We start from the raw sequence: 52535 nt of genomic DNA, 5'->3' as shown, positions 1-52535 counted from the left end.
CCTTGGGGATGGAGTTGAAGGCGATCAGCAGCGGGTAGAGCCCCTTGTAGATCAGCGTCGAACTGCCGATGGCCACCCCCAGCACCAGCCCCGCCACCACGGCCAGGCCGAAGCCCACCAGCGTGGTGAACAGCGTCTGCAGGCTGTCATCCAGCAGCGGCTTCCACCATTTCACCGCCGCTTCCATGATGTCGGATGGCGCGGGGAGGATGAAGGGGACGATACCGAAGACATGCACCACCAGCTCCCACAAGCCGAAGGTGCCGAAGATCACGATCCAGGGCAGCCAGGCCTGGAGGCGGCGGTGGCGGCGTGCCGCGGCTGCCATGGCGATGAGGCGGGCATTGGCCTTGGCGGACATCAGACCACCTCCTCGCCGCGGCGGGCGGCGGCGATATAGGCGCGGAGGTCCGCGACCAGGGCTGTGAACTCGGGCAGGAAGGTCGTCTCCATGGTGCGCGGGCGGGGGAAGGGGACCTTGCGTTCCGCGATGATGCGGCCCGGCCGGCTGCTCATCACCAGCACGCGGTCGGCCAGGTAGGCGGCCTCGCGCAGGTCGTGCGTGACCAGGATCACGGTGGGCTTGCGCGCCATCCAGACCTGCTGGAGCACGTCCCACAAATCCTCGCGCGTGAAGACGTCGAGCGCGCTGAAGGGTTCGTCCAGCATCAGCAGCGGCGGTTCGTGGATGAGCGCGCGGCAGAGGCTGGTGCGCTGCTGCATGCCGCCCGAGAGCTGGTAGGGATACTTGGCGCCGAAGCCCTCCAGCCCGACCAGCTTCAAGAGGTCCAGCGCCTTTTGCTCATAGGCCACGCGTTCGCGCCGCAGGCGGGCGCGGTGGGCGGGCACCACCTCCAGCGGCAGCATCACGTTGTCCAGGATGCGCCGCCAGGGCAGCAGGGTCGGGTTCTGGAAGGCCATGCCGACCAGGCTGAGCGGCTCGTCCACCTCGCGTCCGGCCACCACCACATTGCCGTCGGTCGCGGGCCAGAGGCCGGAGACCAGCCGCATCAGCGTGGACTTGCCGCAGCCCGAGGGGCCGACGACCGCCACGAACTCGCCCTCGGCCACGTTCATGGAACAGCCTTCGAGGGCGAGCGTGCCCTCCACCCCGCCATAGCGCATGGCGACGTTGTCGATCTCGACGAAGGCCCGGCTCATGCGGAACCTGCGGGGATGGGGCGGTGGGTCATGCGGGCGGCCTTGCAGGGTGGGTCCAGCCCATCGCTAGCAAAGCCGGACGCGCCTGCCCATGCATGGTTGAGGGGGGCGGGCGCGGGCGGGGCGGCGCCTGCCCAGGAAACGGGCGTTTCCCGGGTTCAGCGCCACCCCGTGCGGCAGGATCAAATCCGCCGCTGGTCGGCGGGCGGCAGGAACTCCTCCGTGTAGAAGGCGCTGGCCTGCACGCGCTGGGGCAGGTTGAAGGCGCCCTCGACGGCCTGGATGCCGGTCTGCATCCGGCCCATGTCCACGGCTGAGATCCCCTGGGCGCGGACATGCGGGGTGATGACCACGCGCTCCATGTTCAGCTCGTGCCGGGCCAGTTCCAGCGTGGCGTCGGTCAGCGGCTCCACCTGGCGCAGCGTGCGGATCATGCCCTGGGGGTCGCTGATGGTGTCGCGGAAGCCGCGGATCAGCGCCGAGACGGCGCCGCGCACCACGGCGGGGTTGCGCTGGGCATAGGCGCGGGTGGTCAGGATGGCGCCGCCATAGAGGTTCAGCCCGTGGTCGTAATACATCATGGTCCGCTGCGCCGGCAGGTCCATGCCGATGCCGCGCAGGGCCAGCGCCGAGGTGGTGACGAAGCCCGTGATGCCGTCGGCCTCGCGCCGCACCAGCATCGGCTCGCGCAGCGCGGGCGAGACCGAGAGGAAGGTCACCTTGGAAGCGTCCACCCCCGCAGCCCTGGCAAAGGCGGGGAAGAGCTGCCGGCCGGCGTCGAAATCGGGTGCCGCGAGTCGCTTGCCCTCCAGGTCCTTGGGTTCGCGGATGGGCCCGTCGGCGCGGACGATGGCGCAGAGCGGCGCGCGGTCATGCAGCACCGCCACGCAGAGCAGGCCCGCATCGGGGTTCTGCGCCACGAATCGGATAGCGGGGTTGATGTCGGCATAGCCCATATCGTGGCTGCCGCTGATCAGCGCCGGGGGCACGCCGCCCGAACCCTGGCCGCGGTCGATCTGCACGTCGATATTGGCCTCGCGGAAATAGCCCTTCTCGCGCGCCACCAGGGCGAAGGCGTTGGGCGACTGGAAGGCCCAGTCCAGCGTCAGGCGCAGCCGCGAGGCCTGGGCGCGGGCGAGGCCGGGGGCGGCGAGCGGCAGCGCGCCCGCGCCGATCAGGGCGGCGCGGCGGGGAAGGCGGGTCATGCGGGGCGTCCTTGCGTGCATCGGAAGGCGCGCAAAGTGGCGCAGCAGGGGGCCGCCGATCAAGCGTCGTGCATTGTCCTGGGCCGCCGCGCGCCCCATCCTCTTGGCAAAGCAAGGCAGGAGAGCCCCATGACCCATGTCCCCGACGTCTCCCCCCAGGCCGCCTGGGAGGCGCTCAAGACCGACCCGAATGCCGTGCTGGTGGATGTCCGCACCGATGCCGAGTGGAACTTCGTGGGCCTGCCCGACCTGTCGGAGCTGGGGAAGAAGGTCGTGCTGATCCCCTGGCAGATGTTCCCCACCATGCAGGTGAACAACCAGTTCACCGAGCACCTGCGCAAGGCGGGTGTCACGCCCGAAAGCCGCGTCTACTACCTCTGCCGCTCCGGCGCGCGCAGCCTGGCGGCGGGCCAGGCGGCGCAGGCGGCGGGCTTCCCGCAGGCCTTCAACGTGGCCGATGGCTTCGAGGGGCCGGTGGGGCCGGATGGCCATCGCGGCGGCGTGGCCGGCTGGAAGGCGGACGGCCTGCCCTGGGTGCAAAGGTAGGGGCGGGCGGGGCCACCCTCACTCCGCGGGCTCCAGCACCGCCGGCCGCGGGGCGGGCGCCGCCGGGCTGGCCGGGCGGTTGCGACCCAGCGCCAGGGCATGGATGGCCGGCACCACCACCAGCGTCGCCACCGTGCCCACCAGCAGCCCGCCGATCATCGCGATGGCCATGGGCCCCCAGAAGACCGAGGTGGTCAGCGGGATGAAGGCGAGGATGGCGGCCAACGCCGTCAGGATCACCGGCCGCGCGCGGCGGACGGTGCTCTCGATGATGGCCTCGCGCAGCGGCAGGCCCGCCGCCTGGTCCTGCTGCACCTGGTCCACCAGGATGAGCGTGTTGCGCATCACCATGCCCGCCAGCGCGATCACGCCCAGCAGCGCCACGAAGCCGAAGGGCGCGTCCATCAGCAGCAGCGCGGCCGCCGCCCCCGGAATGCCCAGCGGTGCGGTGGCCATCACCAGGGCCATGCTGCCCAGGCTTCGCAGCTGGATCATCAGCAGCGTGACCATCACCGCCACCATCACGGGGAACATCGCGAGCAGCGATGCATTGGCCTTCGCACTCTCGCCCGCCGCACCGCTCACCTCCATGCGATAGCCGGGGGGCAGCGCTGCCACGAAGGGGGCCAGCACGGGCAGGGCGGCCGCCGTCACGTCGGGCGCCTGCAGGCCGGGACGGATTTGCGACTGCACGGTGATGAAGGGCTCGCGGTTGCGGCGCCACAGGATGGGCTCCTCCATCACCGGCACCAGGCGCGCCACCTGCGAGAGCGGCACGGCCCCCGCGGGCGTGGCCAGCGTCAGGTCGCCCAGCCGGTCCAGGCCCGCGCGTTCCTCGGGCGTGGCGCGCAGCCGCACCGCCACCTCGCGCGTGCCCTCGCGCACCGAGGTCGCGTCCACGCCCGACAGCAGCGTGGCGAGCGAGGTGGCCACCGCCTGGGGCGAGAGGCCGAGCTGCGCCACGCGCTCGCGGTCCAGTTCGAGGCGCAGCGCGGGCGCGCGTTCGCTCCAATCGGTCTGGAGGGACACCGTGCCGGGGACGGTGCGCAGCAGCGCGATCATCCGGTCGGCCTGTTCGCGCAGCATGTCGGGGTCGGGGCCGGTGATGCGGAAGGCCACGGGGAAGGCCACGGGCGGGCCGAAGTCGAGGCGCGAGACGCGCACCCGCGCCTCGGGGAAGGCGCCGTCATCCGTGAGCCGGATCAGCCTTTCGCGCAGGCGTTCGCGCGCGGGCACGTCGCGCGTGACGATGATGAGCTTGGCGAAGTTCTCATTGGGCAGGTCGGGGTTGAGTGCCAGGAAGAAGCGCGGCGCGCCGGCGCCCAGATAGGTGGTGAAGTGGACGGCGTCGGCATCGCCCTCGACGGCCTGCTCCATGCGCCGCGCCACCGCCTCGGTGGCGGCGAAGGAGGCGCCCTGGCGCAGGTTGATGTCCACCAGCAGTTCGAGGCGCTGCGAGGCCGGGAAGAACTGCTTCTTGGTGGCGGCCATGCCGGCGAAGCCCGCCGCCATCAGCACCAGCAGTGCCGACAGCGTCAGCAGCCGGTTGTTCACCGTCCAGGTCACGCCGCGCCGCAGCAGCCGGTACCAGCGGCCGTCATGCACGTCATGGCCATGGTGGTTCGGCGTCACGCGCAGCAGCTTGGCGCCCAGCCAGGGGGTGAAGATGATGGCGACCACCCAGCTCGCGACCAGCGCGGCCCCCACCACCCAGAAGATGCCGCCCGCATATTCGCCCGAAGTGGACGCTGCGAAGCCCACCGGGATGAAGCCGGCCACGGTGACGAGCGTGCCCGTCAGCATCGGCCCCGCCGTGCTGGTCCAGGCGAAGCCCGCGGCCCGCACCTTCTCCCACCCCTGTTCGAGTTTCACCGCCATGGCCTCGATGGCGATGATGGCGTCATCCACCAGCAGGCCGAGCGCCAGGATCAGCGCGCCGAGCGAGATGCGCTCCAGCTCCGTGCCCCGCCAGGCCATGAAGAGGAAGACGAAGGAGAGGGTGAGCGGCACGGCCAATGCCACGATGATGCCCGCCCGGAAGCCCAGCGAGAGGAAGGAGACCAGCAGCACCACGCCCAGTGCCGCCGCCAGCTTCAGCAGGAACTCGTTCACGCTTTCGGCCACGATATGCGGCTGGTCGGCCACGGCGGAGAGCGTCAGCCCCAATGGCAGCTCGGCGCGGATGGCAGCGAGTTCCGCGTTCAGCGCCGTGCCCAGCCGCAGCACGTCATGCCCGGGGCGCTTGGTCAGGCCCAGCAGCACGGCGGGTTCGCCCATGTGGCGGATGGACTGGGAGGGCGGGTCCGCCAGGCCGCGGGTGATGGTGGCGATGTCGCCCAGGCGGATGCTGGTGCCGCCGGCGGCGATGGGGATCTCCGAGATGCTGGCCATGCCGTCCAGCCCCTCGGGCAGGCGCAGGTTCACGCGGGTGGTGCCGGTCTCGACCTCGCCCGCGGGTGTGACGGGGTTGTGGCGCGCCAGGGCGTCGCTGATGGCCTGGGGCTGGATGCCCAGGGTGGCGAGGCGCGCATGGCTGATCTCGACATGGATGCGCTGCGTCTCCTCGCCGAAGAGCGTGACCTTCTCCACACCCTCCACGCGGCGCAGCCGGTCGCGCAGGCGCTCGCCCTGGCGGACCAGTTCGGCATTGTCGGCGCCGCGCAGCGCCAGCACGCCGGAATAGACGTCCGAATACTCGTCGTCGAAGAAGGGGCCGCGCACGCCCGTGGGCAGGGTGTGGCGGATGTCGCCCACCCGCTTGCGGACCTGGTACCAGAGTTCGGGCACCAGGCGCGGCGGCGTGTCGTCGCGCAGCAGCACGGTGGTGGTGGCCACACCGGGCCGGCTGTAGGTCTGCAGCACGTCGAGCCAGGGCAGGCCCACGAGGCGCGCCTCGATGCGCTCGGCCACCTGGTTCTGCATCTCCTCGGCCGTGGCGCCGGGCCAGGCGGTGGAGACGACCATGACCTTCAGCGTGAAGGCCGGGTCCTCGGCGCGGCCGAGCTTGGTCCATGCCCAGGCGCCGGCGACCAGCAGCAGCACCATGGCGAAGAGGGTGAGCTGGCCCTGCCGGATCGCCGCCTCGCTCGGGTTGAAGCGGCCGAACATCAGCGCAGGCTCCCGGCCAGGCGGCTGTCCACGGCGCGCACCCGCGCCTCGGGCATGAGAAGCTGGGCGCCCATGGCGACGATGGGCGTGCCTTCCGGCAGGGCGGCGCGGATGGTGGCGGCCTGGGCGGTGAGCCCCACCACCGTCACGGGTTCGGACACCACGCGCCCCTCGGGGGTGATGCGCCAGACCATGGGGCCCTGGCCACGGTCATGCAGCGCGCCCAGCGGCACGCGGGCCAGCGGGGTGGCGGCCGCCTGGGTACCGAGGGTGATGGTGGCCGTCATGCCCAGGCGCGCCCATTCGGGTGGCTCGCTGAGCGTGAAGCGGGCGGCATAGGTGCGCAGCGTGGGGTCGGCGCTGGCCGCCACCTCGCGCAGGCGGGCGGGCAGGGCGGTATCGGGCCGCGCCCAGAAGCGCAGGGTGGCCTCGGCGGTGCCGGTGCGGTCCTCGGGCAGCTGCACCAGCACCTCGACCTCGCTGGGGTCCGCGAGGCGCAGCACGGGCGTGCCTTCGGCCACCACCTGCCCCGCCTCGCCCAGGATGGCGGTGACGAGGCCGGCGCCCGGCGCGCGCAGCGTGGCGTAGTCGAGGCGGTTCACCGCGAGGTCGCGCTGGGCGCGGGCGGCGGCGAGGCGTTGCGCGGCACTGCGGGCGGTGGCGTCGCGCGCCTCGTGGAAGGCGCGGGCCACATGGCCGGCGGCGAGCAGCTGGCGGGAGCGGGCGGCCTCGGCCGCGGCCTGGATGGAGCTGGCCTCGGCGGAGAGCACCTCGGCCTCGGCGGCGGCAAGGGAGAGTTCCAGGTCGCGCGCCTCAAGCCGGAACAGGGGCTGGCCGGCCGTCACCTCGGCGCCCAGATCCACCAGCCGTTCGGCGATGCGGCCGGAGGCGCGGAAGGCGACATCCGCCTCACGCCGGGCGCGCAGCGTGCCGGTGAAGGCAGGGCCGGCCTCGGCGGGGAGATGGGCGATGCGGGCGGCCTGAACGGCGCGGGGCGCTTCCTCGGGCGGCGGGGCGCTGGATTCCGCCTGGGGCATGCAGGCCGAGAGCAGCAGGACCGCGGGGATGAGGGCAAGGCGTGTCATGGGAGGAGGCTCCGTCGCTGGAGCGTGATTATGCTATCCTCTGACGATTTTCAACATTCATCAGTCAACAAATAATCTATGACAAGGCTCGTACATCAGCCGGGTACGCGCAGCGCGTCCATGAGAAGGTCCATCGCCTCCTCCAGCTCCTGCTCCATGGCCTCGGGCGATTCCCCATGGCTCAGGCAATCCGCGATCAGCAGCGGATGCATCCAGATCATGGTGCAGTGGTTCAGGGCGACCGCCGTGCGACCGGGGTCACGCCGGCGGAAATGCCCGGCCTCCATGCCCTCCGCCAGCAGCCCCGCCAGGATGGTCCGCACCGTTTCCACGAAGCGCTCGATCACGCCCCAATGTTCGGCCATGGCGGCGGCCACCATGTCATGCAGGCGTTGCTCGCTGATGAAGAGGTCCCGGTCGCGCACATGCAGCAGGCGCAGGATGGCGCGGATGCGCGCCTCCGCCGTGCCGGGGCCGGCGGCCAGGTCACGCACCTCGGTCTCAATGCCCGTCAGCAGCCGCTGTGCGATGGCCTCGTTGATGGCGCTCTTGGACGGGAAGAAGCGATACACATTGGCCGGCGACATGCCGCATTCGCGCGCGATGTCGGCCACCGCCGTCTTCTGGTAGCCCAGGCGGCGAAACAGGCCTTCCGCCGCGTCCGCGATACGGGCGCGCGTGATGGCCTGGCTGTCGGGCATGTTCATGGGGCTACCACCGGCGCAAGAGAAGAGTGACGAAATTCGTCATCCAACATGGGCCTCAGTCGCCCTCCGGCGCAAGCCCCACCTTCCCCCTATTCGTCGCAGCGGGCAGGATCGCGCAGGAGGAAACACGAAATGACCCAACCGCTTCCGCTCATTGTCGAGCACATCTTCACCATGGACATCACCGTGGGCGCCCCGCAGATGGCGGGGAAGGGCGCCGACGGGATGGACCTTCGCATCGTCCCCGTGACTGGCGGCGTGGTCTCCGGCCCCGCCCTGCAGGGCGAGGTGCTGGGCGGCACGGCGGCCGACTGGCTGCGCGTGGAGGCCGATGGCACCGCCCATATCGACGTGCGGCTGACCATCAAGGCGGCCTCGGGCGGCCTGGTCTATGTGCAATATGCCGGCATCCGCACGGGGGCGCCCGAGGTGCTGGCGCGCCTGGGCGCCGGCGAGGCCGTGCCCGCCAGCGACTACTACTTCCGCACGCTGATGCGCTTCCAGACCGCGGCACCCGATCTGGCCTGGCTGAACCGCACGCTGGGCGTGGGCGTGGGCCAGCGGCCGCCCTCCGGGCCGCGCTATGACGTCTATGCGGTGAGGTAGGGCGCCCCCAGCACCACCACACTGCCGCGCTTGCGCCCGCTATCGGCGCGCGCATGCGCCTCGGGCAGGGCGTCGAAGGGCAGGATGCGGTCAATCAGCGGGCGGAACGCGCCCGTGTCGGCCAGCCCGGCCAGCGCCTCCAGGTCGTCGAGGCGCTCTTCGGCAGGGCCGGCCAGGATCCGCCGGCCGCCGCGGTTGCGCGCCAGCATGGCCCCGAGCCCGGCATTGATGGCCAGATAGCGCCCGCCCTCGGCCAGCAGCGCCTGGGCCCGCGCCCAGTCCAGCGCCCCGGCGGGGTCGGCGATCACGTCCCAGGCCTCGCCCGAGGGCGGCAGGGGCGCGGCATGGTAGTCGCGCGGCTCGGCGCCCAGCGCCGCGACGAGGGCGAGGTTGGGGGCGCTGGTCATCCCCGTCACCCGTGCGCCCGCGAGCCGCGCGAGCTGCACCAGCGCGCTGCCCACCGTGCCCGAGGCGCCGATGACCAGCACGCGCTCACCCGCGCGCAGCCCCGCGCGGCGCAGGAAGTGCCGCGCCGTGCTGCCGCCGAAGGCCAGCGCCGCCGCCGCCTCCAGGGGCATGGAAGCCGGGCGCGGGACCAGGCGGCCCTTGGCCGGCATGCGCGCGAACTCGGCATGGCCGCCCATGCGCGCGCCCGGAAAGCCGATCACGGCATCGCCCTCGCGGAAGCGGGCCACCCCCGCGCCCACCGCGGCGACGATTCCGGTGAATTCCGCCCCCAGCACCGGGTTTCGCGGACGTGTGATCCCGAAGACCGCGCGCAGGATGGGCCCCATGCCGCGCGGCACGTCCAGCGCGCGGATGCGCCGGTCCGCGCTGGAGACGGTGGTGGCCTCGACGCGCATCAGCACCTCGCCGGGGCCGGGCGGGCGGAGCGGCAGTTCGCGCAGGTCCAGCACCTCGGGCCCGCCATAGGCGCGGGCGCACCAGGCGCGCATGGTCTTGGGCAGCAAAGGGTGTCTCCTCGCGTCAGGGGTGTCAGGTCCGCGCCCCAAGCCCCGCGCCTCACGCATGGTAACATGCCCATCGGGACATGCGCGGCCATGAAATCGCCCCATCATGTCCGTCATGCCGCCCCTTCCCAAGGGCAGTCTCGCCCTTGGAGAACAGCATGATTCAGCGCCTTGGCCTTATCCTTGTCCTGTCCGGCCTGGTCCTCATCCTTGGGGTGGTGGGCCTGATGCTGACCGACGGCATTACCCCCGGCCGCTTCGCCCCCGGCTTCGCCGCCATCGGCGCGGCGCTGGGGGGCGTGCTGCTGGTGGTGGGCCTCTTCTCGCTCGAACGCGGGCGGGACCAGGGGCCGGAGTTGGGTTGACGCCCGCTCAGGCCTTTTCGGGGTAGAGCGCCAGCAGCGACGCCTCATCCGCCGCGCAACGCCCGCGCTCGGTGATCAGGCCCGTGACCAGCCGCGCCGGCGTCACGTCGAAGGCGGGGTTGGCGGCCTCGCTGCCCGCGGCCACCACCCGCACCGTCTCGATGCGCCCATCGGCGGTGCGGCCGGTCAGTTCCGTCACCTCGGTGCCGCTGCGTTCCTCGATGGGGATTTCCGCCACCCCGTCGCGCACGCGCATGTCCAGCGTGGAATGGGGCAGGGCCACCCAGAAGGGCACGCCATTGTCGCGCGCGGCCAACGCCTTGAGGTAGGTTCCGATCTTGTTGGCCACGTCGCCCGTGCGGGTCACGCGGTCGGTGCCGACGATGACGATGTCCACCTCGCCATGCTGCATGTAGTGGCCGCCCGCATTGTCGGCGATGACGGTGTGCTTCACGCCATGCGCGCCGAGTTCGAAGGCCGTCAGCGCGGCCCCCTGGTTGCGCGGCCGCGTCTCGTCCACCCAGACATGCACATCGAGCCCCGCATCATGCGCCATGTAGATGGGGGCGAGTGCGGTGCCCCAGTCCACGGTGGCGAGCCAGCCGGCATTGCAATGCGTCAGCACGTTCACGCGGCCTTTCTTCGCCGCGATCTCCTGCAGCAGGGGCAGACCGTTCTCGCCGATGCGGCGGCAGGTCTCGGCATCGTCATCGGCGATGGCGGCGGCCTCGGCATAGGCGGCGGCGGCGCGGGCCTCGGCGGGCAGGTTGTGCAGCTTGGCCCGCTGCCGGTCGAGCGCCCAGCGCAGGTTGATGGCGGTGGGCCGCGTCTCCGCCAGCGCCTCCAGCACGGCATCGAGCTGGCCGGCGTCCTCGCGCATGGCCAGCGCCACGCCATAGGCCGCGACGGCGCCGATCAAGGGCGCGCCGCGCACCTGCATGGAGCGGATGGCGTGCGCCGCCTCCTGCCAGGTGGTCAGGCGCAGTTCCTCCACCATCCAGGGCAGCTTCGTCTGGTCGAAGATGCGCACGCCCCAGCCATCCGCATCGAGCCAGACGGAGCGATAGGCGACGCCGTTGATCTTCATCGTGCAACCTTCCGGTACCACATGGGTTGGCAGGGAAACCGGCCCCTAGATGCGCGTCTTCGTGTCCGGGGCCAAGCCGCCAGAAGGAATTTCCATGAACCGTCGTTTTCTCGCCGCCGCCGCGCTGGGTGCGGGCCTTCTTCTCTCCGGCCCCGTGCTGGCCGATCAGGACCGCCCGCCCGCTGGCAGCCTCGCGGCCTCCGAGGTGCTGCGCCAGGTGGAGCAGCGGCCGGACTTCGCCTCGCTGCACGACATGGAGTGGGATGATGACGGCTACTGGGAGATCGAATACGTGACGCGCGACGGCGGCAAGCGCACCGTGCGCCTCGACCCGCGCACCGGCGCGCCGCGCAGCCGCTGACCCTGAGGCCGGCGGGTGTGGCGATGGGTCACACCCGCTGGTGCAGCGCCGCGATCAGGGTGAAGAGGCGCCGCGCCGTCTCGAAATCCACCGCGATCCGGCCTTCCAGCCGCGACATCAGCAATTCGGCCGCCTCGTTGTGGAGGCCCCGCCGGCCCATGTCGATGGCCTGCACCCGCGCCTCCATGGCGCCATGGGTCACGGCCTCCTCGTGGTTTTCCACCAGCATCAGGTAGTCCTTGATGAGGCGGCGGAAGGGGCCGAGCGACAGCACGATGGCCCGCAGCGCCACGTCATCCGCCCGCCGCACATCCAGCACCAGCCGCCCCTCGCGCACCATCAGGTGAAGGGCGAAGGGACCCTCGCCCATGCCGGCGGGGTCGAAGCGGTTGCCGCGGAGAAGGTCCTCGATGGCCTGGCGGCGATCGGCCTCGGCATAGGCGGAGGGGGGCGGCGGGGCGTCGGGCAGTTCGATCCGCACCAGATGACGGTCGGGCACCTTCAGGTCCTGGGGTCTTCGGCCAGGCGCGGATTGGCCTCGGGCGGCGGGCGCTGGTCATTGCCCGTGATGCCCAGCCGCAGCATCAGCCCCACCGTGGCCCCCTTCACCGGGCGCAGCATCAGCGTGGTGGCGATGGTGATCAGCGGCAGCCACACCACCATGTGCAGCCAGATGGGCCAGCCCCAATGCCGCTCCACGAACAGGATCGGCGGCAGCAGCAGATGGCCCACGATGAAGATGGTGAAATAGGGCGGCGCGTCATCGGCGCGCAGCTGGCCCAGCGGCGCGTGGCAATGGCCGCATTCCTCGGCCACGCGCAGGAAGCCCGCGAAGACCTTGCCCTCGCCGCAGACCGGGCAGCGGTTGTTGGCGCCGCGCCACAGGGCCGTGGCGAAGGGCGGCCGCGGATAGCCGGGCGGCACCGCCGCGCGGGGCGGGGACCAATGGATCGTCTCGTGGATCGTCTCGGCTGGGGTCGGCGGTGTGGGGGTCATGTTGCGATGCACAAAAGGGCGGACAGGAATGGGCCTTCGAAAAGATCATGGCAAGGAAAACCGCGCGATGCCATGCTTGACCACATGAGTGAGCGCATCCTTGTCATCAATCCGAACACTTCGCATGCCTGCACCGCCGGGATTGCGGAGGCCGTCTCCTCCTTCAACGCGCCCGGAATGCCGCGGTTGGAGGTGATGCAACTCGCCGATGACGAAGGCCCGCCCGCCATCGTCACCTGGCGCGACTGGTTCGCCGTGGCCGAACCGCTCTGCCGCACCATCGAGCGCGAGGCGGCCGCGGCCTACATCATCGGCTGCGTGAGCGACCCGGGGCTGGAGGCCGCGCGCACCGTGACCGACAGGCCGGTGCTGGGCATGTTCCGCTGCGCCGTGGCGGCTGCCCTGACGCGCGCCGAGCGCTTCGGCGTGGTGGGCTTCACCTGGCGCTCGGAGCAGCGGCAGCGGCGCGCCCTGCAATCCATGGGGGTGGAGGGCCGCATGGCGGGCTGGGTGCCGCTCGATTTGCCCATGGAGGTGCTGACCGACCCCGTGGCCCCCCAGGCGCGCATCGCCGAAGCCTGCCGGCGACTCGCTGCGGACGGCGCCGAAGTCATCATCCTGGGCTGCGCCGGCATGGCGCGGCATGTGGCCGTGGCGGCCGAGGCGTCGGGCCTGCCGGTCATCGAACCTTGCCAGGCGGCGGCGGCGGCCGCGCAGCTTGCCGTCATCGGCGCCCGCCAGCCGGCATTGACGGCGTGAGCGGCGCGGAGGTGCTGCGGCGCTACTACGCCGCCTTCAATGCGGGCGACTGGGACGGGATGGCCGCGCTGCTGACCGAGGATGTGGCCCATGACGTAAACCAGGGCGGGCGCGAGACGGGCCGCGCCGCCTTCCGCGCCTTCCTCGACCGCATGGCCCACCACTATGCGGAGCGGGTGGAGGATCTGGTGGTCATGGACAGCGCGGATGGCGCCCGCGCGGCCGCCGAATTCACCATCCATGGCCGCTATCTTGTGACGGATTCCGGCCTGCCGGAGGCGCGGGGGCAAGCCTACGCGCTGCCGGTGGGCGCCTTCTTCGAGATCGCGGACGGGAAGATCGCCCGCGTCACGAATTTCTACAATCTGAAGGAGTGGATCGCGCAGGTCGGGTAGTGGATTGCCGGGCGGCTGATTCACGCCTCCGGTGATTCCACCGAAGGCGATCAGACGCTCACACCCACTCCGGCTCCTTCACCGGGTCCAGCTCGATGTTCACCACCACCTCCTCCGTGCCGCTGCGGACCAGGACGCAGTGCAGTTCCTCGGTATCGGAGGCGTTCAGTTCCTGGTGGGGCACATAGGGCGGCACCTGGAAGAAGTCGCCGGGGCCGGCCTTGGTGATGAATTCCAGCCGGTCGCCCCAGCGCATCAGCGCATGGCCGCGCACGATGTAGATGATGCTCTCCAGCGGCCCGTGATGGTGCGCGCCCGTCTTGGCGCCGGGCCGGATCAGGTTCGTGCCGGCCCACAGATGCGTGGACCCGGTCTTGCTGCCGCTGATGGCGGCCATGCGTCCCATGCCCTGCGTCTCGGGTGTGTCGGCGCTGCGCTCGGCGGAGAGGACGCGGCGGATGCCGTGGTGGCGCCAATAGGCGCCGGACTGCTTGATGGAACCGTCGGGCATTTTCACATCCTATGATCGTGCATTCATGGGCGGCATTTTACCCGCCCGATGTGGAATGTCACGCCTTGAAAGCAAAATTCCGCCAGATCAAATCACGTTACTTTTTCGGTGAATCTATAACCCCAATCGCGCCCAGGCGGCCCGCTCCTGCGCCACCTGCGCCGCCCCCTCCAGCAGCGCGGCACCGCCCCCCAGCAGCGAGAAGGGAAAGCGCCGCCGCCGGGGGCCGATGGGCACCAGCCGCGCCGTCTCGCCATAGCGGCGCCTGGCCTCGCCGAGCGCGTCGCCCAGCCCGTCGCACAGTCCCAGCGCCAGCGCCCGCCGCCCGGCCCAGAAGCGGCCGGTGAACAACTCCTCCTCCGGCGCGCGCAGCTTCGCACCGCGCCGGGCGCGCACCCAGTCCTTGAACTCGGTGTGCAGCTCCTCCAGCAGGGCGTCGAGGCGCGCGGTGTCCTCCGGGCGCTGGGGCTGGAAGGCGTCGTTCAGCGTCTTCTCGGTGCCGGCGGTGCGCAGGCGGCGTTCGACGCCCAGCCGCGCGATGGCCTCCTGGAAGCCGAAGCCCGAGGACACCACGCCGATCGAGCCCAGGATGGAGGCCGGGTCCGCCACGATCTCATCGGCCGCGCAGGCGATCCAGTAGCCGCCCGAGGCCGCCGCATCCTCGCACACCGCGATGACGGGCTTCTTCTTCTCCTCCGCCAATTGCCGGATGCGGTTCGCGATCAGCGCCGACTGCACGGGCGAGCCGCCCGGCGAGTTGATGGCGAGGAACACCGCCGGCGCGCGCTTCATGGCGAAGGCGCGCTCCAACAGGGGCGCCACGCCCGCCAGGTTCATGCCGCTGATCAGCCCGCCGCGGGCGGCGATCATCCCCTCCAGCCGGACCAGGGGGATGACGGGGGGGCGGGCGCGAAAGGGAATCCACATGGGGCCAAGATGCCCCCCCGGTGCGCTGGCGCAAGCTGTGCCCATATGGGCGGTATGGAAAACACGCGCGACATCCTGCTGGCCACGCGGCGCATCGCCCTGGTCGGCGCTTCCGACAAACCGCACCGTTCTTCACATGCGGTGATGGGTTTCCTGCTGGCCCGTGGCTACGACGTGATGCCCGTCAATCCCGTCCTCGCGGGCCGGGAGATCCATGGCCGGCGCGTGGTGGCGAGCCTGGCCGAGGCCGGTCCGCTGGACATGGTGGACATCTTCCGCCGCAGCGAGGAGGCGGGGGCGGTGATGGACGAGGCCATGGCGCTCGGCGCCCGCACCCTCTGGCTGCAGCTTGGCGTGGTGGACGAGGACGCCGCCGCCCGTGCCCGCGCCAAGGGGCTGGCCGTGGTGATGGACCGATGCCCCGTGATCGAGTGGGGCGCCCACGCGTTGCCACCCCGTGTGATCCCTGCATGAACTTCTTGAAATCTACCCTCCCTTGTTCCACTTGCTGCGGCGTGGCGAACGGGCGATGCGCCCCCCGCCCAGAGAGAGGACACCCATGACCGACGAAGAGCGCCGGATCATCACCGACTACGTTCTGCGCGTGGCCGGCGCGCAGCCCACTTCCCCTGGCCAGGCCGCCCCGGGGCGCATGCCCAACACGGGTGCCGCCGCGGCCCAGCCCCTGCCGCCGGTGGAGCCCCAGGCCGATGCGCTGATCGCGGAGCTTTTCGCCAAGCACCCCGAGGCGCGCTTCCGCATCACCCAGACCGCCTTCGTGCAGGAGCACGCGCTGGTGGCCGCCCAGAACCGCATCCAGGAACTGGAGTGGGAGGTGGAGAAGGCGCAGCGCGAGGGTCAGGCCGCGCAGAACCGCGGCTTCTTCGGCTTTGGCGGGCAGAAGCCCGTTGCCATGCCGCCGCGCCCGGAGCCGCAATTTCCGCCCGGCCACAACCCCCAGGCCCTGCAGGGCCGCCAGGGTCCGGGCTTCCTCGGCACGGCCATGATGACCGCGGCCGGTGTCGCCGGCGGCATGGTGCTGGGCAACATGCTCATGGGCATGATGGGCGGCGGCGGCGCGCAGGCGGCCGGCGCGTCCGGCGGCGATTTCGGGCAGGAGGCCGTCCCTTCTTCCTCGCCCTGGACCGACCCGGGGGCCGCGGCCGAGCAGCAGGGCTGGGGCACGCCCCAGCAGGATGCCGGCGGCGGCTATGACGATGTGGGCGGCCAGGACGCGCACGGCGCCTATGATGATGGCGGCTTCGACGATGGCGGCGGCTTCGACGACGACCTCTGAGCCCTGACCGGCCCTTTGTCTTTGCGCGTGGGGAGGGGATAACCCTCCCCACCATGCGGATTCCCGACCTCGACCTCGACCTGCTGCGCGGCTTCGTCACCGTGGCGGAGCGTGGCGGCTTCACCGCGGCCGGGCAGGCGCTGGGCCTCACCCAATCGGCCATCAGCCTGAAGGTGAAGCGGCTGGAGGACCTGCTGGGCGGCCCCGTCTTCCTGCGCGGCGCCAAGCGCGTGGCCCTCACCCCCGAGGGCGAGACCCTGCTGGCCTATGCCCGCCGCATGCTGGCGCTGAACGAGGAGGCGGTGCGCCGCTTCGTCAGCCCCCCCGTGGAGGGACGGCTGCGCCTGGGGGTGGCCGACCATTTCGTGCCGCGCCACCTGGCGCCCGCGCTCGCCCGCCTCTCCCGCACCTGGCCCGAATTGCGGATCGAGGTGGAGGTGGGCCGCAGCCACGAACTCCGCGCGCGCCTGGCGCGGGAGGAGCTGGACCTCGTTCTGGGCAAGCGGCGCGATGGCGAGACGGAAGGCCGCGTGATCTTCACCGAGGCGGTGGTCTGGGTGGCCGCGCCCGACTTCACGGCACCCCCCGGACGGCCCTTGCCGCTGGCCATGCTGCCGCAGGGGTGCATGTTCCGCGACCGCGCGCTGACGGCGTTGGCGCGGGCGGGCGTGGCGTCGGAGGTGGTCTATACCTCGCCCAGCCTCATGGGTGTCGCGGCCGCGGCCGAGGCGGGTTTCGCCGCCAGCGTCATGGGCCGCACCGGCCTGCCCGAGGGGCTGGTGGAACTGGACCACCTGCCCCCCTTGGGCACCGCCGAGATGTGCCTCTTCGGCGATGCCGCCGGGCAATCGCCCGTGGTGGAGCCGCTGCTGGAGTGGCTGCGGGGGGTGTGAGCTGAGCGGCCGATTCACGGCCCCGGCGTGCCGCCGAAGCCGATCGGACGCTAGGCCGCGCTGCGTTCCAGCAGCTCGATCGAGATGTTCTCCGGCCCCTTGATGAAGCAGATGTGGATGCCGGGGCGCGCCTCATTGGGCTCCATGGTGAAGACCACGCCCTTGGACTTCAGCTCCGCCACCACGCCATCCAACCCCTTCACCGCGAAGCCGAAATGGTCAATGCCGTGGTTCAGCCCATCGGGCGCCGCAAGGTCCGACGCGTCCGCCTGGGTGATCAGGATGGTGGCGCCGCCCAGCTTCACATCCACCCGCGGCTTGCCCGTGGTGATGCGGCCGGTGATGGCGCCGCCCAGCATGTCCACGAACCATTGCGCGGCGGCCTCATGGTCGGCCGTGCGGAGGTGGATGTGGTCATAGGTGAGGTTCATGGGATGTCCTTTCAGGCGAAGCGGAAACGGCCATTGCTGACCACGACGATGTCGCGCTCGACGACGCGGGCGCGGAAGGCGGCCCCGCCTTCCTCGCGCCAGATCTCGGTGCGGATGGTCTCGCCCGGGAAGACGGGCGAGGAGAAGCGCAGATCCATCCGCCCGAAGCGCGTCACGTCATAGGCGCAGAGTTCGCGCAGCAGGGCGTGGCAGACCACGCCGAAGGTGCAGAGCCCGTGCAGGATGGGGCGGGGGAAGCCCGCCTTCGTCGCCACGTCGGGGTCTATGTGCAGCGGGTTGAAGTCGCCGTTCAGCCGGTAATAGGCCGCCTGCTCGGGGCGGGTGGCCAGGTCGCAGGTGATCTCGGGCGCGCCCGCGGGCTCGGGGTGCGGGGGCTTCACGGGGCCCGACTTGCCGCCGAAGCCGCCATCGCCGCGCGCGAAGGTGGTGCTCTCCAGGGTCGCGATTTTCTCGCCCGTGGCGGCGTCCACCACCACGCGGTCGGAATAAATCAGGGCGCCCTTGCCGGGCCCGCGATCCACGATGCCGGTGACGCTGGACCGCCCGATGATCTCGCCCGAGACGGGAACGGGCCGGTGCAGGATGAGCGACTGCTCGCCATGCACCACCTTCACCCAATCCACCCCCGTGTCCGGCGCCTTCAGCCAGAAGCCCGGATAGCCCAGCACCACGGGCATGGAGGGCAGGGCGGTCATCTGTGGTTCGTAGGTGTAGGGAAGCTGGGCCTTGTCCATCGGGTCCTGGCCCAGGCCCACGCTGAGGTTGTACAGCGCCACATCCTGCCAGCGCAGCACCTGGCGGATTTCGGGGATGGGGTAGTTCAGCAGGTGCTGTTCGTTGATCACGGCGTGATCTCCAGCACGGCGTCGGCGGCATAGGCGCCTTCACCCTCGGGCAGCACCAGCAGCGGGTTGATGTCCACGCCCGCGAGGCGCGGCCCGGCGGCGGCGGCGAAGGCGGAGAGGTTGGCCAGCGCCTTGGCCAGCGCGGCCACATCCGCCTTGGGCCGACCCCGCGCGCCATCGAGCAGCGGGAAGCCCTTCAGCGAGCGGATCATCTGCTCGGCCTCCGCCTCGCCGAAGGGGCAGCGGCGGAAGGCGACATCCTTCAGCACCTCGATGAAGATGCCGCCCAGGCCCACCATGGCGACGGGCCCGAAGACCGGGTCGCGCAGGATGCCGAGCGCCATCTCGGTGGCACCCTTGATCTGCTTGGCGACGAGAACGCCCTCGATATGCGCGGTGGGCGCCTTTTCCCCCGCGCGGCGCAGCAACGTCGAAAAGCCCTCGCGCACGGCGTCCAGGCTGTTCACGTCCAGCAGCACGCCGCCGATCTCGCTCTTGTGGAGGATGTCGGGCGAGAGGATCTTCATCACCACCGGGAAGCCGAATTCGCGCGCGGCGGCGATGGCCTGGTCCACATCGGCGCAGGCGCGCTCGGGCACGGCGGGAATGCCGGCGGCGGTGAGGATGCGCTTGCCCTCGGCCTCGGTCGGCGTCTTGGCGGGCAGCGTCACGGCCGGCGCGGCGGGCGGCGCGCTGGCCACGCGCGCGAAGGCCTCGCCGAAGCGGCCCATGGCGTGCAGGGCGGCGACGGCCCGCGTCGGGTCCTCATAGATCAGGAAGCCGTCGGCCTCGTATTCGCGCACCATCTCGTCCGAGGCGATGATGCACAGCGCCCAGAGCCGGTCCGGATGGTCCTTCATCACGGCCTTCATCTGCGCCCGCACCTTGGGCGCATTGGTCTTGGACCCGCCCACCTGGGTGAAGAAGCCGAGGCAGGAGGTGTAGCCGCCTTCCTCCACCATGGAGCGCGTGAATTCGCCGATGAGCTCGATCTGGTTGAAGGCCTGGGCGGTGCAGTCCACCGGGTTGCGCGGGGCGCAGAAGGGCACGAAGCCGCGCAGCTTGGCCTGCGCCGCCTCCGGCATGGCGGGCATGGGGAAATCCAGGCTTTCCGCCACGTCCGAGATCAGCACGCCCGCGCCGCCGGAGACGGTCATCACGCCCAGCGTGTTCTGCACGGGGAAGATGCGCTTGGTCGCCGTATAGGCGATATCCAGCAGTTCCTCCGTGTTGCGCGCGCGAACCACGCCGTATTCGTTGAGCACCGCATCCGTCACCGCGTCATCGCCCGCGATGGAGGCGGTGTGGGACTGCGCGGCGGCGCCGCCCAGTTCGCTCTTGCCCACCTTCATCATCACGATGGGCTTGCGGTTCCGGCGCGCGAGGTCCAGCGCGGCCAGGAACTTCTCGCTGTCGCGGATGCCCTCAGCATAGGCGCAGATCACGTCCACATCCGGCGAATGCGCCATCCAGCCCAGCACGTCGCCCAGCGCCACCTCGGCCTCGTTGCCCGTGGTGACGACGACGCCCGTGCCGATGCCGCGCTTGCGCGCCAGCGAATAGACATGGGTGCCATAGGCGCCCGACTGGGACGCAATGCCGATGCGCCCCGCGATGGGCCAGCCCTGCTCGAAGCTCGACGAGAAGATCGGGTAGAAGCCGATCGCGTCATTGAAGAGCCCCAGGCAGTTCGGCCCCAGCATGCGGATGCCATGGCGCTTGGCCGCCGCCACCATGCGTGCCTGGGCGGCGGCGCCCTTCTCATCCACTTCCGCGAAGCCCGCGGTGAAGACGATGGCGGCCTTGGTGCCCTTCTGGCCCAGCGCCTCGATGGCCTCGATGGCGGCCTCGCCCGGCACCGCGATCAGGCCGACATCCGGCGTCTCGGGCAGGCTCGCCACATCGGCGAAGGCCTTGATGTCCTGCACGGAAGGCCGCTTCGGGTTCACCGGGAAGATGGTGCCCTGGAAGCCGCGCGCCTTCATGTAGGCGATGGGCCGGCCGCCGATGCGCGTCGCATCATCCGAGGCGCCGATGATGGCGATGGAGCGCGGCCGGATCATCGGGTCGAGGGTGGAGAAATCCATGTGACAGTTTCCGTGTGTTCTTGTTCGTCAGGCGTCGAGCAGGCGGCGCAGCACCGGCACCGCCCGATTGAGGTCGTCCAGCGGCACATGCTCATGCGGCGTGTGGGCGGTGGCCATCACCGAGGGCCCCAGCACCACGCAGGGCGCCAGCGCCTGCAACTCCGAGGCATCGGTGCCATAGGGCGCAGTGCGGGGGGCGGCATTGGTGGCGCGCATGGCCGCGCGGACCAGCGGGTGGTCCTCGGGCAGTTCGGGCGGGCGGCCCTCATAGGCCTCTTCCAGCGTGATGCCGTTGGCGCGGGCGGCGCGGCGCATGGCGTCCACCACGGGCGCAGGGTCCACGCGCGCGGAATAGCGGAACTTGATGCGGGCCGTGGCGCGCGGCACCGTCACGTTCACCGCCGTGCCGTGATTGTCCAGCACCAGGTTGAAGTCGCTGAAGGGCGGGTCATAGGCGGGGTCCTGCAGCGTCTCATCCTGGCGCAGCCGCTCGAACATGGCCCGCGCCTCGACCAGGAAGGGGATCAGCGCCCAATTGGCGTTCACCCCCTGGCCGGTGGAGGAGTGTTTCTGCACGCCCTCGGCCGTCGCGGTGAAGAGCACATGGGCGCGGTGGCCGCGCACCGGGATCAGCGCCGTGGGCTCGGCCACCACGATGCCGCGCAGCTCGGCGCGGCGGGCCAGCGCGGATTGCTCGGCGATGAGGCGGGCGCCCTGCTTGGTGGTTTCCTCATCGGTGGTCAGCAGCAGGGTGGCGCGGGGGGCGGCGCGGGCGGCCATGACGCAGGCCGCGACCGGTCCCTTCATGTCCACGCTGCCCAACCCGTGCAGCACCCCGTCGCGGATGTCGCCGGACCATGGGTTGGTGGTCCAGCCCGTGTCGGGCACCGTGTCCATGTGGCCGGACAGCGCGATGCCGCCCGGCCCGCCCTTGTGCGCCACGATCACGCATTTCGGCACGCCGGCGGGGTCGGTGAAGTCCAGCCGCTCCACCTCGAACCCCTCCAGCTCCGCGACCAGGCGCTCGGCCACGGCCAGGTTGGACACGAAGCTGCGGCTGTCCATCCGCACAAGTTCGGCGGCCAGCCGCGCGAGGTCGTTTTCCATGGGCGCGAGGCTTGCCCGAAGTGCCTCGCCGCGCAACCCTCCCGCCCCGCATGACCCAGTATCTCGACCCCCGCACCGGCACGGCCTATCCCCTCGAAACCCCCCGCTGGTGCGGCGAGGGCAGGGCGCCCCTGCTGCTCACCGACCTGCCCGGCATCGGGCGCGACGACATCGCGACGGGGGTGCGGAGCATCTGGCGCTACGCCGCCGCCTTCCCCTTCCTGCCGCGCGCCCCCATCACCCTGGGCGAAGGCTGCACGCCGCTGATCGAGATGGCGCTTCCCGCCGGCACGGCCCTGCTGAAATGCGAATGGTTCATGCCGACGGGCAGCTTCAAGGACCGCGGGGCCTCGGTGATGCTCTCCCTGCTGCGCGAACAGGGCATCACCGCCGTGCTGGAGGACAGCTCGGGCAATGGCGGGGCGGCCGTCAGCGCCTATGCGGCGGCGGGCGGCATGGCGGCCACCATCTTCGTCCCCGCCAGCACCTCGCCCGCCAAGACGGTGCAGAGCCGGGCGGCCGGCGCCGCCATCACCCTCGTGCCCGGCAGCCGGCAGGATTGCGCGGAAGCGGCCGAGCGCGAGGCCGAGCGCATCTTCTACGCCAGCCACAACTGGCACCCCTTCTTCCTGCAAGGCACCAAGACGCTGGCCTATGAGCTGTGGGAGGATCTGGGCTTCGTGGCGCCGGACAACGTGATCATCCCCTGCGGGGCGGGGTCGAACGTGCTGGGGCTGTATATCGGCTTCTCGGAATTGCTGCGGGCGGGGCAGATCGAACGCCTGCCGCGTCTCTTCGCCGCCCAGCCGGCGCATTGCGGGCCCATCGCGCGCGCGGCCCTCGGCCTGCCCGCCGAGGCGGCGCGCCCCACCATCGCGGAGGGCACCGCCATCGCCCAGCCGCTGCGCCTGCCCGAATGCGTGGCGGCATTGCACCAGTCGGGCGGGGGTGCGGTATTGCTGGAGGAGGGCGAGATCGCCGACGCCTCCTTGATGCTGGCCCGCCGCGGCATCTATGTGGAACCCACCTGCGCGCAGGCCGCCGCGGGATTCGCGCGGCTGCTGGCGTCAGGCCAGATCGCGCCGGGCGAAAGCACGGTGGTGGTCCTGACCGGCACCGGGCTGAAGGCCACGCCGCGCTACGCCGAGATGCTGGGGGTCGAGATCTGATGAAACGCGTGGCCCTCCTGGGCTTTTCCATCGAGTGCAACCGCTTCGCCCCCGTGGCGATGGAGGCCGACTTCGCCGCGCGCTGCCTGCTGCGCGGCCCGGCCATCCTGGAGGATTCCCGCAGCCCCGCCCCCCGCGCGCTGGGCGAGATGCCGGGCTTCATCGCCGACATGGACGCCGCCGGCCCCTGGCAGCCCCACCCCTTGCTGCTGGCCATGACCGAGCCCAACGGGCCTGTGGACCACGCCTTCTTCCAGCGCCTGATGGATGAGTGGCGCGAGGGCCTGCGCCTGCTGCGTGGCCGGGTGGATGGCGTCTATTGCGTGATGCATGGCGCCGGCCTCACCACGGTGCTGGACGACCCCGAAGGCGCCATCCAGGCGCTGATCCGCGCCGAGCTGGGCGAAGTGCCGCTCGTGTGCAGCTACGACCTGCACGTGAATGTCAGCGACGCCAATGTGGCGCTGAACGATGCCTTCGTGGGGTATCTCACCAACCCTCACCTGGACATGCGCGAGCGCGGCGCCGAATCCGCGCAACTGCTGCGCCGGCTGATGGCGGGGGAGCGTTTCGTGCGCGCCCATCGCCGCCTGCCCATCGTGCCGCCCACCGTCTCGCTGCTGACGGCGGCCGGGCCCTATGCGGAGGTGATCAACCTCGGCCAGGAGCGTCGGGCGGCCGATCCGCGCATCGTGAACGTCTCGGTCATGGCGGGCTTCGCCTATAGCGACACGCCCTTCAACGGCATGTGCGCCATCGTCACCGCCACCCACCAGGGCGCCGCCGATGCGCTGGCCGATGAACTGGCCGAGGCGCTTTGGGCGCGCCGCGCGCGTTTCGTGGCCGCGCTGACGCCCATCGAGGAGGCGACGCAACGGGCACTCACCACCGACGTGCCGCTCGCCTTCGCCGATGTGGCCGACAACCCCGGCGGCGGCGGGCGCGGCAACACCATGTGGCTGCTGGAGGCCTTCCATCGCGCGGGTGTCGAGGGCGCGGTCTTCGGCGTGATCCATGACCCCGAATTGGCGCGCGAGGCCCATGCCAAGGGTGTCGGCGCCCGCTTCGAGGCCCGCTTCAACCGCGATTCCGGCCAGGACCCCTTCTCCCGCCCCTTCGCGGCGGAGGCCGAGGTGGTGGCGCTTTCCGATGGCAAGGTCACGGGGCGGCGCGGCATCTTCAAGGGCACCGCCATGCGCCTCGGCGCCACGGCGCGGCTGCGCCTGGGCGGCATCGAGGTGGTGGTGATCGAGGGCCGCACCCAATGCGCGGACCCGGCCTTCCTGGAGCACCTGGGCATTGACCTCGCGGCCGCGCGTGCCGTCGTGGTGAAGTCGCGCGGGCATTTCCGCGGCGGCTTCGACGAGTTCTTCGACCATGCGCGGATCGTGGAGGTGGATGCGCCGGGCCTCACCTCGCCCATCCTCTCGCGTTTTGAGTGGACCAGGCTGCCCCGCCCCGTCCTGCCGCTCGACGAGGAGAGCGCGTGGCGCTGAGGGTCCTTTTCACAGCCTTGCTGCTGGCCGCCGCCCCGGCCTGGGCGGAGGATGCCTTCTGCGAGGCCCTGCGCCGGGTCGTGGCCGCGGCGCCCGGCGATTTCCGGGACATCCCCGAGGGCGATGTGGTCTTTCCCGGCGCCCTGCGCAGCCTGCGCCAGACCGACTACGCGCCCGGGCGGGAACATGCTGCGAGCTTCCACGCGACGCTCGCCGAGCATGAGGAAACCCGCGCCCAGGCGCCGCGCCTCTACCGCCAGCTGCGCCGCGCCATTCCCGATTGCCTGCCCGAGGCCATCCTGTTGCGCGAAACCCGCGTGCCCGCGCAGCACGGCATCATCTGGACCTTGCCGGGGGCGGAGGTGGAAATGCTGCTGGACCGCCCGCCCGGGGCAGGAAACTACGCCCTCGAAATCGCCGTGCTGAGGTTGCGCTGACATGACCCTCGATGACCTGCCCACCCCCTGCCTGGTGCTCGACCTGGGCGTGCTGAAGCGCAACCTGGCGCTGATGGAGCGTGCCATGGCCCGCCACCCCGGCGTGGTGCTGCGCCCGCACCTCAAGACCGCGAAGTCGCGCGAGGTGGCGGCGCTGGCCGCGCCCAGCCACGGCCCCATCACCGTCAGCACGCTGGCCGAGGCACGGTATTTCGCGGAGGCCGGCTGGCGCGACCAGATCTATGCCGTCGGCATCACGCCGCAGAAGCTGGATGCGGTGGCGGCCCTCAACGCGGCCGGCGCCGATGTGAAGGTCATCACCGATGATGCCGAGGCCGCCGCCGCCATCGCCGCGCATCCGGGCCCGATCCGCGCCCTGGTCGAGGTGGATGTGGGCGAGGGCAGGGGCGGCGTGGCACCCGCCGAGGCGCTGCCCGTGGCGCGCGCGCTGGGTTCGCGCCTGGCCGGCATCTTCACCCATGCGGGCCATTCCTATGGCGGGCGCAGCCCCGCCGAGATGGAGGCCATCGCCGAACAGGAACGTGCGGGTGCGGCCGGGGCCGCGCAGGCCCTGCGCGAGGCGGGCCTCACGGTGGACATCGTGAGCCTGGGTTCGTCGCCCACCGCGCTGCACGCGAAGTCGCTGGCCGGCATCACCGAGGTGCGCGCCGGGGTCTATATGTTCGGCGACCTGTTCCAGGCGCAGCTCGGCACCCATCCCGAGCAGGACATCGCGGTGACGGTGCTGACCAGCGTCATCGGCCGCAAGCCGGCGCGCGGCGCGCTGCTGCTGGACGCGGGCGCGCTGGCGCTGTCGAAGGACCGCAGCACGGAAAAGGCCCCGCGCGACTATGGCTTCGGCCTGGTGCTCGATGTGGATGGCCACCGCGCGCATGGCGAGGCCATCATCGCCCGCGTCCACCAGGAGCATGGCGAGGCGACGCCCATGCCGGACCTGCCCGTGGGCACGAAGCTGCGCGTGGCCCCCAACCATTCCTGCCTGACGGCGGCGGCCTATGAGCGCTATCATGTCGTGGACGGATCACGCGAGGTGATCGCCACATGGGACCGCGTCAACGGATGGTAGCCCGCCACGAGGACTGGTCGGCGCTGCGCGCCAGCGAGACGGCGCGGATGCTGGACGCCTGCACGCGCTGCGGCGCCTGCGCCGAAGCCTGCCCCATGCTGCCCTATGCGCCGGCCGCCGCGGGCGCCGCGGCACCCGATCTGGTGCGCGGCGTGCTGGACGCGCTGACGGGCGGCCCGAGCGACCCGGCCGCGCTGGCCTGGATCGCCGCCTGCACGCGCACGGGCAGTTGCAACGCCGCCTGCCCGCACGGGGTGAACCCCATGCTGATGCTGCGCCTCGCCAAATGGCGGGCGAACGAGACCGGCGCGCTGGCCAAGCGCGATGCCAGCGAGACCATGTCGCGCGTGAAGGTCTTCGCGCGCCTGGGCTTCACCGAGGAGGAGCAGAAGCAATGGCTGTGACCGAAAACCTCTTCTGGTATGGCTGCAACATGACGCGCCATGGCGAGATCATTCGCCTGAGCCAGCGCCTGCTCGAAGCGGTGGGCGTGGGCGCCGCGCCGGTCGGCGGGCCGGGCGCCTGCTGCGGCAGCCCCAAGGAGAGCACGCCGCGCATCGCGGAGGGCATGGCCGACCGCACCATGGACAAGTTCTCGGCGAGTGGCGCCAACCGCGTCATCACCTGGTGCCCGTCCTGCCACATGAATCTGGACGACTTCATGGGGCAGTCCAAGGCGCAGGACTTCGACAGCCGCCACCTCTGCGAGGCGCTGTGGGAGCGGCGCGAGGCCCTGGCACCCCTGCTGACGCACCCCGTGAAGACGCGCTTTCTGGTGGACCGGCATGTGGGCTTCCACAACCAGGTGCCGGTGAACGACATCATTCCCGGGCTGCTTTCGATGATCCCGGGGGCGGAGCATGTGGATCACCCCCTGCGCGGCGCCTCCTACATGTGCTTCGGGCTGGCGAACGTGCCCGGCGCCCTGCCGGACCATCTGCGTGCCACGCTGGATGCGGTGCGGGACTCGGGGGCGGACACGCTGGTGACCATCTTCCACTCCTGCCACCGCGAGATGGTGGGGCTGGAGCGCGACCACGGTGTGCGCGTGCTGAACTGGGTCCATCTGCTGGCCGAGGGCATGGGCTGGGACTACGCCGACGACTACAAGACCTGGCGCAACGCCGAGGACAAGCTGGCCGCCATCGGCCCAGACCGCGTGGCCGAGGCGGGCGAGGTGGCCGTGCGCAAGCTGGTGCTGCCCGAACTGGAACGCCCCCGCCCGCTCTGACCCAGAGCTGGGGCCGAGGGCCGTGTCCCCGATCCCCGGAAAGCCCCGATCGGCGGCGCGGCTTCGCCGCGCCAACGGAGAATCCCCGTCAGGATCAACACCAAACCGGGGCCCCCGCGAAAGCGCGAAGCGGTTTCGTGGGGATGGGCGTCAGCCCATCTGTAGATCCATCCCCGACGTGATCTCGATCCAGCGTGAGCGAACGCGTTCGATCGTCGCGCCGAACTCCTGGGGCCCGAGCCAGATCGGGTCCGTGTCCATCTGCCGCAGCCGCGCCTGCAGGGCCGGCCGCGCCATGGTCTCGCGGAAGGCCTCGGCCAGGCGGGTGTGGACGCGCTCCGGCAGGCGGGCGGGGGCCAGCATGCCCACGAAGCCGCTCCAGCCGCGGCCGATGTCATGCCCCTGCTCCACGAAGGTGGGCACATTGGGCAGCCCGCCCGCCCGCGCATCGCCCAGTGCGGCCAGCGGGACCATGGTGCCGCTCTCGATATGCGGGCGCATGGTGGTCAGCGAGTTGATGCCGCAATCCACCTCCTGCCCCAGATAGGCCGAGAGCATCGGCGCCTCGCCGCGATAGGCCACATGCGTCATGCCGAGGTTGAGCTGGTTGTTCAGCGCCAGCGCGAAGACATGCGCGCTGGACCCCGCGGCCCAGGAGCCGAGATTCACCCCCTGGCCGCGCCGTGACCGCTCCTGCGCGAAGGTGATGAATTCGGCGAGGTTGCGCGGCCCCAGCGCCGCGCGGCTCATGAAGATCAGCGTGGTGGTGCCCATCTGGCCGATGGGCGTGAAGTCGCGCACCGCGTCATAGGGGTTCTGCCGCAGCACGACCGGCGACTGCACGAGCGAGGTGATGGTGAAGAGCAGCGTGTGCCCATCGGCCGGGGCGCGGGCCACGGCCTCGGCGCCGATCATGCCCGCCGCACCCGATCGGCTTTCCACCACGAAGGTGGCGCGCATGATCTCGCCCATCGTCTCGGTGACGAGGCGCGCCCACACATCGGTGGCGCCGCCGGGCGGGAAGGGGACGATGACGCGGATGGGGCGGTCGGGCTGCCAAGCGCCCTGGGCGAGGGCGGGTGCCGCGAGGGTCCCGGCACCAAGGGCCGAAGCCCCCGCAAGCGTGAGTACGCTGCGACGATTCATGTTTGTTTTCCTCCCTTTGATGGGAGGAAGGTTAGGCAGCCAAAGCCAGGCTTGGGAAGAACCTAATACGCTTTGGAATGCACTTCAGGCGGGAAGGGCGGTGTTACCGCCGCGCGTCGGCGAGCTGCTGCGCCGTCAGGGGCGCATGCGCACGCTGGGCCGGGGCGGCGGGCGCGGAGGCCTGCGCGACCATGCTGCCGGCCGGGCGGTTGTGGATGAAGCCATGCGTCGGATAGACGCGGCCGAAGGCCTCCGCGCTGTGGCCGACCTGGACGCGCACCTGGGTCCAATCATTGCCCGGCGAGACATCCTGCACGCGCACGCCGCGCATGACGCTGCCGCGGCGGATGCCGGGGCCGCCCCAGTTCGCGTGGTCGATCTCGATGACCCGGGTGTCCACCACGCGCGAGACGACGGCCACATGGCCCATCCGCATGCCGCCCGAGGCGGGGAATGAGAGGATCGAGCCACGCTCCGGCCGCTGGCCGCGGGCATAGCGCCCGGCGGCATTGTGCCACCAGTCGCGGCCATTGCCGCTGATCTCCATGCCGGTGACCTGGCGCGCATAGGGCACGCAGGAAATGCCACGGGAGGTTGCGGCACGCTGGCCCGAGGTGGTGCGAGCGGGGGCGGGGCGGGTGGCCGCGGGGCGGCTGGTGGCGGTCGGGTTGCGGGTTTCGGTGCGGGCGTCGCCGCGGGCGGCATAGGCATCAGGTGCCCAGCTCAGAGCCAGGCTCATCGCGAATATGGCGGCCACGTGGCGCATTCCGATCCCTCCTGGACCGCGGCCGACGGATATCGTCGGTGCGTGCAAACCGGGTATGCGGTGGTTGCACGCGGGGCAACCCGATTGGCCGATACATGGCGCAATGTGCCGTGATTCGTCGGATAGGGGGGTGGATCGGCCGCGAAATAAGGACGCATGTCCTAAGGGAAGCGGCGCCAGAGAATCATGCAACAGTGTTGCGGCCAAAAAGTCACAGTATAAAAAGTGTAGAATAGCCGCGCCGTCCTGGGGAATCCCTGCCCCAATCGCGCCTTATTTTTGCCTAAATTCGTTGAGGCAAAATCAAACCCGCTCCAGGCGGGCCCACCCACCCCGGCTGTAGTGGCCAGCCGGGGCGGATGAAGGCTTCGTTACTTGCAGGCCGTGACCATGATCTCGACCAGATGGCGCGGGCTCGCCATGTTCGCTTCCACGCAGGCGCGCGCGGGGCGGCCGGCACTGCCCAGCCACTCCACCCACACCTTGTTCATGGCGTCGCGGTCGCGGATGTCCTTCAGCCAGATCTGCGCCTGCAGAAGCCGGGTGTTGTCGGTGCCGTTCGCCTCCAGCATGGCGTCGATCTTGGCGACCACCTGGCGGGTCTGGCCCGTGATGTCCTGCGTCAGGTCATCGGCGGTCATGCCCGCGCAGAAGACGAAGTTGTGATACTCGACGGCGCTCGAAAGAATGTCGTTGCTGCCGGTGCGGTTGATCTTGCTCATCGGGCGGGGTTCCTCCTGCCTGTGGTGACCCCCCGCGTGTAACCCGCCCGGCCGGGCGGCGGAAGGCAGGTGGCGCTTCCATTGCCTGGGCGAGTTCGTCTAGCGTCATGCAACCTGGGCGGGAGAAACCCATGACGGATCGTTCGGACTTCGTGCGCGACCCCTTGGAGTTCATGGAGCGGCATATCGTTCGCTGCCAGTTCATCGACCTGGAAAGCACGGTCCGGATCAGCGAAAGCCGTCCCCATGTGATCACCATCAAGGAGATGCCGGGGCCGCCGATGGTGCTGAACCGCCGGGGTGCCAAGGTATTCCATCTTTCCAACGACGTGTCGGGATGCGCGCGCAACGAGATGCTGCCGATATTCTGGCTGGGCTACCGGCAGAACAAGGTCACGCAGGGCACGCTCAGCAACCAGTCGCGGGTGATGTTCACGGCGAACATGGATGGCTGCTCGCTGGGCGTCGGCTCCCAGGCGGGCGATGGGGGGTGCCTCGTCATGCACGCGAACAAGTCGAGGGACATGCCGGACCGTGACGCGCAGGCCACCGCCCAGCGCGGGCAATTGCAACGGAAGTTCGACGGGCAGGAATTCCACGTCGTGGAGCCGTCCACCTATCTCACGAACGAGGCCGACCCCGGCAAGTTCCTCGCCACCAATTTCGGCATCAACCGGGATGGCTGGTGGTTCTTCTACACCCACAGCTGGCGGCTGAAATCAGGCGGAATGGAGGGCTACTACCTGCACGGCGGCACGCGCGAGGCCATCTTCACCCTGGGATAGCGGGGCCGGGGCGCGCCCGGCCCCACGCCGTCACGCCACGGCGTAGGCGCTGCCCGAGGCGGCTGCCCCCATCATCGCCTCGAAGACGGCCACGCCATGGATGGCGTCGGCCACCGGCAGCGGATAGGCCGGCCCGCCCGCCACCGCGGCGGCGAAGGCTTCGAGCTCCGCGGCCTCGATGTCGGTCACGGGGAAGTCGCGCACCCATTCCTCATTGCCCTCGCGGGCGCGGAAGAACAGCTGCTCATGCCCCCGCAGCTCCACCAGCCCCTCGGTGCCGAACAGGGCCACGCGCCAGAAGCGCGGGCTGGCCGCGAGCGTGGCGAAGGTGAGGGTGGCGCCGCCCTCCAGCGTGGCCAGCATGGCGGTGGTGTCGTCAATGGTGGGCAGCACGCGGGCATGGCTCAGCACCCGCACGTCGCGGAAGCGGCCGGCCAGGTTGATGATCATGTCCACCATATGGATGCCCATGCCGCCCATGCCGCCCAAGGGGCTTTCGGCGCGGTCGGCGCGCCAGGCGCCGGGCTTGTAGGCGAAGCCGCCCGGGCCGCTGAACTGGCCCTCCACATGCAGCAGCGTGCCGAGCTTGCCGCCCTCCAGCATCGCCTTCATCTCGGCCACGGCGGGCAGGAAGCGGCGGTTGTGGCCCAGCGCCAGCACCACGCCGGCCTGGGCGCAGGCTTCCACGGCGGCCTCGGCACTGGCCTTGGTCAGGGTGAAGGGCTTCTCCACGAAGACATGCTTGCCCGCGCGCGCGGCCGCGATCACCTGTTCGGCGTGCTGCGCGTGGGGGGTGGCCAGCACCACGGCCTGGACCCCGGGGTGGGACAGCACCTGGTCGTAGCTGTCCAGCAGCGCGATGCCCTTCTGCGCGGCATAGGCCTCCGCCTTGCTGCGCGTGCCCGTGCTGCCGGCCACGAAGCGGATGCCGGCGTCGTTGCGCCCCTGCACGCTGTCCACCAGCGTCTGGCCCCAGCGGCCCATTCCCACGATCGCGGCGTTCAGCATGGCATGTCACTCCTCATTGCGGATTCTCGAGTTCTTTCGCCCAGGCGCGCATCCGTGTCACCGCCCAGATGCACACAAGGAAGGCCAGCGCGGCCGCGACCACCGTGGGCACGCGCATGCCGAACAGCTCGCCCGCCGTGCCCAGGATCAGTGCGCCCAGCGCCGGGCAGGCGCGGGTGATGAGGCCCCACAGCGCCAGCGTCCGCCCCCGCATCCGGGTGAGCGCGGCCGATTGGCACAGCGTCTGCACGGAAATCCCGTGCATGGTGGCGCAGGCGCCATAGAGCGCCCCGCACAGCACCGCGAAGGCGAAGTTGCCCGTGGCCACGAAGGCCGCCGCCACGCCGGCCTGCAAGGTGACGCCCACCACGGCGAGCCGCGTCGTGCCCTCCAGCCGCCCGCGCGAGGCGACCCACAGCCCGCCCACCAGCGCGCCCACGCCGATGGAGGCCGTCAGCAGCGCGAGCCCCGGCGCCCCCTGGCCGAACAGCCGGTCCACATAGGGGGGCAGCACCTCCTGCACCCCACGCAACAGGATGGCGGTGATGCCGGCGAAGATGAGGATGGGGCCGATGCCCGGGTGGCTCGCGGCGTAGCGCATGCCCTCCACCGTCTCGGCCAATAACGAGGCCTCGGGCTTGTGGCCCTGGCGATGGGCGGGGTCCACGCGCATGGTCAGCAGGCTGGCGGACGCGATGGCATAGGCCACCATGTTGCACAGCAGGGCCGGCACCACGCCACCGAAGGCGATCATCGGCCCCGCCATGGCCGGCCCCAGGAAGCGCGCCACGTTGAAGGCCAGCGAATTGGCGGCGACCGCGGCCGGCAGGTCGGCGCGCGGCACGAGGCCCGGCATCAGCGCCTGGCGGGCGGGCTGGGCGAAGCTCGCCGCGATCCCGCCGATCACCTCGAAGACCAGCAGGATCTCGATGCCGATATTGCCCGTGGCCACCAGCAGCGCGATGCAGCCGGCCTGCGCGCCGATCACGCCCTGCGCGATCATGGTCAGGCGCACGCGATCCATGCGGTCCGCGACGGCCCCCGCGATGGGGCTGAAGACGACCGCCGGCGCCAGGTCGCAGAAGGCCACCATGCCGACCCAGAAGGCCGAGCCCGTCAGCTCCCAGGCCAGCCACATGACGGCGATGCGGTGCATCCAGAGCCCGGTCCAGGCAGTAAGACTGGCCGAGAAGAAGATGCGCGCGTCACGATGGGACAGGGCGCGCCCGAGCGCGCCGAAGGCAGGCAGGGTCAGCGGCCCCCAGGGGTCGGTGCCGGTGCGGGCGATGGCGCGGCGGGCGCGGTGTCGCGCGTGTTGGCCCGCACGCATTCATCCACCATCTGCTCGAAGCGGTATTCGCGGCTGAGGCGGTCAATCGGCGCGCGGAAGGCCAGCGAGCCCGTGGTCTCGGAGCCCAGGCGGCTGTTGCGCTCATCCTCGCGGATGAGCTGCCCGCGGTCCTGGCGGGTGATGACCGAGGCGGCCTGGGCGCGGCAGGCGGCCACCACCTCGGGGTTGCTGCTGCGCGCCCCGGGCGGGGGCGGCGGCGGCGCGAAGCCCTGGGCGCAGCCCGCGAGCAACAACACGGGCAGAAGCAGGGCGGCGGCGCGGGGCATATGCGGGGCTTTCGTCAGGCGGGCACGCGGGATGCGTCGGGTGGAAGGGTCCGCGACAGGATGGCACGCATCGCGCCATCCTCGAAACGGCCCGTGGCGTCAATCGGTGCGCGGGCGGCGGCGGCCAGCAGAAGCGGGTGGAACTCCACGCCCCGCCGGCCGATGGCGAAGAAGCCGCGCAGCCATTCGGCCCGCCCCATGGCCTCCACCAGCGCCAGCAGGCGCAGGCAGAGCGCCACGCCGGCCAGCGAATCGAGGCCGGCATGGCGGTCCATCGCCTCGGCCCAGGCGGCGGCGTCGGGGTCGGTCAGCGCCATCTCGCGCCCATCGGCGAAGGCGAGCAGGCGCGGCGGCCCCCAATGCCCGGCGGACGCCCCCTCGCGCGCCACCTCCCAGGCGATTTCCAGCGCGGCGGGCGGCACGGCGGGCAGGGCGCCGGCCGCCACGCCGAGCTCATGCCGAAGGGCGCCGGAGGGGAGGGCGGTGGTGCGGACCATCTCCTCATATAGCGCCTGATCCGCGGAGGCGGAATCGCCGGAGCGGTGAATCAGTCGCTCCAAAGGCTGCTCGGGGGATGGTTCACAGCCGGGGCCACACGCGATTACGCTGGGTTCATGACCCACCCCGCCGAACTCTCCGCCACCGACGCCGCTTCCCGCATCGCCGCCGGCACCCTCAAGGCCCAGGAGCTGGCCGAGGCCATGCTCGACGTCATCGCGCGGCGCGAGCCGGGGGTGCGCGCCTTCGCCCATCTGGACCCCGCCCTGGTGCGGCGCCAGGCGGCGGCGGTGGATGCGGCGCCCGCCAAGGGGAAGCTGGCCGGGCTGTTCTTCGGCGTGAAGGACGTGCTCGACACCGCCGACCAGCCCTCGCAATACGGCTCGCCCATCTGGGCGGGGCACCGGCCGCGCACCGATGCGTCCTGCGTGGCGCTGGCGCGGCGGGCGGGCGCGGTCATCGCCGGCAAGACGGTGACGACGGAATTCGCCACGCGCTTCCCCGGCGCCACCACCAACCCGCACAATGCCAGGCACACGCCGGGCGGTTCCTCCCAGGGCTCGGCGGCGGGGGTGGGGGCGGGGATGCTGCACCTCGCTTTCGGCACGCAGACCGCAGGCTCCATCATCCGGCCGGCGGCCTTCTGCGGCGCGGTGGGCTTCAAGCCGAGCTACGGCACGCTGCACCGCGCCGGCATGAAGGTGATGAGCGAAAGCCTGGACACCATCGGCGTCATGGCGCGCAGCGTGGCCGATGCGGCCCGGGCCATGTCCGCGCTGACCGGGCTGGATCATGGCCCGGCCGAGGCGCCGCGCGCGCCGAAACTCGCCCTGGTCATGGGCGCCATGGCGGAGGCCGGGCCCGAGACCGCCCCGCACATGGAGCGCGTGGCCGAGGCCGCCCGCCGCGCGGGTGCCACGGTCACGCCCATCACGCTGCCCGCCGCCTGCGACGCCGCCTTCGCCGCCCACGCCCATGTCATGCACATGGAAAGCGCCCAGGCGCTGGCCTGGGAAATTGATCACGCCCGCGCCCAGCTCAGCCCCGCCATGCGGACCAACATGGATTGGGCCATGGCCGAGCCGCCCGCCAAGCTGGTCGAGGCCCGCGCCGCCTTTGCCGCCGCGCAGGCCTGTTTCGCGGACGCCATCGCGGGCTATGACGCGGTGTTGACCCCCTCCGCCCCCGGCGAGGCGCCGGAGGGCATCGAATTCACCGGCACGCCCGTCTTCAACACGCTCTGGACGCTGCTGCACACGCCCTGCGTCACCATCCCGGCCGGAACGGGGCCGCGCGGCCTGCCGCTGGGCGCGCAGATCGTCACCCCGCGCGGGCAGGACGCGGCGGCGCTGATGTGGGCCGAGTGGCTGCGCCGGGCGCTGGGCTGACCGCCATGGCGACCCCCATCCTCATCGCGGGCGGCGGCATTGGCGGGCTGACGGCGGCGCTGTCCCTCAAGGCCGCGGGCTTCGCGCCGCGCGTGCTGGAAGCCACGCGCGAAGTGCGGCCGCTCGGCGTCGGCATCAACCTGCTGCCCCATGCGGTGCGGGAGCTGACGGAGCTGGGCCTCGGCGAAAAGCTGGCCGCGACGGGCGTGGCCACCAAGGAGCTGCGCTATGTCTCCGCCCATGGGCAGGAGATCTGGCGGGAGGATCGGGGCCTCGCCGCCGGCTATCGCTGGCCGCAATACTCCATCCATCGCGGCGAGTTGCAGATGCTGCTGCTGGCCGAGGCCCGCGCGCGCGGCATCGAGGTCGAGACCGGACAGCGCGTGACCGGCTTCGCACAGGATGCCGAGGGTGTGACGGCGCAACTGGCCGGCGGCGGCACGGCACGGGCGGCGGCGCTGATCGGGGCCGATGGCATCCATTCCGCCATTCGCGGGTATTTCGCGCCCGATGAGGGCCTGCCGCGCTGGTCGGGCGCCATGCTGTGGCGCGCCACCACCATCGCCCCCGCCTATCTGACCGGCGCCACGATGGTGCAGGCCGGGCATCATGCCCAAAAGTTCGTCTGCTACCCTATCCGGCAACTGCCGGACGGCATGGCGGTGATCAACTGGATCGCGGAGATGCGGACCCAGGCGGCGCCGGGCCGCGAGGACTGGAACCGCGAGATAGACCGCAACCTGTTTCTCCCGCATTTCGAGGGCTGGAACTGGGGCTGGCTGGACGTGCCCGGCCTGATCCGCGGGGCCGAGCGCGTCTATGAATTCCCCATGGTGGATCGCGACCCGCTGCCGCGCTGGACCGAGGGGCGCGTGACGCAGCTGGGGGATGCGGCGCACCCGATGTACCCCATCGGCTCCAACGGTGCCTCGCAGGCGGTGCTGGATGCGCGGCAATTGGCGCTGCATCTCGCGCGCGCGGCGCGGATCGAGGAGGGGCTGGCCGCCTATGAGGAGGCCCGCCGCCCGCCCACCGCGAAGCTGACGCTGGCCAACCGCGACCTCGGCCCCGATTTGGTGCTGGAGGAGGTGCATCGCCGCGCGCCGGACGGTTTCCAGGCGCTGCACGACGTCATCTCGCACGAGGAACTGGCCGGCACCGCCGCGCGCTACAAGAAGCTGGCGGGCTTCGACCCCGCATTGCTGAACGCCCGCGAAAGCTGGAGCCCGTGACAGGATCAATGGCATGAAAACAGCCTTCATCGGCCTGGGCAGCATGGGCGGGGGTGCCGCACTCAGCGCGCTGCGCGCCGGCCTCGACGTGACGGGCGTGGACCCCTCCGAACGCGCACGCGCCGCCTTCGGCAACCGCGCCGTGGCGCGCGGGTCCGATCTGGACCCCGGGCAGGACGCGGTGGTGGTGCTGACGGTGAACGCCGCCCAGGCCGAGGCCGCGCTGTTCGGCCCGGAAGGCGCGGCGCAGCGCGTTGCCCCGGGTGGGGTCGTGGTCTGCTCGGCCACCATGGCACCAGCCGATGCGCGGCGCCTGGCTGCCGAGGCCGCCTCGCGGGGCCTGCTCTATCTCGACGCGCCCGTCTCCGGCGGCGCCGCGGCCGCGCGCGAGGGCCGCATGACGGTGATGGCCAGCGGCAGCGACGCCGCCTTCGCCGCCGCGAAACCGGTGCTGGACGCCATCGCGGGCAAGATCTGGTCCTTGGGCAGCGAGCCCGGCCAGGGTGCCGCCATGAAGGTGGTGCACCAGCTGCTGGCCGGCGTGCACATCGCGGCCGCCGCCGAGGCCATGGCGCTGGCGCTGCGTTCCGGCCTCGATCCGCACACCGTCTATGGCGTGGTGACGAGTGCCGCGGGCAATTCCTGGATGTTCGAGAACCGCATGGCGCATGTGCTGGTGGGCGACGACACGCCGCTCTCCGCCGGCGACATCTTCGTGAAGGATTTGGGCCTCGTGGAGGGCATGGCGCGCGAGGCCGCGCTGCCCGTGCCGCTGGCCGCCCAGGCGCTGCAATTGTTCGTGGCGCAGCGGGCGCTGGGCCATGGCGGGCGGGACGATGCCTTCGTGCTGCGCGTCTGGCAGGCGCTGGCGGGCTTCGCGCTTCCTGGCGAACCTGGCGGCGCAGAACCGGTCAAGCCCGGTCCGAAGTGACCCAGGGCAAAGGCGGGTCGTAGTCCACGCCCAGGAAGACGAGGCCCTCCGGCGGGGCGGTCTGACCGGCGCGGCGGCGGTCGCGCCCCTCCAGCAATTCGCGCGGCCAGGAGACGGGGCGCCGCCCCAGCCCCACCATGTGCAGCGTGCCCGCCAGGTTGCGGATCTGGTGGTGCAGGAAGCTGCGGGCGGAGGCGTGGATGACCACCTCCTCGCCCACCCGCGTCACGTCCAACCGGTCCAGCGTGCGGATGGCGTGCTCGGCTTGGCAGGAGGCGGCGCGGAAGGCCGAGAAATCATGCTTGCCGAGCAGCGCCTGGGCCGCGTCGTGCATGGCGGCCGCATCGAGCGGCAGGGGCACGTGCCAGACCCGGCCCTCCTCCAGCGCGGGCTTGGCGGGGCGGTTCAGGATGCGGAAGCGGTAGTGCCGCCGCGCGGCCGAGAAGCGCGGCGACCAGCCCTCGGGCGCCAGGCAGGCGGCGCGGATGGCGATGCGCTGGGGCCGCAGGTGGAAGTCCAGCGCCGCGCGCAGCCGGGCGGGCGGCAGGTCGGCGGCGAGGTCCAGATGCACCACCTGCCCCTCGGCATGGACGCCCGCATCGGTGCGGCCGGCAGCGGTGGCGAGCGGCGTGGCGCCGCCGTTCAGGGAGGTGGCGGCGGTCTCGATGGCCTCCTGCACGGATAGGCCGTTGGACTGGCGCTGCCAGCCCACCAAGCCCGCGCCGTCATACTCCACCAGCAGGGCGTAGGCGGTCATCCGCCCAGGACCGTGCCGGGGGGCAGGTTGTAGCCGCGCAGGAAGGCCTCGGCGTCGAGTGGCCCGCGGCCGGGGCGTTGCAGGCGCGTCAGGCGCAGCGCGCCGGTGCCGCAGGCCACGGTGAAGCCGTGCAGGAGGGTGCCGGGCGGGCCCTGGCCCTCGGCCGGTTCGGCGGCGAGCACACGCAGCGCCTCGCCGCCATGGGTGAAGAAGGCGCCGGGCCAGGGGTTCATGGCGCGGATGCGCGCGTCCAGCACCGTGGCGGGCTGCGTGAAATCCAGCGCGCCATCGGGTTTGGTGAGCTTGGGGGCGTAGGTGACACCCGCCTCGGGCTGCGGCGTGGCCGGCGGGTTCTCGTCCAGCGCGCGCAGGATCAGGCGCGCGCCCATCTCCGCCAGGGCGTCATGCACCTCCGGCGTGGTGGAGCGCGGGGTCAGCGGGATCGCCTCGCGCAGCAGCATGGGGCCGGTGTCCAGCCCCTCCTCCATGCGCATGATGGTGATGCCCGTCTCGGCATCGCCATGCAGGATGGCGGCATGGATGGGCGCCGCCCCGCGCCAGCGCGGCAGCAGCGAAGCATGGATGTTGAGGCAGCCGCGCCGGGGCGCGTCGAGCATGGCGGGCGGCAGGATCAGCCCATAGGCCGCCACCACCGCAACATCGAGGTCGAGCGCCGCGAACGCCGCGTGTTCCGCCGCATCGCGCTTCACCCGCGCGGGCGTGCGGACGGGCAGGCCCAGTTCCAGTGCCGCGCGATGCACCGGGCAGGGGGTCTCGCGCTGGCCGCGCCCGGCGGGCTTGGGGGGCTGGCAATAGACCGCCGCCACCTCGTGCCCCGCCGCGTGCAGCGCCCGCAGCGCCGGCACCGCGAAGTCCGGGCTGCCCATGAAGGCCAGGCGCAGCTTCGGGCTAATCCCGGCTCTCCCGCGCCTTGAGCTCCTTGGCGAGCTTGCGCAGCAGCATGTTGCGCTTCAGCGCGGAGAGATGGTCCACGAAGAGCACGCCGTTCAGGTGGTCGATCTCGTGCTGGAGGCAGACGCCCAGCAGCCCGTCCGCCTCGGCCTCCCGCTTCGTGCCGTCCAGCTCCAGCCAGCGCAGCTGGATGCGCGCCGGCCGCTCCACATCCGCGTATTGGCCGGGCAGCGAGAGGCAGCCTTCCTCGCGCACCTCCATCTCGCGGCTGGCGGCGATGATCTCGGGGTTCACCAGCACCATGGGCGCCGGCGTCTCCTTGCCGCCCACATCCACGACGATGAGGCGCAGGTCCGACCCCACCTGGGGGGCCGCCAGCCCGATGCCGGGGGCGGCGTACATGGTGGCGAGCATGCGCGCGGCGAGGGCGCGCACGGCATCCCCATCGCCTTGCGCCACGGGGCGCGCCTTCTTCCGCAGCCGCGGGTCGGGCACGTAGAGGATGGGGAGGGTTTCGTCCGTCATGGCCGGCGCGGAGGTAGCCCCCCACGCGCCGCCTTGCAACAAGGCCCGTGCCGGGCCAATTCTGCAACGAGGCGCGCTGCCTCTTCCGGGGCGCGCCACGGCTCGCTGCGGTCAGGAGGCCCCATGTCCCGTTCCTCGGTGTTCGGCTCGCCCTTGTTCCTGGGCTTCGACCACCTCGAGCAGATGCTCGACCGCGTGCAGAAAAGCGCGGATGGCTACCCGCCCTACAATATCGAGCAGACGGGGCCGGCCAGGCTTCGCATCACGCTGGCGGTGGCGGGCTTCGCCATGGAGGACCTCGCGATCACGCAGGAGGACAACCAGTTGGTGATCCGCGGGCGGCAGCGCGACGACACGGAAGGGCGGGTCTTCATTCACCGCGGCATCGCGGCGCGGCAGTTCCAGCGCGCCTTCGTGCTGGCCGAGGGCATCGAGATCGAGGGCGCCTTCCTCGACAACGGGCTGCTGCACATAGACCTCCAGCGGCCGATGCCGGAGGTGAAGGTGCGGTCCATTCCGATCGGGCGGCAGGGGGCGGGGCCGTCGCGGCCGGTGGTGCAGCAGCGGGTGCGGCGCGAGGAGGAGTAGCGGGCCTCAACCGCGCGGCGGGTCCCGCTGCGCCCTTGCCGTCAGGCGGGTCGCGCCCTAATCGGAAACGAAGAGGGAGACCCGCCATGGACCAGCCGCTGATCGCCGCCGACCCCCACGCCGAAATCCGCGAGGAGGTCCGCAAGCTCTGCGCGCGGTTCCCCGGCGAATACTGGCGCGAACTGGACACGCGCCGCGGCTACCCGACCGAATTCGTCAAGGCCCTGACCGAGGCGGGCTATCTCGGCGCGCTGATTCCCGAGGAGTTCGGCGGCGCGGGCCTGCCGCTCTCGGCCGCCGCCGCCATCCTGGAGACCATCCACCAGGAAGGCTGCAATGGCGCCGCCTGCCATGCCCAGATGTACATCATGGGCACCATCCTGAAGCACGGCAGCGCGGACCAGAAGCAGCGCTACCTGCCCGGCATCGCCAGCGGCGAACTCCGCCTGCAGGCCTTCGGCGTCACCGAGCCCACCTCCGGCACGGACACGACCAACCTGCGCACCTTTGCCCGGAAGGAAGGCGACAAGTACATCGTCAACGGCCAGAAGATCTGGACCAGCCGCGCGGAACACAGCGACCTGATGCTGCTGCTGGCCCGCACCACGCCCAAGGACCAGGTGACGAAGAAGACCGAGGGCCTGTCCACCTTCATCGTGGACATGCGGACCGCGAAGGGCCTGACCATCCGCCCCATCCGCACCATGATGAACCACAATTCCTGCGAGGTCTTCTTCGACAACATGGAGGTTCCGGCCGAGAACCTGGTGGGCGTCGAGGGCCGCGGCTTCCGCTACATCCTGGACGGGATGAATGCCGAGCGCCTGCTGATCGCCTCGGAATCCATCGGTGACGCCAAGTGGTTCACCCAGAAGTCGGTGGCCTACAGCAAGGAGCGCGTGCTGTTCGGCCGCCCCATCGGCCAGAACCAGGGCGTGCAGTTCCCCATCGCCAAGGCCTATGCCCAGATGCGCGCGGCCGAGGCTATCGTGAAGCAGGGGCTGGAGAAGTTCGAGGCCGGCATCCCCTGCGGCGAAGAGGCCAACATGGGCAAGATGCTCGCCGCCGACGCCGCCTGGGCGGCGGCAGAGGCCTGCGTGCAGACCCATGGCGGCTTCGGCTTCGCCGAGGAATACGATGTGGAGCGCAAGTTCCGCGAGGCGCGGCTCTATCAGGTGGCGCCCATCAGCACCAACCTCGTCCTCTCCTACATCGGGGAGCATGTGCTGGGCATGCCGCGCAGCTACTGATGCCCCCCGCAGGCGCACCCGCCATCTGGCGCCTGCAAGAGACTCCGCCCATTCCCCTGCTGCTGGCCGCGGCCTTGCAGCAGGCGGGGCTGGCGGCCGTGACACTCGGCTTCCCGCTGCTGGTGGCCGAGGCGGCCGGCGCGGATGTCGCGCTGAAGGCCGCGGTGCTGCAATGGTCCATGCTGGCCATGGGCATCGCCACCCTGCTGCAATGCTGGGGGCGCTGGGGCATCGGCTCCGGCTATCTCATCTGTGGCATCTTCACCGCCATCTACCTGCCGCTCTCGGTCGTCGTCGCGCAGCGCAGCGGCCTCGCGGACGTGGCCGGCATGACCCTCGTGGCCGGCCTGACGCAGATGGTGCTCTCGCCCTTCGTGCGGCGGCTGCGCAACCAGGTGCCGAACGAGATCATCGGCCTCATCGTGCTGTTGGTGGGCCTTGCGCTCGGCATTCTGTCCGTCCGGCTGATCGCGCTCGGCTCCCCCGCCGATCCGGCCGGGGGGGTGCAGCGCGTCGTCGGCATCGCCACCTTCGCGCTGATCGTGGCGCTCGCCATCTGGGGCCCGCCGCGCCTGCGGCCCCTCGCGGTGCTGGCGGGGATGCTGGGCGGCACGGCGCTGGCGCTGCTGCTGGGCAGCGCACCCGAGGCCCCCGCCGTGCAGGGGGTCAGCCTGCTGGACGGCCCGCCCGTGATGCCCAGCTTCAACTGGGCCCTGCTGCCCGGCTTCCTGCTGGGCGCCCTGGCGAGCCTGGTGCGCTGCATGGGCGACATCATCGCCGCCCAGCGCGCCGAGGACCCCGACTGGACCCGCCCCGACCAGCGCAGCATTCGCGGCGGCGTGCTGGCCGATGGCATGGGCACGGCGCTGGCCGGGTGCATGGGCCTGCCGGGGATGAACAGCTACACGGGCAGCGTGGGCCTCGCGGTCGCGTCCGGCGTGCGGTCGCGCGTGGTGGGGCTGGCGGCGGGGGCCATCTGGGTGGGGCTGGCCTTCATCCCCTCCGCCGGGGTCTGGATGCTGCTGATCCCGCAGGGGGTGCTGGGCGCGGCACTGCTCTACGTCTCGGCCTTCATCATCGCCTCGGGCTTCATCACCATCACGCAGCGCCTGCTGGACCCGCGGCGGACGGTGCTGCTGGGCGTCTCGCTGGTGGTGGGGCTCTCGGGCGCGCTGATCCCCGGCCTCTACGCGGACCTGCCCTTCGCGGTGCAGGCGCTGACCTTCTCCTCGCTGGCGCTGGCGCTGGCGGTCGCGCTGGTGCTGGGGCCGCTGCTGCGGATCGGCCTTGCGCGGGAGGTGGCGCTGGAATGGCACCCGGCCGAGGGCGTGCCGGCCCTGCTGGATGCGGCGCGCGCGCCCTTGCAGCAATGGGGCGTGCGCCGCGCCGTGGCCGACCGGGTGGGTGGCGCGCTGGAGGAATTCGCCCTGCTGGCCCAGGAGGAGATCGGCTCCGGCGGTGCCGTGCATCTCCGCATGGAGAACACCGACCCGGTGCTGCGCCTGACGCTGGCCTGGCAGGGTGCGCCCATCGCGCCCCTGGACCCCGCCACCCCGCCCGACGAGCCGGACCTGCGGCGCATCGCCCTGCTGCTGCTGCGCCACAAGACGGATGCGATGCGCCTTCGCCCGGGGGCCGAGGGGCGGCAGGAGGCGGTGCTGGAGTTCGATCAGGATTGAGGCCCTGGCGCCAGTCAGGGGCCGCGCGGCTTAACGCGCCCGCGCCGCGGTGGCATGTTCCTGGCCTGTGTAGTTTGGGGGAAGCGCATGACGCCCGGAAAGCCACTTGAAGGCCTGCTCGTAGTCTCGATGGAACAGGCGGTGGCGGCCCCCACCTGCTCGGCCAAGCTGTGCGACGCGGGGGCGCGCGTCATCAAGATCGAGCGCGCCGAGGGGGATTTCGCGCGCGGCTATGACGCCGCCTGCAACGGGCTTTCCACCTATTTCGTCTGGCTGAACCGCGGCAAGGAGAGCATCTGCCTCGACATCAAGCAGGCGGACGACAAGGCGCTGCTGGCCCGTCTGCTGGAGAAGGCCGACGTCTTCATCCAGAATCTCGCGCCGGGTGCGATGGCCCGCGCGGGGTTCGGCAGCGCGGCGCTGCGCGAACGCCACCCGCGCCTGATCACCGTGGACATCTCGGGCTATGGCGAGGAAGGCGAATACGCCTCCATGAAGGCCTATGACCTGCTGGTGCAGGCGGAAAGCGGGCTTTGCAGCGTGACCGGCCGCGCCGAGGGGCCGGGGCGCGTGGGTGTCTCCGCCTGCGACATCGCCTGCGGCATGAACGCCCACGCCGCCGTGCTGGAGGCGCTGATCGAGCGTGGCATCACGGGCCGCGGCAAGGGTGTGGCCGTCAGCCTCTTCGACGGCATGGCGGACTGGATGAACGTGCCGCTGCTGTATTTCGAGGGCACGGGCAAGGCGCCCCAGCGCATCGGCCTCGCCCACCCCTCGCTCTGCCCCTATGGCGCCTTCGAGACGCGGGATGGCGCGCTGATCCTGATCTCCATCCAGAACGAGCGCGAATGGGCGCAATTCGCCGCGAACTTCCTGGACGACGCCACGCTGCCCCAGCGCGAGGGCTTCCGCAGCAATGTGGAGCGCGTGGCGCACCGCCCGATGGTGGACGCGCACATCGCCGCCGTCTTCGCCGCGCGCACGCGCGAGGAATGCGTGGCCAAGCTGGAGGCCGCCAACACCGCCTATGGCTTCGTGAACGGCGTGGACGGGTTGGCGAAGCACCCCGCCCTGCGCCGCGTCACCGTCGAGACAGAGAAGGGCCCCATCGCCATCGCTGCCCCCGCCGCGCGCTTCAGCGACGGGCCGCGGGCGCTGGGACCGGTGCCCGCACTCGGCGCGCACACGGACAAGGTGCGCGCGGAATTCGCCGCCTGAGCCTGCCTCAGGCCGCCGGCAGGGCGCGGTTGCGCCCCGCCGCCTTGGCCGCATAGAGCGCGCCATCCGCCGCCCGCAGCGCCGCCTCCAGGGCCTCATTGCTGGGGGTGGCGAGGGTGGCGACGCCGGCCGAGAGCGTCACCCGCTCATCAGCCCCGCCCGGGTGGGGCACGGCCTGCTCCACCGCGGCCCGCACCCGGTCGAGCACGGGCAGGGCGGATTGCGCGTCCAGGCCCGGCAGCAGCAGCGCGAATTCCTCGCCGCCCATGCGCGCCAGGATGTCGCCCGGGCGCATGGCCTGGCGCATGGCATCGGCGGCGCCGCGCAGCACCGCATCGCCCGCCGCATGGCCCCAGCCGTCATTGACGCGCTTGAAGCGGTCGAGGTCGAGCATCGCGGCCGATACGGGAACCCTCTCGCGCGCCGCCCGCGCCAGGGCATGCGCCACCTCCTCGGCGAAGCCCGCGCGGTTGGGCAGGCCGGTCAGCGGGTCATGCCGGGCGGCCGCGGCGAGCTGCCCCGCCAGCGCGTTGCGCTCGCGCAGGATGCGCAGCAGCAGCAGCACGGCGAGCGGGATGACGAGGTCCGTCCCCAGCCAGAACCAGCCCAGCAATGGCGTGCTTAACCCCGCCCAGGTCGTGATCTGCCCATAGGCCTCGGCCATGGTCAGCCCGGCCAGCAAAAGCAGATAAAGGATGGCGCCGGCGCGATACCCCCAGCCCGTGCCGCGCCGCCCGCGCCCGTGCCGCGCCACGGCCACGGCCGCCACGACGCAGGCGATGGTTGTGGCGGCCCGGAGCAGCAGGAAGCTCCAGTTCCAGGCGGTCATCGAATCCATGTTCAGTCCCGGGCGAGGTCAATTCCGCGCAGGATGGCGTTCCACCCCGCGATCTCTTGCCGGAGATAGCTGCGGATTTGCGAGGGCGCGAGGTCCAGCGGCGCACCGCCTTCGGCCAGGATGCGCGCGCGTTCCTCCGGCCGCGCGAGGAAGCGGCGCCCGATGTCGTTCAGCTGCGACACGATGAGGCGATGCGTCCCCCCGGGCGCCACCAGCACGGAGAAGGTGGAAAGCCGCACGCCCTCCAGCGCCGGCACGCCCGGCCAGGCGGTCTGCGGCGCATCGGTGGTGATGGCCACCGCCCGCACCCGCCCCGCCCGCGCATGCCGCCCGGCCGAGGCCGCGTTGTCGAACAGCATGTCGCAGCGCGCGGCCATCACATCCGTCATGGCGGCGTAGGAACCGCGATAGGGCACATGCACGAAATCGAGGTCCAGGCTGCGGGCGAAGAGCACGGCGGCGATGTGCGAAGGGGTCGCGATGCCGGTGGAGCACGCCGCGAGCCCGCGCCGCTGGCCCCGCGCGCGCAGCACCAGGTCCTGCACGCGGGCATAGGCGGGGCCGTCGGGCGCCAGCAGCAGCAGGGGCATGGCGGCGGGCAGCAGCACCGGCTCGAAGCTCACCAGCGGGTCATAGCCCGCGCCCAGGATCTGCGGCACCAGCGTCAGCGGCCCGCTGGCGGTCATGATGAGGGTGTAGCCATCGGATGCCAGCCGCGCGCTGATCTCGGTGCCCATGCGGCCCGAGACGCCCGGCCGGTTGTCCACCACGAAGTTGACGCCGAACACCTCGGTGTAGTGGCCGGCCAGGCGCCGCGCCTCGCTGTCCGCCGCGTCGCCGGGGGGGAAGGGGACGATGATGCGGATGTCGCGGGTGGGCCAGGCCTCGGCCGGCTCCGCGCGCGCGGCCGCAACCCCGGGACAGGGCAGCAGCAGCATCACCAGCAGGAGCCATCGCATGGCGTCGAGCCTCGCATCCCGGCGCCGCTGCCCGCAAGGCCGGCCCATGTGGGAAACCCGGGTGGGCAAGCCCGCGCGGCGGGAGTAACCCTCGCTTCGCGATGAACATCCTCTCCATCCAGTCCTGGGTGGCCTATGGCCATGTGGGCAATGCCTCCGCCATGTTTCCCCTCCAGCGGCTCGGCGCCGAGGTCTGGGGCATCCACACCGTCCAGTTCAGCAACCACACGGGCTATGGCGCCTGGCGCGGCCAGGTGTTCGAGGCGGGGCTGGTGCGCGATTGCGTGCAGGGGATCGAGGAGCGGGGCGCGATGGCGCGCTGCGACGCGGTGCTGTCGGGCTACATGGGCGGGCCCGAGATCGGCGAGGCCATCCTGGACGCGGTTTCGCGCGCCAAGGCCGCGAACCCCCAGGCGCTCTATTGCTGCGACCCCGTGATCGGCGATGTGGGGCGCGGTGTCTTCGTGCGCCCCGGCATCCCGGAACTGCTGCGCGACCACGCCATGCCCCGCGCCGACATCGCGACCCCCAACCGCTTCGAGCTGGAATGGCTGACGGGGCGCGCGGTGACGGACCTCGCCTCCGCCAAGGCCGCCATCGCGGCCTTGCAGGACATGGGCCCGCGCTGCGTGCTGCTGACCAGCTTCGACGCCGAGGACGCGGAGGGTATCGCCATGCTGGCCGCCGAGGGCGGGCGGTTCTGGCGCGTCACCACGCCGCTGCTGCCGCTGAACGTGAACGGGGCAGGGGATGCCATCGCGGCGCTCTTCCTGTTCCACCGGCTGCGGAGCGGTTCAGCGGAGGTGGCGCTCTCCGCCGCTGCCTCCAGCATCTTCGGCCTGTTGCGGCGGACGGCCGAGGCGGGCTCGCGCGAAATCCTGACCGTGGCGGCGCAGGAGGAGTTCGTCTCGCCCAGCCGGGTCTTCGCGGTGGAACAGGTTTAACCCCGGCCGCTGCATCCGCCTTCAGGTTCATGCGTTGGGCCAGCAGACGCGCGCCATCTCGGCGCCGCTCGAAGGAACACCGATCCATGAACCTTTCCCGACGCCAATTCCCCCTCCTCGCCGCGGGTGCCGGGCTGCTGGCCAGCGCGCCGCTGGCCCGTGACGCCGCCGCCGCCACCGGACCCGAGATCAGCCGCGACGTGGCCGAGGCCGAGCGCCGCCTGCGCGTCATGGAAAACGCCGCGCCGCTCTTCTCGCAGGCGCAGGCCGTGCTGATCTTCCCGCGCATCATCCAGGGCGGCTTCATCGTGGGCGGCCAGTATGGCGAGGGCGCGCTGCGCCGCGGCGCCACGCACCAGGGCTACTACCGCATCGTCGGCGCCTCCTTCGGCCTGCAGGCCGGCGCGCAGACCTCGGGCCTGGCCATGTTCTTCATGACGGAAGCCGCGCTGCGCGCGCTGGACAACGCCGATGGCTGGGAAATCGGCACCGGCCCGTCGGTGGTGGCGCTGGACCGTGGCCTTCAGGCGAACGTGACCTCCACGACGCTGGCCGAGCCCGTCTATGCCATCACCTTCGGCCAGCAGGGCCTGATGGCGGCGCTGGCGCTGAACGGCACCAAGATCACGCGCTTCACGCCGGAGCGCTAATCCGCCCGGCCGCAAGGCCGGCACGCCCCGCGTGGCCCTGTGCCACGCGGGGTTTTTCTTGTCCGATGTCAGGGGCCCGATGCCAGGGGCCCGATGCCAGGGGCCCTGAAGTCAGGATGCGGACACGAAAAAACCCGCCGCCCACCCCGTCAGGGGCAGGTTGCGGGTTCAAGGTGTGGGCCGCCTGGACACGGTGGCCGTGCCGGAACCTATTTGTTGTTCCGGTCCTGCTCGATCAGACGCAGCAGCTCTTCCGGAATCGGCTCCTTCGCCACCTCGTCGAACATGGCGTGCAAACCCTGGTCGAGCCAGAGGTCGAACGCCTTGTCCGAGGGTGCCTTGCGGGCGCGCTTCGGAGGGGAGCCAGGCTTGCTCATCCGTGGTCCAGGCCTGTCCGGTTCTTCCGTATCGCCGCTCACCGCCGCTCCAGCTGTGCCTCGCCATTGTCACGGCCAAGCTTAGCCATGACAGGGGCCGCGGGCAAAGCGGAGAGCGCATGAGCAGGCACGGAAGCGCGCGCGCGGGTCTTGGGCGCGGTGACGCGGGGCTTGGGGGCCTCGTCATCGCCCAGCAGCCAGCGGCGCAGCATGGCGCGCGCACGGGAGACGCGGCACTTCAGCGTGCCGACCGGCACGTTGAGCTGCTCCGAGGCTTCCTCATAGGAAAGGCCCTGCACGGAGATCATGATCAGCACGAGGCGATGATCCGCCGGCAGCTTGCCGATCAGGTGGCGGAGCTGCTGGATGGCCAGCCCCTCTTCCTGGCCGCCGCTGCGGGCGAGCAGGGAGGCGGGGGCATCCTCGATGTCCACGATCTCGCGCCGGCGGCGCATGTTGGAAAGGAAGCGGTTGCGCAGGATGCGCGCCATCCAGGCGCCGAAATTCGTGCCGGGCTGGAAGGAGGTCTGCGCGGCCAGCGCGCTGCTGACGCTGGTCTGCACCAGGTCGTCGGCATCGGCGCGGTTGCGCGTCAGCGCCAGGGCCTGCTGCCGCAAGGCGGGCAGGGCAGCGACAAGGAGGTCATGGAAGCTGACCTCGGGTGCGGAGTCGACCATGGTGGCCTCGGCCTGGTCGTCCTGGGGGAGGGGCATCGTGTTTGTGTCCGGTGCTCGCATGCCCCCCCAACGCTGAGGCTCGGACTTCATTGCATTAAAAAATTGTAATGTGAAGCGAGAGGTGCCCGGGCAACCACGAAAGCCCGGCCACGTTCATTCGCATAAGATGCCGTCAAACACCTGGAGGGGTCCGCAACCTAGGCTCGAGCGCGCGCCGCAAGGCGCTCCGCGCCCGGCTGAGGCGTGCGCGCATGGTGCCCTCCGGCACGCCGCAGATCCGCGCGGCCTCGGTGGCGGACATGCCCTGGGCCCCCATCAGCACCACCGCCTCGCGCTGCGGGGCGGGCAGGGTGCGCATGGCGCGCGCCAGGTCATCGAGGGCCAGGCTGTCCGCCGGCCCGGCCACGCCCTCCATTCCCTCCTCCAATGGCGTCAGCCGCCGTCCCGCCCGCAGGCCGGACAACCAGGCGTGGCGCAAGATAGTGAAGACCCAGGCGCGCAGCTCCCCCACCTCCGTCATGCGGCGTTCGCTGGACAGGGCGCGCAGCAGCGTCTCCTGCACCAGCTCATCCGCGGCGGCGACGGAGCCGCTCAGCGCCCGTCCATAGCCGCGCAGCGACGGCATCAGCGCCACCAGCGCCGTGCGGAACGCGGCCTCGGCATTGGCCTTCGCGGCATCCTCCTGCATTACGTCATTCCCGCGCGGCCGGAGTTTGGGCATCCTGTCCCGCGCGCCCTCATCCCCTTCGTCGAGGAGACTGTTCCATGAGCGCCACCCAGCAGGAGCTGATCGCAGCCCTGCCTTATGCCCGCCGTTTCGCCCGCGCGCTCACCGGCAGCCAGGGGGAGGGCGACGGGCTGGTGGGCCGCGCCATCCCGCGCATGCCCCAGGACCTGCCGCCGCGCCTCGGTTTCTATGCCGCCATCACCCAACTGATGCGCGACCATCCGCAGCGCGACGCGCCGGGGCTGACGCTGGTGCAGCGCCAGCTTTTGCTGCTGACGGCGCTGGAAGAGGTCACGCTGGCCGATGCCGCCCGGGTGCTGGACATGACGCCCGATCAGGCCGCCGAGGAGGTGCGCCAGGCCCGGCACGACCTGCGCCAGGTGGCCGCCACCGACATCCTGATCATCGAGGACGAGCCGGTGATCGCGATGGACCTGCAGATGCTGGTGCAGGGCTGCGGCCACCGCGTGGCCGGCGTCGCCATGACCGAGCGCGAGGCTGTGCGCCTGGCCCATGAACGCCCCGTGGGGTTGATCCTGGCCGATGTGAACCTGGGCCGGGGCGGCAGTGGCATCTCGGCCGTGCGGACCATCATGGAGAGCACGATCACGCCCGTGATCTTCGTGACCGCCTATCCCGAGTTGCTGCTGACGGCGGAGGGCATTGAGCCCGCCTTCATCGTCCGCAAGCCCTTCGACCCGCTGAGCCTCGCGATCGCCACCTACCAGGCGGTCCATGCCGGGCGCGTGCCCATTCCGTGACGCGTTCCGTGATGGGGCATGCTGCAACTTCAGGGCCCCTTGCCCGTTCTCCTGGCCGAGGCGGCGCCGACGCCGCCAGCAAGGAGACAGACCATGAACAGCGATACCATCAAGGGCAACTGGAAGCAGCTGACCGGCAAGGCCAAGGAGCAGTGGGGCAAGCTGACCGATGACGACCTGACGGTCATCGAGGGCAAGCGCGAGCAGCTCATCGGGCGCATCCAGGAGCGCTATGGCGTGGCCCGTGACGAGGCCGAGTCCCAGGTGAAGAGCTGGGAAAGCAAGTTCTGATCCGGGCTTGATGCCATCCCGGGACGTGCGCGGGCACCCATCCCGGGACGTGCGCAAGCACGCATCCCAGGACGTGCGCGTGCACGCATCCCAGGACGTGCACGCGCACGATGCACCGCGGCGCGCGACCTGTCGGGGCCAAACGCGCGCGCCGTATCGCGGGCGAATGGTCCCGGCGCCCGCAACCCCCCTCCAGGAACCGGCCGGAGCCACCGCCTGACGCGGCGGGACGGGCATCGGCCGGTCCTGCCGTTTCCCGGAGTGCAGAACCATGCTGGGTTGGAGCATCACTTTTCTCGTCGTGGCCCTCATCGCCGGGGTCCTCGGCTTCGGCGGCATCGCATCCACGGCGGCCGGCATCGCGCGCATCCTGTTCTTCGTGTTCCTGGTGTTGTTCGCGGTGTCCCTCTTGACCGGCCGCGGCGTCACGCTCTGACGCCCCGGCCCGTCGTCGATCTCACCATTGGCAGGGTCGGGGTGCCGCTCACGCGGCCTCCACCACCCGTTCCCGCCAACCCCGGTTCGTCACCTCGCGCGTGGTGACGCGCAGCCTGCCTTCCTCCCACTCGATCAGATTCCACCCATTCACCGCGGAGACGCCGCGCGGGGAGAAGGCACTCGGCGCCATCACCTGGCAAGGCGCGCCCGGCTCGGGCCCCAGGGGCGTGACCTCGGCGCGGTGCAGATGGCCGCAGAGCAGCCCCGCGACATTCTCTCGCCGCAGCACCCGGATGGTGGCCTCGGCTCCGCGGGGCGTGCGCCGCCGCTGCGCCCAGGCGCCATGCACCAGCGGGTGATGGCAGACCACGAGGGTCGGCTTGCCGCGGCCCACCGTCAGCGCCGCTTCCAACCTTTCGAGCCTGTGCTGCGGCACCGCGCCGGCCGACCAGTCCACATGCCATTGCGCGCGGCTGACCGTGTCGAGGCCGATGAGGCGCGCATGGTCGAGATCGAGCCGCTCGGCCGGCGCCGTCAGCCGCGCCGCGCGCCAGCGCCGCTTGGGCGCCATGAAGCGCTCCCACAGGGCCGAATGCGGAATGTCGTGATTGCCGGGCACCACCAGCAGCGGCGCGTCGAGGCCGGCCAGGAAGGTGAAGGCCGCCTCGAACTCCTGCGGCTGGGCGCGGCGCGTGAGGTCGCCGCTGATGACCACCGCATCGGGGCAGGCGGCCCGCACATCGGCCGCCATCTCGGCCACGCGCGCGGGATCGGCCTCGCCGAAATGCAGGTCGGAGAGATGGGCGAGACGATGGGTCATGCCGGAACTCCCGGTGGCGGCGCCGCCCGCTCGCCATCCTGCGGCCGCTGCGGCGGCACGACCAGGACGGACAGCGCCCGCTTGTGAAGATTGACGCGCACGGGCGTGCGCGCGAGGCGCATCTCGCCATCCAGGCTCATCCGCACGCCGTCCTGGCGGCCATGAACGGCCACGCGGGCGACTTCGCGTTCGGACACCTCGGCATCCTCGCCGAGCTTGCCACGGAACCAGAGCCAGGCCTGGCGCAGCCGTGCCACGGCCCCGGCGGGGCGCGCCACATGCAGCAGCAGCCCGGAGGGACGGTTGGGCTCGGGCAGGGTGACGACCACGGCCTGGCCCGTCTGCCGCGCGGCGGGGCCGATCCGCACCCAGAGCTCGCGCGGGAAGGGGCGCGTCAGCGCGCGCAGCAGCGCCTGCACCAGCGGCCACCAGCCGCCCGCGCCGCCGCCGCGCTGCATTTCGCGGAAGCGCATCAGCCGCGTCGCGCGGCCGATGATGAGCTGGTAGAGAAACACCTCGCCATTGGCGGTGGCCGTGTCGATCAGCCCGGGTGAGGCCGCGGCGTAGAGCGCGGCCGCCTCGATCGGGTCATTGGGCAGGTCGAGCCGCGTGCAGAGCCGGTTCAGCGTGCCGCCGGGCAGGGGGGCGAGGTAGCGCCCCGTGCCGCGCAGCCGTGCGGCCGCATCGCGCAGCGTGCCGTCGCCACCCGCCACGAAGACGATGCGCGCGCTCTCCGCCCGCGCCCATTGCGTGTCGAGGTCGGCGCCGGCCTCCGGATCCTCCACCGCGAAGCCCGCCGCGCGCAGCGTGGCCGCGAGCTGCGGGCCCGGATCATCCATGGCCGAGAGGTTGCCGGCGCGCGGGTTCACGATGAGACAGGCGGGCCAGGAGGTGACGGGACCGGGTGGCGCCTCGGGGGGCGGGGCGGTCATGGCCGGAACTCCACCGCGCGAAACGCCGCAACCGCGGGCGTCACATTGCGTTGCTTAGGCATCGCCAACAGGGAGATGAACATGCGCACCATTCTGCTCTGGTTCCTGGGAATTCCCATTCCCATCCTCATTCTGCTTCTGCTCTTCGGAGTGTTGTGAACGTAAAGGCCCCGCGGCGACGCGGGGCCTTTTTCATGTCCTGCGAGCG

At 71.3% G+C, this 52535-nt stretch carries 61 protein-coding genes (1 of these 61 running past the window's edge); 28 read left to right on the top strand and 33 right to left on the bottom strand.

Translation table 11 applies throughout. The features are described 5' to 3' along the window. The 3 genes from GGQ83_RS11980 to GGQ83_RS11970 form a co-directional block, all read right to left on the bottom strand. Positions 1 to 361 carry the 5' end (the start) of an ABC transporter permease gene (locus GGQ83_RS11980; protein WP_184384238.1) on the bottom strand. 473 nt of this gene lie to the left of the window's left edge, so 361 of the gene's 834 nt are visible here — the first part of the coding sequence; the start codon lies at positions 359 to 361; the stop codon falls past the left edge of the window. Then, the gene (locus GGQ83_RS11975; protein WP_184384236.1) at positions 361 to 1161 is read right to left on the bottom strand and encodes an ABC transporter ATP-binding protein; all 801 of its coding nucleotides are present in this window, start codon (positions 1159 to 1161) and stop codon (positions 361 to 363) included. The genes GGQ83_RS11980 and GGQ83_RS11975 overlap by 1 nt, the downstream gene beginning before the upstream one ends. Positions 1162 to 1343: 182 nt before the next feature. After that, positions 1344 to 2366 carry an ABC transporter substrate-binding protein gene (locus GGQ83_RS11970; RefSeq protein WP_184384234.1) on the bottom strand — a complete coding sequence of 341 codons (1023 nt, stop codon included), beginning with the start codon at positions 2364 to 2366 and terminating at the stop codon, positions 1344 to 1346. Between the two features lie 129 nt (positions 2367 to 2495). Here GGQ83_RS11970 and GGQ83_RS11965 point away from each other — a divergent pair, with 129 nt between their 5' ends. Then, entirely contained in the window at positions 2496 to 2912 is a 417-nt protein-coding gene (locus GGQ83_RS11965) for a rhodanese-like domain-containing protein (RefSeq protein ID WP_184384232.1), read from the top strand. A gap of 18 nt (positions 2913 to 2930) precedes the next feature. Here the strand turns inward: GGQ83_RS11965 and GGQ83_RS11960 are convergent, their stop codons facing one another. From GGQ83_RS11960 to GGQ83_RS11950, 3 genes are all read right to left on the bottom strand, one after another. Next, a complete protein-coding gene (locus GGQ83_RS11960; RefSeq protein WP_184384230.1) occupies positions 2931 to 6020 on the bottom strand; it encodes an efflux RND transporter permease subunit in 3090 nt (1029 codons plus the stop codon). Beyond that, entirely contained in the window at positions 6020 to 7105 is a 1086-nt protein-coding gene (locus tag GGQ83_RS11955; RefSeq protein ID WP_184384228.1) for an efflux RND transporter periplasmic adaptor subunit, read from the bottom strand. The genes GGQ83_RS11960 and GGQ83_RS11955 overlap by 1 nt, the downstream gene beginning before the upstream one ends. 95 nt (positions 7106 to 7200) lie before the next feature. Next, a complete protein-coding gene (locus GGQ83_RS11950) occupies positions 7201 to 7812 on the bottom strand; it encodes a TetR/AcrR family transcriptional regulator (protein WP_184384226.1) in 612 nt (203 codons plus the stop codon). A gap of 132 nt (positions 7813 to 7944) precedes the next feature. Between GGQ83_RS11950 and GGQ83_RS11945 the strand changes: the two genes are divergently transcribed. Beyond that, a complete protein-coding gene (locus tag GGQ83_RS11945) occupies positions 7945 to 8418 on the top strand; it encodes a DUF3237 domain-containing protein (protein WP_184384224.1) in 474 nt (157 codons plus the stop codon). On the opposite strand, the gene GGQ83_RS11940 is transcribed toward GGQ83_RS11945, so the two are convergent. Beyond that, positions 8403 to 9389: an NAD(P)-dependent alcohol dehydrogenase gene (locus tag GGQ83_RS11940; protein WP_207018156.1), complete on the bottom strand. Its 987-nt coding sequence runs from the start codon at positions 9387 to 9389 to the stop codon at positions 8403 to 8405. The genes GGQ83_RS11945 and GGQ83_RS11940 overlap by 16 nt on opposite strands. A gap of 158 nt (positions 9390 to 9547) precedes the next feature. Here GGQ83_RS11940 and GGQ83_RS11935 point away from each other — a divergent pair, with 158 nt between their 5' ends. Further along, positions 9548 to 9754, top strand: coding sequence for a hypothetical protein (locus GGQ83_RS11935; protein WP_184384220.1), 207 nt, complete (start codon positions 9548 to 9550; stop codon positions 9752 to 9754). 7 nt (positions 9755 to 9761) lie between these two features. Here GGQ83_RS11935 and mtnA read toward each other — a convergent pair whose 3' ends face one another. After that, positions 9762 to 10841 (bottom strand): S-methyl-5-thioribose-1-phosphate isomerase, encoded by a 1080-nt coding sequence (gene mtnA / locus GGQ83_RS11930; RefSeq protein ID WP_184384218.1) that lies wholly within the window; start codon positions 10839 to 10841, stop codon positions 9762 to 9764. Positions 10842 to 10935: 94 nt separating this feature from the next. Between mtnA and GGQ83_RS11925 the strand changes: the two genes are divergently transcribed. After that, complete coding sequence (locus GGQ83_RS11925) at positions 10936 to 11202, top strand: PepSY domain-containing protein (protein ID WP_184384216.1); 267 nt, start codon at positions 10936 to 10938, stop codon at positions 11200 to 11202. Between the two features lie 28 nt (positions 11203 to 11230). On the opposite strand, the gene GGQ83_RS11920 is transcribed toward GGQ83_RS11925, so the two are convergent. Then, positions 11231 to 11701: a UPF0262 family protein gene (locus tag GGQ83_RS11920; RefSeq protein ID WP_184384214.1), complete on the bottom strand. Its 471-nt coding sequence runs from the start codon at positions 11699 to 11701 to the stop codon at positions 11231 to 11233. A gap of 2 nt (positions 11702 to 11703) precedes the next feature. Further along, on the bottom strand, positions 11704 to 12198 hold the full coding sequence (locus tag GGQ83_RS11915; RefSeq protein ID WP_184384212.1) for a DUF983 domain-containing protein: 495 nt from the start codon (positions 12196 to 12198) through the stop codon (positions 11704 to 11706). Between the two features lie 84 nt (positions 12199 to 12282). Between GGQ83_RS11915 and GGQ83_RS11910 the strand changes: the two genes are divergently transcribed. Together GGQ83_RS11910 and GGQ83_RS11905 are read left to right on the top strand one after the other, a co-directional pair. Next, positions 12283 to 12957, top strand: a complete 675-nt coding sequence (locus GGQ83_RS11910) for an aspartate/glutamate racemase family protein (protein ID WP_184384210.1) — start codon at positions 12283 to 12285, stop codon at positions 12955 to 12957. After that, entirely contained in the window at positions 12954 to 13352 is a 399-nt protein-coding gene (locus tag GGQ83_RS11905; RefSeq protein ID WP_184384208.1) for a ketosteroid isomerase-related protein, read from the top strand. Before GGQ83_RS11910 ends, GGQ83_RS11905 begins: the two co-directional genes overlap by 4 nt. A 58-nt stretch (positions 13353 to 13410) precedes the next feature. On the opposite strand, the gene GGQ83_RS11900 is transcribed toward GGQ83_RS11905, so the two are convergent. Then, positions 13411 to 13863: a cupin domain-containing protein gene (locus GGQ83_RS11900; protein WP_184384206.1), complete on the bottom strand. Its 453-nt coding sequence runs from the start codon at positions 13861 to 13863 to the stop codon at positions 13411 to 13413. A 114-nt stretch (positions 13864 to 13977) separates the two neighbouring features. Further along, positions 13978 to 14790: a S49 family peptidase gene (locus tag GGQ83_RS11895; protein ID WP_184384204.1), complete on the bottom strand. Its 813-nt coding sequence runs from the start codon at positions 14788 to 14790 to the stop codon at positions 13978 to 13980. A 45-nt stretch (positions 14791 to 14835) separates the two neighbouring features. Here GGQ83_RS11895 and GGQ83_RS11890 point away from each other — a divergent pair, with 45 nt between their 5' ends. From GGQ83_RS11890 to GGQ83_RS11880, 3 genes are all read left to right on the top strand, one after another. Then, positions 14836 to 15264 carry a CoA-binding protein gene (locus GGQ83_RS11890; RefSeq protein WP_207018155.1) on the top strand — a complete coding sequence of 143 codons (429 nt, stop codon included), beginning with the start codon at positions 14836 to 14838 and terminating at the stop codon, positions 15262 to 15264. An 85-nt stretch (positions 15265 to 15349) separates the two neighbouring features. Next, positions 15350 to 16087: a DUF2076 domain-containing protein gene (locus GGQ83_RS11885; RefSeq protein WP_184384202.1), complete on the top strand. Its 738-nt coding sequence runs from the start codon at positions 15350 to 15352 to the stop codon at positions 16085 to 16087. Positions 16088 to 16140: 53 nt separating this feature from the next. After that, entirely contained in the window at positions 16141 to 16980 is an 840-nt protein-coding gene (locus tag GGQ83_RS11880) for a LysR family transcriptional regulator (protein WP_184384200.1), read from the top strand. A gap of 50 nt (positions 16981 to 17030) precedes the next feature. On the opposite strand, the gene GGQ83_RS11875 is transcribed toward GGQ83_RS11880, so the two are convergent. Genes GGQ83_RS11875 through GGQ83_RS11860 form a run of 4 tightly spaced genes read right to left on the bottom strand, consistent with a single transcriptional unit; the run spans position 17031 to position 21471 of the window. Next, on the bottom strand, positions 17031 to 17411 hold the full coding sequence (locus tag GGQ83_RS11875) for a VOC family protein (protein WP_184384198.1): 381 nt from the start codon (positions 17409 to 17411) through the stop codon (positions 17031 to 17033). An 11-nt stretch (positions 17412 to 17422) separates the two neighbouring features. After that, a complete protein-coding gene (locus GGQ83_RS11870) occupies positions 17423 to 18277 on the bottom strand; it encodes a MaoC family dehydratase (protein ID WP_184384196.1) in 855 nt (284 codons plus the stop codon). Beyond that, on the bottom strand, positions 18274 to 20364 hold the full coding sequence (locus GGQ83_RS11865) for an acetate--CoA ligase family protein (protein ID WP_207018153.1): 2091 nt from the start codon (positions 20362 to 20364) through the stop codon (positions 18274 to 18276). Before GGQ83_RS11865 ends, GGQ83_RS11870 begins: the two co-directional genes overlap by 4 nt. A gap of 27 nt (positions 20365 to 20391) precedes the next feature. After that, complete coding sequence (locus GGQ83_RS11860) at positions 20392 to 21471, bottom strand: M20/M25/M40 family metallo-hydrolase (RefSeq protein ID WP_184384194.1); 1080 nt, start codon at positions 21469 to 21471, stop codon at positions 20392 to 20394. Between the two features lie 50 nt (positions 21472 to 21521). Between GGQ83_RS11860 and GGQ83_RS11855 the strand changes: the two genes are divergently transcribed. Genes GGQ83_RS11855 through GGQ83_RS11830 form a run of 6 tightly spaced genes read left to right on the top strand, consistent with a single transcriptional unit; the run spans position 21522 to position 26891 of the window. Then, positions 21522 to 22640: a pyridoxal-phosphate dependent enzyme gene (locus GGQ83_RS11855; RefSeq protein WP_184384192.1), complete on the top strand. Its 1119-nt coding sequence runs from the start codon at positions 21522 to 21524 to the stop codon at positions 22638 to 22640. Beyond that, positions 22640 to 24136, top strand: a complete 1497-nt coding sequence (locus GGQ83_RS11850) for a M81 family metallopeptidase (RefSeq protein ID WP_184384190.1) — start codon at positions 22640 to 22642, stop codon at positions 24134 to 24136. The genes GGQ83_RS11855 and GGQ83_RS11850 overlap by 1 nt, the downstream gene beginning before the upstream one ends. Next, positions 24127 to 24573 (top strand): hypothetical protein, encoded by a 447-nt coding sequence (locus tag GGQ83_RS11845; RefSeq protein ID WP_184384188.1) that lies wholly within the window; start codon positions 24127 to 24129, stop codon positions 24571 to 24573. The genes GGQ83_RS11850 and GGQ83_RS11845 overlap by 10 nt, the downstream gene beginning before the upstream one ends. A 1-nt stretch (position 24574) precedes the next feature. Further along, complete coding sequence (locus GGQ83_RS11840) at positions 24575 to 25660, top strand: alanine racemase (protein WP_184384186.1); 1086 nt, start codon at positions 24575 to 24577, stop codon at positions 25658 to 25660. Next, on the top strand, positions 25654 to 26064 hold the full coding sequence (locus tag GGQ83_RS11835; protein WP_184384184.1) for a (Fe-S)-binding protein: 411 nt from the start codon (positions 25654 to 25656) through the stop codon (positions 26062 to 26064). The genes GGQ83_RS11840 and GGQ83_RS11835 overlap by 7 nt, the downstream gene beginning before the upstream one ends. Further along, positions 26055 to 26891, top strand: a complete 837-nt coding sequence (locus GGQ83_RS11830) for a heterodisulfide reductase-related iron-sulfur binding cluster (protein ID WP_184384182.1) — start codon at positions 26055 to 26057, stop codon at positions 26889 to 26891. Before GGQ83_RS11835 ends, GGQ83_RS11830 begins: the two co-directional genes overlap by 10 nt. A 150-nt stretch (positions 26892 to 27041) precedes the next feature. Here the strand turns inward: GGQ83_RS11830 and GGQ83_RS11825 are convergent, their stop codons facing one another. The 3 genes from GGQ83_RS11825 to GGQ83_RS11815 all read right to left on the bottom strand — a co-directional run bounded on the left by GGQ83_RS11825 (position 27042) and on the right by GGQ83_RS11815 (position 29525). Further along, complete coding sequence (locus GGQ83_RS11825; RefSeq protein WP_184384181.1) at positions 27042 to 28037, bottom strand: Bug family tripartite tricarboxylate transporter substrate binding protein; 996 nt, start codon at positions 28035 to 28037, stop codon at positions 27042 to 27044. A 103-nt stretch (positions 28038 to 28140) separates the two neighbouring features. Next, a complete protein-coding gene (locus GGQ83_RS11820) occupies positions 28141 to 28803 on the bottom strand; it encodes a CHAP domain-containing protein (RefSeq protein ID WP_184384179.1) in 663 nt (220 codons plus the stop codon). Positions 28804 to 29174: 371 nt separating this feature from the next. Continuing rightward, positions 29175 to 29525, bottom strand: coding sequence for a RidA family protein (locus GGQ83_RS11815; RefSeq protein WP_184384177.1), 351 nt, complete (start codon positions 29523 to 29525; stop codon positions 29175 to 29177). A gap of 131 nt (positions 29526 to 29656) precedes the next feature. Between GGQ83_RS11815 and GGQ83_RS11810 the strand changes: the two genes are divergently transcribed. After that, positions 29657 to 30310: a hypothetical protein gene (locus tag GGQ83_RS11810; protein WP_184384175.1), complete on the top strand. Its 654-nt coding sequence runs from the start codon at positions 29657 to 29659 to the stop codon at positions 30308 to 30310. A 30-nt stretch (positions 30311 to 30340) separates the two neighbouring features. On the opposite strand, the gene GGQ83_RS11805 is transcribed toward GGQ83_RS11810, so the two are convergent. The 4 genes from GGQ83_RS11805 to GGQ83_RS11790 are packed head-to-tail and all read right to left on the bottom strand — an operon-like array spanning position 30341 to position 33432. After that, positions 30341 to 31318 carry a Gfo/Idh/MocA family protein gene (locus GGQ83_RS11805; RefSeq protein WP_184384173.1) on the bottom strand — a complete coding sequence of 326 codons (978 nt, stop codon included), beginning with the start codon at positions 31316 to 31318 and terminating at the stop codon, positions 30341 to 30343. A 13-nt stretch (positions 31319 to 31331) separates the two neighbouring features. Continuing rightward, positions 31332 to 32648, bottom strand: coding sequence for an MFS transporter (locus tag GGQ83_RS11800; RefSeq protein WP_184384171.1), 1317 nt, complete (start codon positions 32646 to 32648; stop codon positions 31332 to 31334). Next, positions 32570 to 32935 carry a hypothetical protein gene (locus GGQ83_RS11795; protein ID WP_184384169.1) on the bottom strand — a complete coding sequence of 122 codons (366 nt, stop codon included), beginning with the start codon at positions 32933 to 32935 and terminating at the stop codon, positions 32570 to 32572. The genes GGQ83_RS11800 and GGQ83_RS11795 overlap by 79 nt, the downstream gene beginning before the upstream one ends. 14 nt (positions 32936 to 32949) lie before the next feature. Next, the gene (locus GGQ83_RS11790) at positions 32950 to 33432 is read right to left on the bottom strand and encodes a hypothetical protein (protein ID WP_242535076.1); all 483 of its coding nucleotides are present in this window, start codon (positions 33430 to 33432) and stop codon (positions 32950 to 32952) included. Between the two features lie 117 nt (positions 33433 to 33549). Here GGQ83_RS11790 and GGQ83_RS11785 point away from each other — a divergent pair, with 117 nt between their 5' ends. From GGQ83_RS11785 to ltnD, 3 genes are read left to right on the top strand one after another with little or no spacing between them, the layout of a single operon-like run. Further along, complete coding sequence (locus GGQ83_RS11785; RefSeq protein ID WP_184384167.1) at positions 33550 to 34821, top strand: amidase; 1272 nt, start codon at positions 33550 to 33552, stop codon at positions 34819 to 34821. A 5-nt stretch (positions 34822 to 34826) separates the two neighbouring features. Then, positions 34827 to 36053, top strand: coding sequence for a flavin-dependent oxidoreductase (locus tag GGQ83_RS11780; protein WP_184384165.1), 1227 nt, complete (start codon positions 34827 to 34829; stop codon positions 36051 to 36053). A 13-nt stretch (positions 36054 to 36066) separates the two neighbouring features. Further along, positions 36067 to 36984: an L-threonate dehydrogenase gene (gene ltnD, locus GGQ83_RS11775; RefSeq protein ID WP_184384163.1), complete on the top strand. Its 918-nt coding sequence runs from the start codon at positions 36067 to 36069 to the stop codon at positions 36982 to 36984. On the opposite strand, the gene truA is transcribed toward ltnD, so the two are convergent. Genes truA through def form a run of 3 tightly spaced genes read right to left on the bottom strand, consistent with a single transcriptional unit; the run spans position 36965 to position 39178 of the window. Then, complete coding sequence (gene truA, locus GGQ83_RS11770; protein ID WP_184384161.1) at positions 36965 to 37741, bottom strand: tRNA pseudouridine(38-40) synthase TruA; 777 nt, start codon at positions 37739 to 37741, stop codon at positions 36965 to 36967. The genes ltnD and truA overlap by 20 nt on opposite strands. Then, positions 37738 to 38643: a methionyl-tRNA formyltransferase gene (gene fmt, locus GGQ83_RS11765; protein WP_184384370.1), complete on the bottom strand. Its 906-nt coding sequence runs from the start codon at positions 38641 to 38643 to the stop codon at positions 37738 to 37740. Before fmt ends, truA begins: the two co-directional genes overlap by 4 nt. Before the next feature lie 7 nt (positions 38644 to 38650). Further along, positions 38651 to 39178: a peptide deformylase gene (gene def, locus GGQ83_RS11760; protein ID WP_184384159.1), complete on the bottom strand. Its 528-nt coding sequence runs from the start codon at positions 39176 to 39178 to the stop codon at positions 38651 to 38653. A gap of 123 nt (positions 39179 to 39301) precedes the next feature. Here def and GGQ83_RS11755 point away from each other — a divergent pair, with 123 nt between their 5' ends. The 4 genes from GGQ83_RS11755 to GGQ83_RS11740 all read left to right on the top strand — a co-directional run bounded on the left by GGQ83_RS11755 (position 39302) and on the right by GGQ83_RS11740 (position 43913). Further along, a complete protein-coding gene (locus GGQ83_RS11755) occupies positions 39302 to 39766 on the top strand; it encodes an Hsp20 family protein (protein ID WP_184384157.1) in 465 nt (154 codons plus the stop codon). A gap of 86 nt (positions 39767 to 39852) precedes the next feature. Beyond that, positions 39853 to 41016: an acyl-CoA dehydrogenase family protein gene (locus GGQ83_RS11750; protein ID WP_184384155.1), complete on the top strand. Its 1164-nt coding sequence runs from the start codon at positions 39853 to 39855 to the stop codon at positions 41014 to 41016. Further along, a complete protein-coding gene (locus GGQ83_RS11745) occupies positions 41016 to 42695 on the top strand; it encodes a solute carrier family 23 protein (protein WP_184384153.1) in 1680 nt (559 codons plus the stop codon). The genes GGQ83_RS11750 and GGQ83_RS11745 overlap by 1 nt, the downstream gene beginning before the upstream one ends. Positions 42696 to 42782: 87 nt before the next feature. Beyond that, positions 42783 to 43913 (top strand): CaiB/BaiF CoA transferase family protein, encoded by a 1131-nt coding sequence (locus GGQ83_RS11740; protein WP_184384151.1) that lies wholly within the window; start codon positions 42783 to 42785, stop codon positions 43911 to 43913. Between the two features lie 7 nt (positions 43914 to 43920). On the opposite strand, the gene GGQ83_RS11735 is transcribed toward GGQ83_RS11740, so the two are convergent. Continuing rightward, a complete protein-coding gene (locus GGQ83_RS11735; RefSeq protein WP_184384149.1) occupies positions 43921 to 44751 on the bottom strand; it encodes a GGDEF domain-containing protein in 831 nt (276 codons plus the stop codon). Positions 44752 to 44753: 2 nt separating this feature from the next. Beyond that, the gene (locus GGQ83_RS11730; RefSeq protein WP_184384147.1) at positions 44754 to 45710 is read right to left on the bottom strand and encodes a tripartite tricarboxylate transporter substrate binding protein; all 957 of its coding nucleotides are present in this window, start codon (positions 45708 to 45710) and stop codon (positions 44754 to 44756) included. A 101-nt stretch (positions 45711 to 45811) separates the two neighbouring features. On the opposite strand from GGQ83_RS11730, the gene pdxY reads away from it, so the two are divergent. Both pdxY and GGQ83_RS11720 read left to right on the top strand, forming a co-directional pair. Continuing rightward, positions 45812 to 46654, top strand: a complete 843-nt coding sequence (pdxY, locus tag GGQ83_RS11725) for a pyridoxal kinase PdxY (protein ID WP_184384145.1) — start codon at positions 45812 to 45814, stop codon at positions 46652 to 46654. 86 nt (positions 46655 to 46740) lie between these two features. Beyond that, positions 46741 to 47304: a lipid-binding SYLF domain-containing protein gene (locus tag GGQ83_RS11720; protein WP_184384143.1), complete on the top strand. Its 564-nt coding sequence runs from the start codon at positions 46741 to 46743 to the stop codon at positions 47302 to 47304. 209 nt (positions 47305 to 47513) lie between these two features. Here GGQ83_RS11720 and GGQ83_RS11715 read toward each other — a convergent pair whose 3' ends face one another. The 3 genes from GGQ83_RS11715 to GGQ83_RS11705 all read right to left on the bottom strand — a co-directional run bounded on the left by GGQ83_RS11715 (position 47514) and on the right by GGQ83_RS11705 (position 49046). Beyond that, positions 47514 to 47681 carry a NepR family anti-sigma factor gene (locus tag GGQ83_RS11715; RefSeq protein WP_184384141.1) on the bottom strand — a complete coding sequence of 56 codons (168 nt, stop codon included), beginning with the start codon at positions 47679 to 47681 and terminating at the stop codon, positions 47514 to 47516. A 38-nt stretch (positions 47682 to 47719) separates the two neighbouring features. After that, a complete protein-coding gene (locus tag GGQ83_RS11710) occupies positions 47720 to 48394 on the bottom strand; it encodes a sigma-70 family RNA polymerase sigma factor (protein WP_184384139.1) in 675 nt (224 codons plus the stop codon). A 136-nt stretch (positions 48395 to 48530) separates the two neighbouring features. After that, on the bottom strand, positions 48531 to 49046 hold the full coding sequence (locus tag GGQ83_RS11705; RefSeq protein ID WP_184384137.1) for a sigma-70 family RNA polymerase sigma factor: 516 nt from the start codon (positions 49044 to 49046) through the stop codon (positions 48531 to 48533). Positions 49047 to 49123: 77 nt separating this feature from the next. Between GGQ83_RS11705 and GGQ83_RS11700 the strand changes: the two genes are divergently transcribed. From GGQ83_RS11700 to GGQ83_RS11690, 3 genes are all read left to right on the top strand, one after another. Continuing rightward, on the top strand, positions 49124 to 49846 hold the full coding sequence (locus GGQ83_RS11700; protein ID WP_184384135.1) for a PhyR family response regulator anti-anti-sigma factor: 723 nt from the start codon (positions 49124 to 49126) through the stop codon (positions 49844 to 49846). Positions 49847 to 49939: 93 nt separating this feature from the next. After that, positions 49940 to 50137, top strand: a complete 198-nt coding sequence (locus GGQ83_RS11695) for a CsbD family protein (RefSeq protein WP_184384132.1) — start codon at positions 49940 to 49942, stop codon at positions 50135 to 50137. A 271-nt stretch (positions 50138 to 50408) separates the two neighbouring features. Continuing rightward, positions 50409 to 50573 carry a DUF1328 domain-containing protein gene (locus GGQ83_RS11690; RefSeq protein ID WP_184384130.1) on the top strand — a complete coding sequence of 55 codons (165 nt, stop codon included), beginning with the start codon at positions 50409 to 50411 and terminating at the stop codon, positions 50571 to 50573. Between the two features lie 48 nt (positions 50574 to 50621). On the opposite strand, the gene GGQ83_RS11685 is transcribed toward GGQ83_RS11690, so the two are convergent. Continuing rightward, complete coding sequence (locus GGQ83_RS11685; protein ID WP_184384128.1) at positions 50622 to 51395, bottom strand: metallophosphoesterase family protein; 774 nt, start codon at positions 51393 to 51395, stop codon at positions 50622 to 50624. After that, on the bottom strand, positions 51392 to 52327 hold the full coding sequence (locus GGQ83_RS11680; RefSeq protein WP_184384126.1) for a diacylglycerol/lipid kinase family protein: 936 nt from the start codon (positions 52325 to 52327) through the stop codon (positions 51392 to 51394). The genes GGQ83_RS11685 and GGQ83_RS11680 overlap by 4 nt, the downstream gene beginning before the upstream one ends. Between the last annotated feature and the right edge of the window lie 208 nt (positions 52328 to 52535).

Origin of the sequence: Roseococcus suduntuyensis (genome assembly GCF_014196305.1) — a bacterium.
GTDB classification, from domain to species: Bacteria; Pseudomonadota; Alphaproteobacteria; order Acetobacterales; family Acetobacteraceae; genus Roseococcus; species Roseococcus suduntuyensis.
The sequence above is the reverse complement of the archived record's forward strand: the minus strand, read 5'-3'. Positions and strand labels throughout refer to the sequence as shown.

Bases quoted from the DNA above. Each gene is read 5' to 3' on its own strand.
- GGQ83_RS11715 (WP_184384141.1), bottom strand. From the start codon at position 47,681: ATGAGCAAGCCTGGCTCCCCTCCGAAGCGCGCCCGCAAGGCACCCTCG.
- GGQ83_RS11740 (WP_184384151.1), top strand. From the start codon at position 42,783: ATGACGCCCGGAAAGCCACTTGAAGGCCTGCTCGTAGTCTCGATGGAA.
- GGQ83_RS11720 (WP_184384143.1), top strand. From the start codon at position 46,741: ATGAACCTTTCCCGACGCCAATTCCCCCTCCTCGCCGCGGGTGCCGGG.
- GGQ83_RS11785 (WP_184384167.1), top strand. From the start codon at position 33,550: ATGACCCACCCCGCCGAACTCTCCGCCACCGACGCCGCTTCCCGCATC.
- GGQ83_RS11690 (WP_184384130.1), top strand. From the start codon at position 50,409: ATGCTGGGTTGGAGCATCACTTTTCTCGTCGTGGCCCTCATCGCCGGG.
- GGQ83_RS11680 (WP_184384126.1), bottom strand. From the start codon at position 52,327: ATGACCGCCCCGCCCCCCGAGGCGCCACCCGGTCCCGTCACCTCCTGG.
- GGQ83_RS11745 (WP_184384153.1), top strand. From the start codon at position 41,016: ATGCCCCCCGCAGGCGCACCCGCCATCTGGCGCCTGCAAGAGACTCCG.
- def (WP_184384159.1), bottom strand. From the start codon at position 39,178: ATGACGGACGAAACCCTCCCCATCCTCTACGTGCCCGACCCGCGGCTG.
- GGQ83_RS11825 (WP_184384181.1), bottom strand. From the start codon at position 28,037: ATGAATCGTCGCAGCGTACTCACGCTTGCGGGGGCTTCGGCCCTTGGT.
- GGQ83_RS11925 (WP_184384216.1), top strand. From the start codon at position 10,936: ATGAACCGTCGTTTTCTCGCCGCCGCCGCGCTGGGTGCGGGCCTTCTT.
- GGQ83_RS11685 (WP_184384128.1), bottom strand. From the start codon at position 51,395: ATGACCCATCGTCTCGCCCATCTCTCCGACCTGCATTTCGGCGAGGCC.
- GGQ83_RS11895 (WP_184384204.1), bottom strand. From the start codon at position 14,790: ATGTGGATTCCCTTTCGCGCCCGCCCCCCCGTCATCCCCCTGGTCCGG.
- GGQ83_RS11780 (WP_184384165.1), top strand. From the start codon at position 34,827: ATGGCGACCCCCATCCTCATCGCGGGCGGCGGCATTGGCGGGCTGACG.
- GGQ83_RS11935 (WP_184384220.1), top strand. From the start codon at position 9,548: ATGATTCAGCGCCTTGGCCTTATCCTTGTCCTGTCCGGCCTGGTCCTC.
- GGQ83_RS11885 (WP_184384202.1), top strand. From the start codon at position 15,350: ATGACCGACGAAGAGCGCCGGATCATCACCGACTACGTTCTGCGCGTG.
- GGQ83_RS11965 (WP_184384232.1), top strand. From the start codon at position 2,496: ATGACCCATGTCCCCGACGTCTCCCCCCAGGCCGCCTGGGAGGCGCTC.
- GGQ83_RS11955 (WP_184384228.1), bottom strand. From the start codon at position 7,105: ATGACACGCCTTGCCCTCATCCCCGCGGTCCTGCTGCTCTCGGCCTGC.
- GGQ83_RS11880 (WP_184384200.1), top strand. From the start codon at position 16,141: ATGCGGATTCCCGACCTCGACCTCGACCTGCTGCGCGGCTTCGTCACC.
- GGQ83_RS11820 (WP_184384179.1), bottom strand. From the start codon at position 28,803: ATGCGCCACGTGGCCGCCATATTCGCGATGAGCCTGGCTCTGAGCTGG.
- GGQ83_RS11795 (WP_184384169.1), bottom strand. From the start codon at position 32,935: ATGCCCCGCGCCGCCGCCCTGCTTCTGCCCGTGTTGTTGCTCGCGGGC.
- GGQ83_RS11950 (WP_184384226.1), bottom strand. From the start codon at position 7,812: ATGAACATGCCCGACAGCCAGGCCATCACGCGCGCCCGTATCGCGGAC.
- GGQ83_RS11875 (WP_184384198.1), bottom strand. From the start codon at position 17,411: ATGAACCTCACCTATGACCACATCCACCTCCGCACGGCCGACCATGAG.
- GGQ83_RS11970 (WP_184384234.1), bottom strand. From the start codon at position 2,366: ATGACCCGCCTTCCCCGCCGCGCCGCCCTGATCGGCGCGGGCGCGCTG.
- GGQ83_RS11860 (WP_184384194.1), bottom strand. From the start codon at position 21,471: ATGGAAAACGACCTCGCGCGGCTGGCCGCCGAACTTGTGCGGATGGAC.
- mtnA (WP_184384218.1), bottom strand. From the start codon at position 10,841: ATGAAGATCAACGGCGTCGCCTATCGCTCCGTCTGGCTCGATGCGGAT.
- GGQ83_RS11835 (WP_184384184.1), top strand. From the start codon at position 25,654: ATGGTAGCCCGCCACGAGGACTGGTCGGCGCTGCGCGCCAGCGAGACG.
- GGQ83_RS11750 (WP_184384155.1), top strand. From the start codon at position 39,853: ATGGACCAGCCGCTGATCGCCGCCGACCCCCACGCCGAAATCCGCGAG.
- pdxY (WP_184384145.1), top strand. From the start codon at position 45,812: ATGAACATCCTCTCCATCCAGTCCTGGGTGGCCTATGGCCATGTGGGC.
- GGQ83_RS11805 (WP_184384173.1), bottom strand. From the start codon at position 31,318: ATGCTGAACGCCGCGATCGTGGGAATGGGCCGCTGGGGCCAGACGCTG.
- GGQ83_RS11735 (WP_184384149.1), bottom strand. From the start codon at position 44,751: ATGGATTCGATGACCGCCTGGAACTGGAGCTTCCTGCTGCTCCGGGCC.
- GGQ83_RS11840 (WP_184384186.1), top strand. From the start codon at position 24,575: ATGACCCTCGATGACCTGCCCACCCCCTGCCTGGTGCTCGACCTGGGC.
- GGQ83_RS11700 (WP_184384135.1), top strand. From the start codon at position 49,124: ATGAGCGCCACCCAGCAGGAGCTGATCGCAGCCCTGCCTTATGCCCGC.
- GGQ83_RS11730 (WP_184384147.1), bottom strand. From the start codon at position 45,710: ATGCGATGGCTCCTGCTGGTGATGCTGCTGCTGCCCTGTCCCGGGGTT.
- GGQ83_RS11815 (WP_184384177.1), bottom strand. From the start codon at position 29,525: ATGAGCAAGATCAACCGCACCGGCAGCAACGACATTCTTTCGAGCGCC.
- GGQ83_RS11790 (WP_242535076.1), bottom strand. From the start codon at position 33,432: ATGGTCCGCACCACCGCCCTCCCCTCCGGCGCCCTTCGGCATGAGCTC.
- GGQ83_RS11710 (WP_184384139.1), bottom strand. From the start codon at position 48,394: ATGCCCCTCCCCCAGGACGACCAGGCCGAGGCCACCATGGTCGACTCC.
- GGQ83_RS11830 (WP_184384182.1), top strand. From the start codon at position 26,055: ATGGCTGTGACCGAAAACCTCTTCTGGTATGGCTGCAACATGACGCGC.
- GGQ83_RS11855 (WP_184384192.1), top strand. From the start codon at position 21,522: ATGACCCAGTATCTCGACCCCCGCACCGGCACGGCCTATCCCCTCGAA.
- GGQ83_RS11705 (WP_184384137.1), bottom strand. From the start codon at position 49,046: ATGCAGGAGGATGCCGCGAAGGCCAATGCCGAGGCCGCGTTCCGCACG.
- GGQ83_RS11975 (WP_184384236.1), bottom strand. From the start codon at position 1,161: ATGAGCCGGGCCTTCGTCGAGATCGACAACGTCGCCATGCGCTATGGC.
- GGQ83_RS11945 (WP_184384224.1), top strand. From the start codon at position 7,945: ATGACCCAACCGCTTCCGCTCATTGTCGAGCACATCTTCACCATGGAC.
- GGQ83_RS11850 (WP_184384190.1), top strand. From the start codon at position 22,640: ATGAAACGCGTGGCCCTCCTGGGCTTTTCCATCGAGTGCAACCGCTTC.
- GGQ83_RS11915 (WP_184384212.1), bottom strand. From the start codon at position 12,198: ATGACCCCCACACCGCCGACCCCAGCCGAGACGATCCACGAGACGATC.
- GGQ83_RS11865 (WP_207018153.1), bottom strand. From the start codon at position 20,364: ATGGATTTCTCCACCCTCGACCCGATGATCCGGCCGCGCTCCATCGCC.
- ltnD (WP_184384163.1), top strand. From the start codon at position 36,067: ATGAAAACAGCCTTCATCGGCCTGGGCAGCATGGGCGGGGGTGCCGCA.
- GGQ83_RS11695 (WP_184384132.1), top strand. From the start codon at position 49,940: ATGAACAGCGATACCATCAAGGGCAACTGGAAGCAGCTGACCGGCAAG.
- GGQ83_RS11890 (WP_207018155.1), top strand. From the start codon at position 14,836: ATGGGCGGTATGGAAAACACGCGCGACATCCTGCTGGCCACGCGGCGC.
- GGQ83_RS11755 (WP_184384157.1), top strand. From the start codon at position 39,302: ATGTCCCGTTCCTCGGTGTTCGGCTCGCCCTTGTTCCTGGGCTTCGAC.
- GGQ83_RS11800 (WP_184384171.1), bottom strand. From the start codon at position 32,648: ATGCGTGCGGGCCAACACGCGCGACACCGCGCCCGCCGCGCCATCGCC.
- GGQ83_RS11960 (WP_184384230.1), bottom strand. From the start codon at position 6,020: ATGTTCGGCCGCTTCAACCCGAGCGAGGCGGCGATCCGGCAGGGCCAG.
- GGQ83_RS11810 (WP_184384175.1), top strand. From the start codon at position 29,657: ATGACGGATCGTTCGGACTTCGTGCGCGACCCCTTGGAGTTCATGGAG.
- truA (WP_184384161.1), bottom strand. From the start codon at position 37,741: ATGACCGCCTACGCCCTGCTGGTGGAGTATGACGGCGCGGGCTTGGTG.
- GGQ83_RS11900 (WP_184384206.1), bottom strand. From the start codon at position 13,863: ATGCCCGACGGTTCCATCAAGCAGTCCGGCGCCTATTGGCGCCACCAC.
- GGQ83_RS11910 (WP_184384210.1), top strand. From the start codon at position 12,283: ATGAGTGAGCGCATCCTTGTCATCAATCCGAACACTTCGCATGCCTGC.